The organism is Arthrobacter sp. B0316-5-4 (genome assembly GCF_059090325.1).
Map to the genome: position 1 here is coordinate 516,015 of NZ_JBNHFN010000001.1, position 56,201 is coordinate 572,215.

A 56,201-nucleotide genomic window follows, 5' to 3' on the forward strand; every position below is an offset into this window, starting at 1 on the left:
GTCGCCCTTGCGGTTGCCGATCTTGGTGATGCGGGTGTAGCCACCATCGCGGTTGGCAACGGCGCCGGCGATGTCGGTGAACAGCTCGTGGACAACGCCCTTGTCGCTGATCAGGCCGAGAACGCGGCGGCGGGAAGCGAGGTCGCCACGCTTGGCGAAGGTGACCAGACGCTCTGCGTACGGCTTCAGGCGCTTGGCCTTGGTGACCGTGGTGGTGATTCGCTTGTGCTCAAACAGAGCAGCTGCCAGGTTCGCGAGCATCAGGCGCTCGTGAGCCGGGCCGCCTCCGAGGCGCGGACCCTTAGTGGGGGTAGGCATAGTTATTTCTCCTGTTGTGTAAGCCGGTCAGGCCCATTGCTGGACCCGGCGGCCAAGATCTGCTGTTTAGAGCTCGTCGTCGCTGAACGCGGCGTCGTCCTCTTCGATGGCTGCGGCGCGGGCTGCGAGATCGAAACCGGGAGGGGAGTCCTTGAGGGACAGACCCAGTTCGACGAGCTTTGCCTTGACCTCGTCAATGGACTTCGCACCGAAGTTACGGATGTCCATCAGGTCAGCCTCGGAGCGGGCAACGAGTTCACCCACGGTGTGGATGCCCTCACGCTTGAGGCAGTTGTAGGAACGGACCGTGAGGTCCAGATCCTCGATCGGCAGAGCCATGTCAGCTGCCAGGGCAGCGTCCGTCGGCGACGGGCCAATCTCGATACCTTCAGCTGCGGTGTTCAGCTCACGAGCCAGACCGAACAGTTCCACCAGGGTGGTACCTGCGGAAGCAACAGCATCGCGGGGAGCGATTGCCTGCTTGGTCTCGACGTCGACAATGAGCTTGTCGAAGTCGGTGCGCTGCTCAACACGGGTAGCTTCCACGCGGAAAGTTACCTTCATGACCGGCGAGTAGATCGAGTCAACCGGAATACGGCCGATCTCGGAGTCGCCGGACTTGTTCTGAGCTGCCGAAACGTAGCCACGGCCGCGCTCGATGGTCAGTTCGAGTTCGAACTTGCCCTTCGAGTTCAGAGTGGCAATGTGCAGATCCGGGTTGTGGAATTCGACGCCGGCCGGCGGAGCGATGTCCGCGGCGGTGACGACTCCGGGGCCCTGCTTGCGCAGGTAAGCAACAACCGGCTCATCGTGCTCGGAGGAAACCGAAAGGTTCTTGATGTTCAGGATGATCTCGGTGACATCTTCCTTGACACCCGGAACCGTGGTGAACTCGTGCAGCACGCCATCGATCCGGATGCTGGTTACAGCGGCACCGGGGATGGAGGAGAGCAGGGTACGGCGGAGGGAGTTTCCGAGGGTGTAACCGAAGCCCGGCTCCAGCGGTTCAATGATGAAACGGGAGCGGTTCTCGGATACAACTTCTTCAGACAGGGTGGGGCGCTGTGCAATGAGCACTTAGGTTTCCTTTCGGCGAGCATCCGCTATATGACGCAACACAGGTGGTGGAAATCGGCTTCGGTTTCCAGCCTGACCAGCCGGGCCATGCTTATGAAGGGTCGAAACCATTCACAGCAGGCCCGGCCGGTCAGGCAGGGAAGACCTAATTAGACGCGGCGACGCTTCGGGGGGCGGCAACCGTTGTGGGCGCTGGGGGTGACGTCCTGGATGGAGCCAACCTCGAGGCCAGCGGCCTGAAGCGAACGGATTGCGGTTTCGCGTCCGGATCCCGGGCCCTTGACGAATACGTCAACCTTGCGCAGACCGTGCTCCTGAGCGCGCTTTGCAGCAGCTTCGGCAGCCATCTGGGCAGCGAACGGGGTGGACTTACGGGAGCCCTTGAAGCCAACCTCACCGGCGGAAGCCCATGAGATGACAGCACCGTTCGGGTCCGTGATGGACACGATGGTGTTGTTAAAGGTGCTCTTGATGTGCGCCTGGCCAAGCGCAATATTCTTCTTATCCTTGCGACGCGGCTTACGAACCGCTCCACGAGTCTTCGGGGGCATTGTTTCTCCTACAGAAAGTTATCGGGGGAAAACCGGATCAATCCCGAGGGATTAACGTCCGGCCTTCTTCTTGCCGGCGACGGTGCGCTTCGGGCCCTTGCGGGTACGGGCGTTGGTCTTCGTACGCTGTCCGCGTACGGGCAGGCCCTTGCGGTGGCGCAGGCCTTCGTAGCTGCCGATCTCTACCTTGCGGCGGATGTCAGCGGCTACCTCGCGGCGAAGGTCACCCTCAACCTTGTAGTTGCCTTCAATGTAGTCACGCAGCTGGACCAGCTCGGCGTCAGTCAGGTCCTTGACGCGAACGTCAGCGCTGATGCCGGTGGCAGCCAGGGTTTCGTGTGCACGGGTCTTGCCCACGCCGTAGATGTAAGTAAGCGCAATTTCCAACCGCTTTTCGCGGGGAATGTCTACGCCAGCGAGACGAGCCATAGTGGCAGTACTCCTTGAATAAACCGGAGGTCGTAGGCAGTACACCCACACGTTCAGTGTGGCCCCAGCCTCCGACCGGGGGTTCGCTGACCAGGCTCTGTAATGCAGTCCTGGCACAGCTTGTGCTGCCTTTATTTACTTGCGTGGGCTAGCAGCCCAGGTTTGTCCTTGCGGACACTGATTCCCGAAGGGGAATTAGCCCTGGCGCTGCTTGTGGCGCGGGTTCTCGCAGATCACCATGACCCGGCCGTTACGGCGGATCACTTTGCACTTGTCGCAGATCTGCTTGACGCTCGGCTTGACCTTCATGGCGTTCCTTTGCGTGTTTTGCAGTTGATCTGCTGGAGCGGCTTAGGCACTATTGCCTTGCCGCCCAGCAATTTACTTGTAGCGGTAGACGATACGACCACGTGTGAGGTCGTATGGGCTCAGCTCAACCACTACCCGGTCCTCTGGGAGGATTCGAATGTAGTGCTGTCGCATCTTCCCAGAGATGTGTGCGAGAACGACGTGCTTGTTGGTGAGCTCAACACGAAACATCGCGTTGGGCAGCGCCTCAGTCACAACGCCCTCGATCTCAATGACCCCGTCCTTCTTGGCCATATCCTCCGCTAACTGTTGTTTGCCGCTGTCCTCCAGTAGGCACCGAAGATCCAGCGGACGTTTTTTGTTTGCTTGGCCACCTTGGAACCACGACACTAAAAAGGGCGTGGCTGCACAGACAACCAACAAATAACTCTACGCCAATGGAGCCGGAAAGTTAAATCCGACTATGGTAGCGCACGTACTTCCAGCCGTCACTCCCCCGTGGGGCGATAAGCAGGGAAGTTGCCCGCCGCCGTCGTGACGCTTTCCGCCGCCTGGACGCCGTCCAGAATGGCCAGCCGTACGGCTTCTGCCGCCGCGCTCTGCAGGGTTATCAGCGAAACCTGCCGCGCCTGCTCACTGCTGCGGTCGAGTCCGACGGCGCCAGTCGCCAACGCGAACACGGTGTCGCCGTCGGCAAGAGTGTGGGACGGATCCACAGCCCTGGCCAATCCCGCATGCCCGGCACTGGCGGTCCGTTTGCACTCGGCCACATCCAGCACGGCATTCGTCGCGATCACGACCAGGGTCGTATTGAGTCCCTGCGGTGGGGCCGATGGGTCTGCGACCCTCTGCGCGCTCGGTCGTTCCTCCCTTAGGCGCGCGCTGCCGGGTCCCAGCCCCATCGGCGAACCCAGCGCGTTCACTACGGCGATGGCCCCCACAATCACGCCGCCGTCGAGTTCGATCGAGGACGTCCCCACACCGCCTTTGTACTGGCCGCGGGCAACCACGGCGCCGGTTCCGGCACCGACGTTTCCACGCTCGACGGCGGCATGGTCACCGGAGTCGAACGCCGCAGCAGCTGCCTGGTAACCCATGTCGGCGTCAGGTCTTGCGTGCACGTCGCCACCACGCCCGAGGTCGAAGATGGCCGCAGCCGGAACTATCGGCACCACCGTCCCCGGAACGGCAAAGCCACGCCCCTGTTCTTCACACCAGCGTTGGGCGCCCGCGGCGGACACCAGGCCGAAGGCGCTGCCACCGGTCAACACCACGGCGTCAACGGTAGAGACAAGCGTGGTGGGATCCAAGGCGTCGGTCTCGTGCGTCCCCGGCCCGCCGCCCCGCACATCAACCGACCCCACGGTCCCCACGGGCGGAAGAACCACCGTCACCCCGGACAACCACCCATCCCCGACCCTCTGCACATGCCCAACCCGTACGCCAGCAACATCGGTGATTGAATTCATGGCTCCATTGTCCACCGTGCTGCAACACTCGCCAGGCGAGTCGTCAGAGACCCGGCAGCGCGCGTCTAAGGTGGGCCCACGGCGGCAGGGTTCCCTGGCCGAGCTTGCGAGGCGAGGGGGCCGCTGGGGAGGCACGACCTAGCGCGCCGAGGGTCGCGGACGGCATGCCGTCCGTTGGTGCATCGAAAAAGTGGGAGCCGAGCCTCAAATACGAACACGCGGGGAACGCCGAGTAAACGGGCTGGGAAGTGTCAGACAACTATCGCTGAGGGACGCACTTTTGGCCCCGACAGGCCGCTCCGGTGTGGTGAGCTAGGCCTGTCTTCGCCGCCCCGGTCCGGGCGCTGGCGGACCCCACATTCGCCCGAAAACGTTAGTGACCCATGACTGCCCCTTTGATTCACAAGAGCAGCACCGCGCCTGCGGATGGCCCGGACGCTGCGGCTCCCGGCCCGCCAGTTGCAACGGCCGGGCCAAAGCGGGAGAGACGGCGCTGGTCCGGCCGCAGCCGCAAGGACTTCGTTGTCTTCCTGGCCATGGCCCTTCCCAACCTGGTGCTGATTGGCACCTTCACGTATTGGCCGCTGATTAATAACATCTACTACTCCACGTTGGATTGGACGCTGGGTTCTGCTTCGGCCACGGTTGTGGGGCTGCAGAACTATGTCACGTTCTTCACCAGCGAGGATGCGTCCAAAGTCCTCGGGACCACTGCGGTCTTCACAGTGATTACGGTGGGCGGCTCCATGATCCTCGGCTTGTTGGTTGCCCTCGCATTGAACTCGAAGGTTCGCGGCACCACCTTCGCGCGATCTGCGGTATTTGCGCCGTACGTGCTCTCCGGAGTGGGCGTCGGTTTGGTGTGGCTGTTCATTTTCGATCCCGGTTACGGAGTCCTTGCCTGGGTCCTTCGGGGCCTGGGGCAGCAGAGCCCGCAGTGGATCAACGACCCACAACTTTCGTTGGTGATGGTCATCATTGTGTATGTCTGGAAGAACCTCGGCTATTGCGCCGTCGTCTATTTGGCCGGACTTCAGTCGCTGCCGCGGGACGTGATGGAAGCTGCGGCATTGGACGGGGCGAACGGTGTACGCCGGTTCCTCAACATCTCGCTCCCGCTGCTCTCCCCCACCACGTTTTTCCTGTTGATCACCACCATGCTTAGTTCGCTGCAGGCATTCGACCTGATCCGCATCATGACGCCGCTGGGCAATGGCACCAGCACGCTGATCTATGAGGCCTATCTCCAGGCTTTCGGCGCCTACAACAGGGCGGGCTATTCGGCGGCGATCTCGGTGATCCTTTTCGCCATCCTGCTGATCATCACGGTCCTCCAATTGCGGTTCGTTGAGCGAAAGGTCCACTACTCATGAGCGCACCGTCACCAGCCGCCGTCGTCGTTTCACCGCAGGAAGCTGAGCCACCCCGGCGGGCGCGGCCGTTTTCGCCCGCGAATCTTCTCCAGACAGTGGCCGCCGGCTACGTCCCGTTGATCATCGCCACGCTTGTGGTGGCTCTGCCGTTGCTGTGGATGCTGCTCAGCTCGTTCAAGCAACCGGGCGAAATCGTCACCAGGGACCTGAAGATCCTGCCCGAGTCATTGAACCTGGAGAACTATGCCACGGCGATGACCACGGTTCCGTTCGCCCAGTTCTTCGCGAACAGCCTGATCGTTACCGCGGTTGGTTCCACCGTCAAGGTCATCCTGGCGATCCTGACCGCCTACGCCTTGGTGTTCGTCCGTTTTCCGTTCAAGAACGTCATCTTCGTGCTGATCCTGGTTGCCCTGATGGTCCCGGCGCAGGTATCCATCCTGCCCAACTACATCCTGATAGCGGGCATGGGAGGCAAGAACACCCTGTGGGGCATCATCCTTCCCGGCCTCGGGACTGCGTTCGGCACTTTCCTCCTAAGGCAACACTTCCTGACCCTGCCACCCTCCATCCTCGAAGCGGCCGAGATCGATGGTGCCGGCCACTGGCGGCGCCTGTGGCAGATCATCGTTCCCGTGTCAGTACCGTCCATCGCGACGGTGGCACTGGTGACGGTGGTCAGCGAATGGAATGACTACATCTGGCCGCTCATCATCACCGACCGTCCAGAAACGATGACCCTGCCCGTGGGCCTCACCTTGCTGCAAAACTCCGAAAGCAACGGAGCCGGCTGGGGAATCCTCATGGCCGGCGCCGTCCTGGTGATCGTTCCCATATTGCTGGTGTTCGCCGCACTCCAGCGCTACATCGTGGCCGGCCTGACGCAGGGAAGCGTCACCGGTTGATTCTCCCATCACACCACTCGCATCGAAGTACGTTACTGAAAGGAAGCACCATGCGCACCAACCTTGACCGCCGACATTTCCTGGGACTTGCGGGCCTCGGGGCCGGAGCAGCGGCCCTCGCCGCATGTGGCGGACCGTCGACGGCGGGCACGGCAGACGCCGTCGACACCGCAACGATCGACTTCAGCGGCGTAAAGCCTGCTGCCTCCATCGATTTCTGGACCAACCACCCGGGCAAGTCGCAGGACGTGGAAAAGGCCATTATCGAGAAGTTCCATGCCAAGTTCCCTGACATCAAAGTCAACCTGGTCACTGCCGGCGCCAACTACGAAGAGATTGCCCAGAAGTTCCAGACCTCGCAGGCTGCCAAAACCGGACTGCCCGGCTTGGTGGTCCTTTCCGACGTGTGGTGGTTCCGCTACTTCTCCAACGGCAGCATCATCCCCATTGACGGACTGGTGAAGCAACTGGACATCAAGATCGACGATTTCCAGAAGTCACTGGTTGACGACTACAAGTACGACAACAAACAATGGGCACTCCCGTATGGCCGATCCACCCCGTTGTTCTATTACAACAAGGACCACTTCAAGGCGGCGGGGCTTCCGGACCGCGCTCCGGCAACCTGGCAGGAATTCGCTGAGTGGGCCCCAAAGCTGAAGGCCACCTCCGGCGCGCAGTACGCCTACATCTACCCGGCTTTGGCCGGCTACGCCGGCTGGACCCTGCAGAACAACCTGTGGGGCTGGGGCGGAAGCTGGTCCAAGGAGTGGGACATCACCTGCGATTCCAAGGAATCCGTGGCTGCCCTGCAGTGGGCACAGGACTCCATCTACAAGGACAGCTGGGCCGGCGTTTCGTCGAAGGAAGCTGCTGACGACTTCGCCGCTGGCATCACCTCGTCGACGATCTCCTCCACCGGTTCCCTGTTGGGTGTGCTGAAGGCCGCCAAGTTCAACGTCGGCGTCGGGTTCCTCCCCGGCGGTCCCGAGGTTCCCAGCGGCGTTTGCCCCACTGGCGGCGCAGGGCTCGGCATTCCGAGCGGGATCAGCAAGGAGGAGCAGCTGGCTGCCGCCACGTTCCTCAAGTTCATGACTGAACCCGAGAACACTGCTGCGTTCTCCGCCGCAACCGGGTACATGCCCACGCGGCTTTCCGCAGACATGTCCACCGTCCTGGCCACCACGCCGCAGATCAAGATTGCCATGGACCAACTCGCGGTCACCAAGGTCCAGGACAACGCAAGGGTGTTCCTTCCGGGCGCGGACCAGGAAATGGCCAAGGCCGCTGCGAAGATCCTCACCCAGCAGGGCGACGTGCAGGCCACCATGACCGAATTGAAGAAGACGCTCGAAGGCATCTACACCAAGGACGTCAAGCCCAAGCTGAAGGCATAACCCCCTCGGACACGAATAGAGCCGGGCTGCTTCAGCAGCCCGGCTCTATTCTTGGTGCCGTTACGGGATCGGGACAGGCACGACGCCGAGCGGCGCCAACTTGCCTGCTCCGCCGTCCGGGGCAGACAGGACCCAAATGCCCTTCTCATGCACGGCTACCGAATGCTCCCACTGGCAGGAGCGCTTGCCGTCGGTGGTGACGACCGTCCAGTCGTCGTCGAGGGTTGCTGTTTCAATGTCGCCGCGAACCAGCATTGGCTCAATGGCCAGGCACAGGCCCGGCCGGATCTTGGGGCCGCGGTGACCGGTCCTGTAGTTCAGGACGTCCGGGGCCATGTGCATTTCAGAGCCAATACCGTGGCCCACGTAGTCTTCGAGGATGCCAAGGGGCTTGCCCTGGACAGAAGATACGTAGTCGTCGATGGCGTTGCCAATGTCCCCCACGAACTTGCCGGTCGCCAAAGCAGCGATTCCACGCCACATGGCAGCTTCGGTGACGTCGGAGAGGCGCTGGTCTTCAGGATCTGCGGTTCCAACGATGACTGTCCGTGCGGAATCTGAATGCCATCCATCCACAATGCAGCCGCCATCGATGGAAATGATGTCCCCGTCCTGCAGGACACGGCCACCGGGGATGCCATGAACCACCTCTTCATTCACTGACGTGCAGATGGTGGCCGGAAAGCCGTGGTACCCGAGGAAGTTCGACTTCGCGCCGGCCTCGTTGAGCACCGCCGCGAACACGTCATCCAGGTCCTTGGTGGTGACTCCGGCCTTCGCCGCCGCAACAGCAGCGTCCAGCGCACGGCTCAGCACGAGGCCTGCCTGCTGCATGGTGCGCATTTGCTCGTTGGACTTGTATTCAATACGGGGCTGACCGAACGCCATGTTCTCCTTCGGAAGGTTTGCTGGTGGGACCCGCCGGGCCCCCTGCTTCAACTATTTTCCCGTATCCGTGGGCTGGACCGAAATTGGCTGCTGCCCACCGAATGAACGGGAACAAAAAGGTGGGCCCCGCACCAAACGGTACGGGACCCACCCCTCACTCCAGCGCCGGTAACCCGGCTATGTGGAGAACGTACTAGACAGCCTTGGCCGACTCGATCGCCGTGAGGACACGGTCGGTAACTTCGTCGATACCGCCAATGCCGTCAACCTGCGTCAGGATGCCGCGCTCGGCATACTTGGCGACGACGGCCTCGGTCTGCTCGTGGTACAGGTCGAGACGGTGACGGATCACAGTCTCATTGTCGTCGGAGCGGCCAGTTTCCTTGGCACGGCCCAAAAGACGGGCAACCAGTTCTTCGTCGTCGGCAGTCAGCTGGAGCACGACGTCGAGCTCCTGCTGGCCCTCAGCGAGGATCTGGTCCAGGTAGTCAACCTGCGCCGTTGTGCGCGGGTAGCCGTCCAAGAGGAAGCCGTTCTCGACGTCGTCCTGGCCGAGGCGGTCGCGAACCATCTTGTTCGTGACGCTGTCCGGAACGAAATCGCCGGCATCCATGTACTTCTTGGCTTCAATGCCCAAGGGGGTTTCGCCCTTGACGTTGGCACGGAAGATGTCGCCGGTGGAGATGGCGACTACGCCGAGGCGCTCGGAAATGCGCTCGGCCTGCGTACCCTTACCCGAACCGGGAGGTCCAATGATCAGCATTCTCGTCATCGCAAAAGCCCTTCGTAGTGACGTTGTTGTAGCTGCGCATCAATCTGCTTGACGGTCTCCAGGCCAACACCCACCATGATCAGGATTGATGTGCCACCGAACGGGAAGTTCTGGTTGGCGTTGATCAGGACGAGTGCAACCAGTGGAATCAACGCCACGAAGCCAAGGTAGAAGGCTCCGGGAAGAGTGATCCTGGAAAGCACGTACTGCAGGTAGTCCGCGGTCGGTTTACCCGCCCGGATGCCCGGAATGAACCCGCCGTACTTCTTCATGTTGTCCGACACTTCTTCAGGGTTGAAGGTGATGGCTACATAGAAGTAGGTGAAGAACACGATCATGGCGAAGTAGAGCGCCATGTAGATGGGGTGGTCGCCACGGGTGAGGTTGTTGTTGATCCACTCGACCCATGGAGCAATCTGCTCCCCCGGCTTGGGCTGGTTGAACTGCGAGATCAGGCCCGGCAGGTACAGCATGGAGGAAGCGAAGATGACGGGCACGACGCCGGCCATATTCACCTTGATGGGGATGTAGGTACTGGTTCCGCCCACGGTGCGTCGACCGATCATACGCTTGGCGTACTGGACCGGGACACGGCGCTGGGACTGCTCCACGAAGACCACCAGCGCCACGGTGAGCAGACCGATGGCAAGAACGATGAAGAACGTTCCGGCGCCCTTGGTCTCCCAGATGGAACCCAGTGAGCGGGGGAAGCCTGCAGCGATGGACGTGAAGATGAGGAGGGACATACCGTTGCCGACTCCGCGCTCGGTGACGAGCTCGCCCATCCACATGATGAGGCCCGTGCCTGCGGTCAGCGTGATGATCAACAGGAGGGTTGTAATGATGCTCTCATCGGGAATGATGGGCAGGTTACAGCCAGGGAGCAACTGTCCGGACCTGGCCAGCGACACCAGGGTGGTGGCGTTCAGCAAGCCGAGGGCGATGGTCAGGTACCGGGTGTACTGCGTCAGTTTTGACTGCCCGGAGGAACCTTCTTCGTAGAGCTGCTGGAACCGGGGAATGACAACCCGGAGCAACTGCACGATGATGCTCGCCGTGATGTAGGGCATGATGCCCAAGGCAAAGATCGAAACCTGCAGCAACGCGCCGCCGCTGAACAAGTTCACCAGCTGGTAGATGCCCTGCGAGGTGTCACCGTTGTTCAAGCATTGCTGGACATTCTGGTAGTTCACACCAGGCGAGGGGATGAAAGCTCCCAAGCGGAAGATTGTGATGATTCCCAGCGTGAACAACAACTTGCGTCGCAAATCAGGCGTCCGAAACGCCCGGCCGAATGCGCTTAGCAAGCGTCCTCCTGAGTAGAAAGTACAAGGATGTGATGGGGCTCAATGAAACCCAACAACCGAGTCTAACTGCTTGTGACGCCGTCGTAATAATCGAGAGTCCACAATCACGCAAAAAATCCCGGTATACAGGGCCGAAGCCCCGCATACCGGGATCCTTTTAGAACGGGCTTTTGCCCCACTGGCTCTTAGAGAGCAGTGGTGCTTCCGCCTGCTGCAGCAATCTTCTCCGTAGCGCTGGCGGAGAATGCGTGGGCGGTGACGTCAACCTTGACGGTGATGTCGCCGGTGCCAAGCACCTTTACGGGCTGGTTCTTGCGAACGGCACCCTTCTCAACCAGGGACTCAACGGTGACAGCGCCACCTTCCGGGAACAGCTCGTTGAGCTTTTCCAGGTTTACAACCTGGAACTCAACCCGGAACGGGTTCTTGAAGCCGCGCAGCTTCGGCAGGCGCATGTGCAGCGGCAGCTGGCCGCCGGCAAAGCCAGCCTTTACCTGGTAGCGGGCCTTCGTACCCTTGGTACCGCGACCAGCGGTCTTACCCTTGGAGCCTTCACCACGACCAACACGGGTCTTGGCGGTCTTGGCACCCGGGGCGGGACGCAGGTGGTGGACCTTCAGAGCGTTCTGCTTCTCAGCAGCCTCTGCGGCGGTCTTGTTCTCTGCCATTACTTCGCCTCCTCTACATTCACGAGGTGCGGAACCGTGTTGAGCATGCCAACGGTCACGGCATCAGCGGTACGGACAACGGTGTGTCCGATGCGCTTCAGGCCGAGGGACCGAAGGGTCGCAATCTGGTTCTGCTTGGCGCCGATGACGCCCTTGATCTGGGTGATCTCCAACTTGGCGTCGGAGGGAGTCAGGTTCTTAGCCATGACTAAACACCTGCCTTCTGGTTCTGGAGCGCGCGCACCAGAGCAGCAGGAGCAACCTCGTCCAGCGGCAAGCCACGGCGGGCAGCCACGGAAGCGGGCTCTTCGAGCTGCTTCAGAGCGGCAACGGTCGCGTGAACGATGTTGATCGCGTTGGAAGAACCGAGCGACTTGGAGAGGATGTCGTGGATGCCCACGCACTCCAATACCGCGCGGACCGGACCACCAGCGATAACACCGGTACCGGCGGAAGCCGGACGCAGCAGGACGACGCCTGCAGCAGCTTCACCCTGCACGCGGTGCGGGATGGTGCTGCCAACGCGGGGAACGCGGAAGAAGGACTTCTTGGCCTCTTCAACGCCCTTTGCGATTGCTGCGGGAACTTCCTTGGCCTTGCCGTAGCCGACGCCGACCATACCGTTGCCGTCACCGACGACGACGAGAGCGGTGAAGCTGAAGCGACGACCACCCTTGACGACCTTGGCAACACGGTTGATGGTGACAACGCGCTCTACGAACTGGCTCTTCTCGGCTTCACGACCGCCGTCGCGGCCACCACGGCCACCACGGTCGCCGCGGCCCTGGCCACGGTCGCCACGCTCGCCGCGACGAGCGCCACGGCGGTCATCGGTAGCGGGTGCGGTCTCAGTTGCTTCAGCAGCTACAGCTTCAGTCACCTGAATGTCCTTTTCGTTATTTTCAACGGTCACAGTGCCAGCCCACCTTCGCGAGCACCGTCAGCGACGGCGGCGATGCGGCCGTGGTACTTGTTACCGCCACGGTCGAAGACAACAGCCTCGACGCCTGCAGCCTTGGCACGCTCGGCAACGAGCTCGCCGACGCGCTTGGCCTTGGCAGTCTTGTCCCCGTCGAATGCGCGAAGGTCAGCTTCCAGGGTGGAAGCGTAAGCCACGGTTACACCCTTGCTGTCATCGACAACCTGGACGAATACGTGACGTGCCGAACGGTTGACGACCAAACGAGGACGTACAGCCGTACCGGTGATGCGCTTGCGGATACGAAGCTGGCGACGGCTGCGTGCAGCAGACTTGCTCTTGTTCGAACGCTTCTTGTTAATTGCGATGGCCATGGTTTACTTACCAGCCTTTCCGACCTTGCGGCGGATGACTTCGCCGGCGTAACGGACACCCTTGCCCTTGTAGGGGTCGGGCTTGCGCAGCTTGCGAATGTTGGCAGCAACCTCGCCGACCTGCTGCTTGTTGATACCCGCAACAGAGAGCTTGGTCGGACCCTCTACTACGAAGGTGATGCCTTCGGGTGCAGAGACGTTGACAGGGTGGCTGTAGCCCAGAGCGAACTCCAGGTCAGAACCCTTGGCCTGAACGCGGTAACCAGTACCAACGATTTCAAGCTTCTTCTCGTAGCCCTCGGTAACGCCCTGGATCATGTTGGCGATCAGGGTGCGGGTCAGGCCGTGCAGCGAACGCGAGTTGCGCTCGTCGTTCGGGCGGGTGACCGTGAGAGTGTTCTCTTCCAGGGAGACCTCGATCGGGCTGGCCACAGTGTGGCTCAGCTCGCCTTTGGATCCCTTGACGCTGATGACGGAGCCATCGAGCTTGACCTCAACTCCGGCAGGAACGGTGATGGGGAGACGTCCAATACGTGACATTATTCTCTTCCTTTCCCGTTACCAGACGTACGCGAGGACTTCGCCGCCCACGCCCTTCTTGCCGGCCTGCTTGTCAGTCAGGAGGCCGGAAGAGGTGGACAGGATTGCGATACCCAGGCCACCCAGCACGTGCGGCAGGTTGGTGGACTTCGCGTAAACGCGGAGGCCCGGCTTGGAGATGCGGCGGACACCAGCGATTGAACGCTCGCGGTTGGGACCGAACTTGAGGTCGATGGTCAGCTTCTTGCCAACCTCTGCTTCCTCTTCCTTCCAGCCGGCGATGTAGCCCTCGGCCTTAAGGATGTCGGCAACGCGTGCCTTCAGTTTGCTGTACGGCATGGACACGGTGTCGTGGTATGCCGAGTTTGCATTGCGCAGACGCGTGAGCATGTCTGCGACAGGATCTGTCATAGTCATTTGGGCTATAGCCCTTCCTCGTACCGGTTTCCGCTGCGCTTGTTCTCAGGAACAAACGCGGACGGACCTGTCACGTAGTTAGTTTTCGGTTTTGAACGGGAAACCAAGCGCCTTGAGCAGCGCGCGGCCTTCGTCGTCGGTCTTGGCGGTAGTAACGACCGTGATGTCCATACCGCGAACGCGGTCGATGGAGTCCTGGTCGATTTCGTGGAACATAACCTGCTCGGTCAGACCGAAGGTGTAGTTGCCGTTGCCGTCGAACTGCTTGCCGTTGAGGCCGCGGAAGTCACGGATACGCGGCAGTGCCAGCGAAACCAGACGATCCACGAATTCCCACATGCGGTCTCCACGCAGAGTTGCGTGTGCACCGATCGGCATGCCTTCGCGCAGCTTGAACTGTGCGATCGACTTGCGGGCCTTGGTTACCTGCGGCTTCTGGCCGGTGATCAGGGTGAGGTCGCGGACAGCGCCGTCGATCAGCTTGGAGTCCTTGGCGGCATCTCCAACACCCATGTTCACTACAACCTTCACCAGGCGGGGAACCTGGTTGACGTTCGCGTAGCTGAATTCGTCCTGCAGGGACTTCTTGATGGTCTCTGCGTACTTGGTCTTCAGACGCGGAACGATCTTCACTGGAGTCTCGAGAGTCTCAGTCATTAGATGTCCTTCCCGGTGGCCTTGGACACGCGGATACGGACGGTCTTGGTAGCGCCATCCCTCTCAACGGTGTCGAGACGGAAACCAACACGGGTCGGCTTCTTGGTCGACGGGTCAACCAAAGCAACGTTGGAAACGTGGATCGGGGCCTCTACGACCTCGATGCCACCGGTCTTGGTGCCGCGCTGCGACTGACCGACCTTGGTGTGCTTGGTGACGCGGTTGATGCCCTCTACCAACACGCGGTTGGTGTCCGGGAATACGCGCAGGACCTTGCCCTGCTTGCCGCGGTCGCCGCCGCGTTCCTGCTTGGCGCCGGTGATGACCTGAACGAGGTCACCCTTCTTGATCTTAGCCATGGACTAAAGCACCTCCGGGGCCAGCGAAACGATCTTCATGAACTTCTTGTCGCGAAGTTCACGACCAACCGGGCCGAAGATACGGGTACCGCGGGGGTCACCGTCGTTCTTCAGGATCACAGCTGCGTTTTCGTCAAACTTGATGTAGGAACCATCCGCACGGCGGCGTTCCTTCTTGGTACGAACGATGACAGCCTTGACGACGTCACCCTTCTTTACGTTGCCGCCAGGGATAGCGTCCTTGACGGTTGCGACGATAACGTCGCCAATGCCTGCGTAGCGACGGCCAGATCCACCGAGAACGCGAATGGTAAGGATTTCCTTAGCACCCGTGTTGTCGGCGACCTTCAGTCGCGACTCCTGCTGAATCAATTTCTACTCCTTGCGTCGCGCCGGTTCTCAGACCGAAATCATGCATACGGAATGAGCCTTGCGGAACGGTTGATCGGGGTGTCTCTTGACCTGCCTGGATTTTGCCAGAACAAGCCTAAACGCCCGTGCCACAAGCATCAGCTTCCCTTGCAGAAAACTCTGCGCGGGGCAGTATGCAGCGGCACGATTGTTTACGAGGTAGTGAACGACGCACAAGTGGCGCCATACAAACTCAATATCCTAGCACGATTAGAGCTTGAATCCGAACCGAGGGGGAACGCGGGAAGGCCCGCATTCCCAAGGGAATACGGGCCTTCCGCTGAATCCTGCCAGGCGATGCCCGGCGTCGGATTTACTTTGCCTTTTCGAGGATCTCCACCAGGCGCCACCGCTTGGTAGCGGAGAGCGGGCGGGTCTCAGAGATGAGAACGAGGTCGCCGATGCCGGCGGTGTTCTCTTCGTCGTGAGCCTTGACCTTCGAGGTGCGGCGAATAACCTTGCCGTACAGAGCGTGCTTCACGCGGTCTTCAACCTGAACAACGATGGTCTTTTCCATCTTGTCAGAGACAACGTAGCCGCGACGCGTCTTACGGTAACCGCGCTGTTCAGCGCTGGCTGCTGCTTCCGTCACAGTTTCCTTCTCGCTCACTTGGCGTCCTCTCCAGCTTCAACCTCGGCCTTTTCAGCCTTGGCAGCCTTCTTGGACTTCTTTTCTTCCTTGGCTTCCACAACCGGTGCGGCAACCTCGGCACGAATGCCCAGCTCGCGCTCACGGAGAACGGTGTAGATGCGTGCGATGTCCTTCTTTACCGCGCGCAGGCGACCGTGGTTCTCCAACTGTCCGGTGGCGGACTGGAAACGCAGGTTGAACAGCTCTTCCTTGGACTTGCGGAGTTCTTCAACGAGACGCTCGTTGTCGAAACCGTCCAGCTGTGCGGGTGCGAGATCCTTCGACCCTACTGCCATTTCTATTCACCACCTTCGCGACGCACAATGCGTGCCTTCAACGGCAGCTTGTGGATTGCCAGGCGCAGGGCCTCGCGAGCTACCTCTTCATTGACACCGGAGAGTTCGAAGAGAACCCGGCCCGGCTTGACGTTTGCGACCCACCATTCCGGAGAACCCTTACCGGAACCCATGCGGGTTTCAGCAGGCTTCTTCGTCAGCGGACGGTCCGGGTAGATGTTGATCCAGACCTTACCGCCACGCTTGATGTGGCGGGTCATCGCGATACGGGCGGACTCGATCTGACGGTTGGTTACGTATGCCGGGCTGAGAGCCTGGATACCGTACTCACCGAAGCTGACCTTGGTGCCACCCGTAGCAGCGCCGGAACGACCCGGGTGGTGCTGCTTACGGTGCTTGACTCGACGTGGGATAAGCATTTAAGCCTGTCCTCCTTCTGCTGCCGGAGCAGCAGCTTCAGCGGCCGGTGCTTCAACGGCAGCGGGTGCTGCCTCAGCTGCCGGACGGTCGTTACGACGACGGCGGTCGCCACCCGGGCGGCCCGGACGGTCTCCTGCACGGCCACGGGACGGAGCAGCAGCTGCCTGCTGAGCCAGTTCCTTGGCAGTGACGTCACCCTTGTAGATCCAAACCTTCACGCCGATACGGCCGAAGGTGGTCTTGGCTTCGTAGAAGCCGTAGTCGATGTTCGCGCGGAGGGTGTGCAGGGGCACACGGCCTTCGCGGTAGAACTCCGAGCGGGACATTTCTGCGCCACCCAGACGGCCCGAGCAAGCAACACGGATGCCCTTGGCACCTGCGCGCTGCGCGGACTGCATTGCCTTCTTCATCGCACGGCGGAAAGCCACGCGGGAAGTCAGCTGCTCAGCGATGCCCTGGGCAACAAGCTGTGCTTCCATCTCGGGGTTCTTGACCTCGAGGATGTTCAGCTGAACCTGCTTGCCGGTGAGCTTTTCGAGCTCGCCGCGGATGCGGTCTGCTTCGGCGCCGCGGCGGCCGATAACGATACCCGGGCGTGCCGTGTGGATATCCACGCGGACACGGTCGCGGGTGCGCTCGATTTCGACCTTGGCGATGCCGGCGCGCTCCATGCCGGTGGACATGAGCTGACGGATCTTGATGTCCTCGCGGACGAAGTCCTTGTAGCGCTGTCCGGGCTTGGTGCTGTCAGCGAACCAGTGCGAAACGTGGTCGGTGGTGATACCGAGTCGGAACCCGTGCGGGTTTACTTTCTGTCCCACTTAGCGAGCCTCCTCTTTCTCCGGGGTTGCCACGACCAAAGTGATGTGGCTGGTCCGCTTCCTGATGCGGTAGGCGCGGCCTTGGGCACGCGGCTGGAACCGCTTCATGGTCGGGCCTTCATCAACGAATGCTTCGCTGATGAACAGGTCGCTGTCGTCGAATGCAACGCCGTCACGGTCCGCGAGGACTCGTGCGTTGGCCATTGCCGACTGAAGTACCTTGAATACCGGCTCCGAAGCTGCCTGGGGGGCAAACTTCAGAATTGCCAGAGCCTCATTCGCTTGCTTACCACGAACAAGGTTGACGACGCGCCGGGCCTTCATAGGCGTTACGCGGATGTGACGCGCAATAGCCTTGGCTTCCATTGCTTTCCTTCTCTCGTCTAAGACGTAAAGTCAGGCGCCTTAGCGGCGCTTGCCCTTACGGTCGTCCTTAACATGGCCGCGGAATGTCCGCGTGGGAGCGAATTCGCCGAGCTTGTGCCCGACCATCGACTCAGTGACAAACACCGGGATGTGCTTGCGTCCGTCGTGTACGGCGATCGTGTGCCCGAGCATGTCGGGGATGATCATCGAACGGCGGGACCAGGTCTTGATGACGTTCTTGGTGCCCTTATCGTTTTCCCGTGCGACCTTCACAAAGAGGTGCTGGTCAACGAAAGGACCTTTTTTCAGGCTGCGTGGCATGTGTCCAGGCTCCTATCGCTTGTTCTTGCCAGTACGGCGGCGACGCACAATAAGCTTGTCGCTCTCTTTGTTCGGACGGCGGGTACGGCCCTCGGGCTTGCCGTTCGGGTTGACCGGGTGACGTCCACCGGAAGTCTTACCTTCACCACCACCGTGCGGGTGGTCAACCGGGTTCATGGCTACACCACGGACGGTCGGGCGAACGCCCTTCCAGCGCATACGGCCGGCCTTACCCCAGTTGATGTTCGACTGCTCGGCGTTGCCGACCTCGCCGACGGTTGCGCGGCAGCGCACGTCAACGTTGCGGATTTCGCCGGAGGGCAGACGCAGCTGGGCGAAACGGCCTTCCTTTGCAACGAGCTGTACCGAAGCACCTGCGGAACGTGCCATCTTGGCGCCGCCACCCGGACGCAGTTCAACTGCGTGGATTACGGTACCAACCGGGATGTTGCGCAGCGGCAGGTTGTTGCCCGGCTTGATGTCAGCGTCAGGACCAGCCTCGACGAAGTCACCCTGGGACAGCTTGTTCGGAGCGATGATGTAACGCTTGGTGCCATCAACGTAGTGCAGGAGTGCGATGCGAGCCGTACGGTTCGGGTCGTACTCGATTTCGGCAACGCGGGCGTTGATGCCGTCCTTGTCGTGACGACGGAAGTCGATCAGACGGTACTGGCGCTTGTGCCCACCACCCTTGTGGCGGGTGGTGATCTTACCGGAGTTGTTACGGCCGCCAGTCTTGTGCAGCGGACGCAGCAACGACTTTTCCGGAGTCGATCGCGTGATTTCAGCGAAGTCGGCTACGCTCGAGCCACGACGGCCCGGGGTAGTCGGCTTGTATTTACGGATTCCCATAATTTATTTCCTCGTTAAAGTGGTCTCCGCTACGCGAGCGGACCGCCGAAGATGTCGATTGTGCCTTCTTTGAGGGTGACAATTGCACGCTTGGTGCTCTTGCGCTGTCCCCAGCCGAATTTGGTGCGCTTGCGCTTACCGGCACGGTTGATGGTGTTGATCGAGTCAACCTTGACCGAGAAGATCTTCTCGACGGCCAGCTTGATCTCGGTCTTGTTCGAGCGAGGGTCCACCAGGAAGGTGTACTTGCCTTCGTCGATCAGACCGTAGCTCTTTTCCGATACGACGGGTGCAAGCACGACGTCGCGCGGGTCCTTGATGGTGGTTACGCTCACTTGGAGGCCTCCTCGTTCTTTGCCTTGTCAGCGATGAACGCCTCGAAAGCAGCCTTGGTGAAGACCACGTCGTCGGAGACAAGCACGTCGTAGGTGTTCAGCTGGTCTGCGTACAGAACGTGAACATCCTGGAGGTTGCGCACGGACAGTGCAGCAACATCGTTGGCGCGCTCGATTACGACGAGCAGGTTCTTGCGCTCAGTGACGGAGCGCAGCGAAGCCAGTGCGTCCTTGGCGGACGGCTTGGTGCCGGCTACCAGTTCAGCGATGACGTGGATGCGGCCGTTGCGGGCGCGGTCAGACAGGGCGCCGCGGAGTGCAGCAGCCTTCATCTTCTTGGGGGTGCGCTGGCTGTAGTCACGAGGGGTCGGACCGTGGACAACGCCACCGCCGGTCATGTGAGGAGCACGGATGGAACCCTGACGGGCGCGGCCGGTACCCTTCTGCTTGAACGGCTTGCGACCTGCACCGGAAACCTCGGCGCGGGTCTTCGTCTTGTGGGTACCCTGGCGTGCGGCAGCGAGCTGTGCGACGACGACCTGGTGCAGCAGCGGCACGTTGGTCTGAACGTCGAAGATCTCTGCAGGCAGGTCTACCTTGACAGTGCTAGTCATTTAACTAGGCTCCCTTCACGGCGGTGCGTACGAGTACGACCTGGCCGCGGGCACCGGGGACGGCACCCTTGATAAGGAGCAGCGACTTCTCAGCGTCAACAGCGTGAACCGTGAGGTTCAGCGTGGTGTGACGCTCGGCGCCCATGCGGCCGGCCATTTTCAGGCCCTTGAAGACGCGGCTCGGGGTGGATGCGCCACCGATGGAGCCAGGCTTACGGTGGTTCTTGTGGGCACCGTGGGAAGCGCCAACGCCGTGGAAGCCGTGACGCTTCATAACACCGGCGAAGCCCTTACCCTTGGAGGTGCCGACGACGTCGATCTTCTGGCCGGCTTCGAAGATCTCAACAGAGAGCTCCTGGCCCAGCTCGTAGGATGCGGCGTCAGCGGTACGCAGTTCGACGACGTGGCGACGAGGGGTGACGCCAGCCTTTTCGAAGTGGCCAGCCAGCGGCTTGGTGACCTTGCGGGGATCGATCTGGCCGTAGCCGATCTGGACGGCGACGTAGCCATCTACCTCTGCGTTGCGCAGCTGGGTGATGACGTTGGAGTCAGCCTGGACGACAGTTACCGGGATGAGCTTGTTGTTCTCGTCCCAGACCTGGGTCATGCCGAGCTTCGTGCCCAACAGGCCCTTTACGTTACGGGTTGCGGTCATAGTCTCTCAGCACCTCCCTAGAGCTTGATTTCGATGTTCACGTCGGCAGGCAGGTCGAGACGCATAAGCGAGTCAACGGCCTTCGGCGTGGGGTCGATGATGTCGATCAGACGCTTGTGAGTACGCATTTCGAAGTGCTCACGGCTGTCCTTGTACTTGTGAGGAGAGCGAATTACGCAGTAAACGTTCTTCTCCGTGGGCAGCGGCACCGGGCCGACTACCGTTGCGCCTGCGCGCGTGACCGTCTCAACGATCTTCCGCGCTGAAACATCAATGACCTCGTGGTCATATGACTTCAGCCGGATGCGGATTTTTTGTCCCGCCATGTCGCCTGACTCTCTTTCAGCTAGTGCTGCTCTAGTTAGGGCTGCTCTGTTTACTTACCTGTTGATGTGGCCGCCGAGGCGTTTGAGGATCTACCACCACACGCCGCACAAGCTGAATCCGGATATTCCGGGTTCCTCAACCTGCCGGCGCACCGACCCCCGCGGTCGGGCGTGTCGCGATTTCCACGCAGACTCGACCGCATTCCATGGGGTTCAGGGTTATGTTTGGGCTTCGACCTGGACCCTGACACCCGGCATTATCCGGATCGGGACACGAAGAAGCGCTTGAACAACTCATCCAGTATGGCTGAAAGTTGGGGCAAAGGCCAATCGGCCCCGTGAAGGCCATTGCCCGCCCGGCCCAGGCTGAGGAAGATTGGGACATGACCGTCCAGGATCAAGGTTCGGTGGAGGATCTCGCAGCCCGCCTCCGCCCGGGTTTCGTGCTTGGCGTCGCAGCCGCCGCCTTCCAGATCGAGGGCTCACTGACCGCGGACGGCCGGGGACCGTCTGGTTGGGATGCCTTCGCGGAGAAGCCAGGAGCAATTGTCGACGGCGACTCCCCCACCATAGCCTGCGACCATTACAACCGCGCGGATGAGGACATCGCCCTGATGCAGGAATTGGGCGTGGATTCGTATCGGTTCTCACTGTCGTGGCCGCGCATCCAGCCCGGCGGCAAAGGCGCCGTGAACCCGCGGGGACTGGACTTTTACGATCGCCTGATCGACAAGCTGCTGGCCGCCGGGATCTCCCCCATGGCCACGTTGTTCCACTGGGACACCCCGCTTGAACTTGAGCACGCGGGTGGCTGGATGAACCGGGAAACGGCCGAACGCTTCGCCGTCTATTGCGCCGCCGTTGCGGAACGCTTTGGCGACCGGGTGGAGTACTGGGTCACCATGAACGAGCCTGTTTCCGTGACACTGCAGGGATACGCGCTGGGGGTCCATTCCCCGGGCCGTCAGTTGTTGTTCGACTCCCTGCCCGCGGCCCACCACCAATTGCTGGCGCATGGACTGGCCGTAAGGGAACTACGGGCCGCCGGAGTAAGGGGGCAGGTGGGAATATCCAACATGCATTCCCCTGTCCAGCCTGCGGGCAACAGCCTTGGAGACCGCATGATGGCCCAGGCTTTCGACATGATCCTCAACCGCGTGTATGCCGACGCCATTTTCCTGGGCCAATATCCCAAGCCACCTCTTCCCATGAGGCCCTGGTTCCGCTCCCTTGGCACCGTGCAGGATGGCGACATGGAACTCATCAGCCAGCCCTTGGATTTCTATGGGCTCAACTATTACTACCCCATCAAGGTAGCCGCGGGCCCGGGTCCGGCGGAAATCCCCACGGGAACGTCCCCCGAGATGGCCAAGGTACCTTTTCACCTGGCCGCGTACCAGGAGTATGAAACCACGGGTTTCGGGTGGCCCGTAGCCCCGGAGTATCTCGCCTTGCTGCTGCGTGAAATGAAGGACCGCTATGGTGACGCGCTGCCTCCCCTGTTCATCACGGAGGGCGGGGCGAGCTTTCCCGAACCTCCCCACGTGGACGGCCCCATCGAGGACGCCAACCGAATCTCATACCTCGCCGACCATCTGGGTCATGCCCTGACGGCAACCGGGCCGGGCGGCATAGCTGAGGACGTAGACCTTCGCGGCTACTACGTGTGGACATTGCTGGACAACTTTGAGTGGGCGGCCGGCTACTCCCAACGCTTCGGACTGGTGCACGTGGATTTCGACACCTTGGAAAGGACCCCCAAGGATTCGTTCTATTGGTACCGTGCGCTGGGCCGTGCCCGGGCCCGCGAGTTATAGCCCAGGTAGGTTAAATAGCTCCGTTCGGGCGCTACTGGTTGTTCTTGTTGGCGCGCCTGATGCGCTTGGCCCGATCGATTTCGGTGCGGAAGTTCTTGCGTCCCCACACGACCCCGCCACCAATTGCTGCAATGACTGCGAGAACTATCAGGAATTCCATGCACGGCTCCTCTCCGTAGACTGCAACATTATCGGATGCCGTCCTTGGCCTGCGACGGGACGTCATCCGGATTGCTGTCCGGGCGCTCCGCTGCAGTACCCGCATGGGGTCGCTTGTTCAACCGCCAAACCGCCAGCACAATTAGCCCCAGCGCAACGAGAGCCAACATGGCGAAGGCGTAAGAACGCAGCGCCCACATGATGCTGAGCGCAACTCCGGCGGCTCCCCACCACACAATGATCCTTTCGGCCAGCAGCAGGCCTGCCGCAAGAAGAACCACATGTGCCACGAGCACATAGAGTTGCTGCGCCGGAGTGCCGCCGAAGATCGTTCCCAGGGACGTCAGCGACAGGGCACCTGCGGCCAGGCAGAGCCGGAGCAGTCCATCGCTCCGTTGCCCCTTGAGGTAGCGCAGTCCTGCTAGAACCGCCAAGGCAATGACGTACCACTGGATCGCCCAGAACCAGTCGGGCCGGGAATTGTCCACAAACAGCAGCGCGCGCTGGAAAGCAGCCAACGAGAGCACCCCCGCGACCTCAGCGGCCACCCACTTGCTGTAGGGAATCTCAACAACCGCCAGCACGCCCGCTGCGATGACCAAGGCTGCTCCAACCAGGGCCGTCCCGTCCCGTAGAAGGCCCACCGCCGCGGAGGAAACCAAACCGACGACGGCGGTACCCACCAACGCGTTACGCCGCCAAAGTACGCCACCGATATCCCGGCCCCCGAGCACCTTCGCGGAGTACAGGAGCACAGACGCGCCCACCCCGCCCAGAAGCCACGGCATGAATGCGGCCCAGGCACCCAAGGGCAGTCCATCCAGCAAACCATCGACGGCGGCTATGGAGCCCATGAGCACAGCCGGCGCCGCTACAACGTAGAGGGCGGGGACCTTCTCGATGTGGGAGGCTGCGAAGAGCGCCAGTGCCAGGACCAGCATCGACAGCCCGGTGAGGGTCAGCGAGACGCCGGTCGAGAACAGGCCGCCGGCGACGACGAAGCCCAATGCGGAGGACAGCCAGAACCATCGATCGCTGCCCTGCGCACGGGTGTCGGCACCGGAGCCTCGGGACCTGACGATGCACCGCGCCACAGTGCTCGCAGTGGACAGCGCAAGAAGCACCATGGGTACCTGGTACTTGTCCAGGAGCGGCTGGTGCAACCAGGTCTCGGTGGGAAAATGGACTGCAGGGCCAGCGAGGACCACGCCCAGGCCAGCGGCAGCGATGACGAAGTACTCTGAGCCATGCACCTTGAGGTAGCGCCGGGCAATCGGGGCGCAAGCCAGGACCAGCGCCAACTCGACGAGCACCACCCACCGGCCGCCGCCGTCGAAAGTTCCCATCAGCAAGTAGCCCAACGGAAGAACGAGCTGAACGCCCAAGGTGGCCCATACCGTTCCTTGCTGGAAGGCGATATCAGTCCCCCGGCTGCGCACGGCCAATCCCGCGACGTGCTGCAACACCATGGCCAGCGCGATCACCAGGGACACGGTCGCGGCAGAGTCCGAGATATCAGCCGCGAGCACGCCCACGAACGCGGTCGCAAGGACACGGACACCCAACAGGTATCCCCCACGGGCACGACGCTCACGGACAACGGACACCATGTATCCGCTGTAGGCCGCAAAGATTCCCAACAGGATTTCGACATCACGGATGCTCTCCATCCGAAGTGCCAGGAGCAGCACCAGGGAAACCGGGGCGAAGATCCACGCGGCGGAGTTGCGGCGAAGCACCACTCCGCAGGCAACAGCGGCTAAGGCCGTGGCCGTCGTGGTAAACCCTGGCTGCCACCCATGCTTTGGAAGGAGCCCCACGCTGCCTGCGAGTGTCAGGATCGAGGTGGCGGCAGCCATGACCGCCAGGACGACTCCTGCATCAGCCATGGAAGCTTGTGGGTACCGTCGGCGCATGCCCGGCAAGAGCGGAAGAGCGAGCTGAAGTGCGCACATGGCGACGACGACAACCGCAACCGACGGCATCTCCCCTGCTACCCGCAAGCCTCCGTTGTCGCGAGTGGCGTCGTAGGTTGCCGATGCCGCCAGCAAGGTGGCCGATGCCCGGCCCAGCCACCAGTAGCACTGACGATGCAAGGACGGGACGAGCCTCAAAGCAGTCAGGCAGAAGTAGCCGATCCCGACCAGGAGGACCACGTTACCCAGGGCGAGGGACACCGACGCCGCGCCCACCACCCCAGCGACGAGGACCGCACCCGGGGCAAGGAACTCCCACAGAGCGGGTCGCCACGAACCGTCACCTTCAGCGTCCCGGCGGAAGAGCAACGAGCCAGAGGCGACGCCTGCCAGCAGGACCAAATAGACAGCCGTGACCACGGCAGGCCTGCCTGCCACGTGATCGACTACCGGCAGTATCAGTAGCCCAGCCATCCCGGAACCGCCGAAGGCTGCGGTCGAGGCCCACGGCGCCAGGAGCCCGACTCCCCCTCCCACCAGGAGGGCGTTGGCTACTTGCTGGAGGACGGCGGCACCGATGAAAGCCAGCACAGAGGCAGAGACCTGGTTGGCGCTCTCTTCAAAGATTCCGGCCGCCACTGCCGGCGCACCCAGCGTCAGAGCGATACGTCCGGCAAGGATTAGATGTTGACGAAGCGCGCCTGGCTGGATGGCCCCGCGGAGGAACCAGTACAACCCGGCAGATATCAGGAGCCCTGAAAGAGGCCACGCGCCCAGCACTCCCATGAAGGGAAGAGCTACAGCAAGGACGACGCCGGGCGCGAACCCAACGCCGCCACCCATCTTCCACCCCACCACCATGGCGGTCAGCATCGCGGCAGACAGTGGCAGGTAAGGGGCAAGATCGAACTCACCGATTCCCAGGACCATTGTCAGGGCTGCTGCCGTCACCAACTGCAAGCCCAGGCACGACACGGCGTCGTTCCACCAGAACCGCGGGGCAAGCCTCTCCCCCGCGAACGCGATCCCCAGCGACTGGACGCCGAGGCAAACAATGGCGGCGAACATCACCAGGCTTACGTCCTCGGACAGATCCCACACAACTCCCAGCAGCGCCAAAGTGAAGGCAAGCCGGGCAGCATAGGCGTTCTGGAGCCGGAAAAGTCCTCCCGGAACAAAAGCCATCACCGTGAAGTAAGCCCCGCATACGGCCATGACCATTGCGTACTCGCCTCGGGACAGAAGCGCCGGTGTCACTGTCACAGCTATGGCGACCGCAGGCACCACGAACGGATGCAGCATCATCAGCGGACGGATATAGAGGGGCGGTATCCAACGCGGACGCAGCAGCGCACCCAAAGTCAGCAGGACGGCCACCCCGATCATCGCAATGAAGTACCACACCAGGGCACCCCCGAGAACGGATACCCCTGACCAGGCCGTAGAGACCACAAAGGTCAGTGAAAGAAACGCGAGGACCTTGTTATCCAGCCGAACGGCTGTGTAGCTGTACGCCGCCATACCCAACAACGACGTCACCAGCCAGGCGGCTGGACCATTGTGAAGAGCGAAGTTGTACATCGCCAGGCCCGTCACCGGAATGACTGCCAGCCCCGTTCCGACGAAAGCTACAGCGGCCGGACGAAGCCGGGGAACCTTGGCATGGATGATCAGCCCGGCGATGTAGAACAAAGCCGTAATGAACCAAATACCCATGAAGCGGAAAACTCCAGGCAGGCTGGTACCCACAAACAAGGCGCCCGCAGCTACCAGCAAAAGGCTTGCGACGTAGAGCGTGATGTTGATGTTTTGTTGGTCCCGCTTCGCCTTGCGGGCTGCGGCAACTTCCGGCGTCTCCCGAGGGGCAGGCGCCTGTTCGACCCCGGCAACGACGGGCTGGCGGGGCGCCTGCGGCTGGGGTGCTGGCTGGTAGGGCGCCTGCGGCTGGCTCGCTGCCTGCCGGGGAGCAGGCTGGTAGGGCGGTTGCAGAGGAATCGTCGCCGCTGGGCTGGCACTCGGAAACGGAGCTCCAATGTGGGGGTCTGGTACCTGCTTGGTCGTCGCCGCTGCAGGATCCCGCCGGGCCACGGCGTCGCGCCAGCCCGCCACGTGCCCGGCAAGGTAGCCCGCCCGGTAGGCGTTCGATCCGCCTACCGGGTCGAGTCCGGCGGAGGTATTGCTGGTTGGATGAGGCAGCCGGCTCTTGCTTCCATTCCTAAGTCCCAGGGCATAGGCAATCGCCCCGGTCATTGCCAGGAGCACCAAAACGAGCAGTCCATTCATGGAAGGTCCTTAGATCTGTCGGCCTCAATCCCGCCGCGTTTCTCCAATCGATAGATAAACTATAGCGAAGAAGAAGAGCCCCACCGCCGAAGCGGTGGGGCTCTTCCTGTGCGTAACTACCGGCTGGGCCGGAAGGTCACAGATCTACAAGTAGGAACTACTTGATGATGCTGGTGACACGTCCCGAACCAACGGTGCGGCCGCCTTCGCGGATAGCGAAGCCGAGGCCCTCTTCCATAGCGATCGGCTGGATGAGCGCAACGGTCATCTCAGTGTTGTCGCCAGGCATAACCATTTCCGTGCCTTCCGGCAGGGTGATAACGCCGGTTACGTCCGTGGTGCGGAAGTAGAACTGCGGGCGGTAGTTGGAGTAGAACGGGTTGTGACGTCCGCCTTCGTCCTTGGACAGGATGTAGACGTTAGCCTCGAAGTCGGTGTGCGGGGTGATGGAACCCGGCTTGACGACAACCTGGCCACGCTCGACATCGTCGCGCTTGAGACCGCGGAGCAGGAGGCCACAGTTCTCGCCGGCCCATGCTTCGTCGAGCTGCTTGTGGAACATCTCGATACCGGTAACCGTGGTCTTCTGGACCGGGCGGATGCCGACGATCTCGACCTCGGAGTTGATGGCGAGGGTTCCACGCTCGGCGCGGCCCGTTACAACGGTGCCACGACCGGTGATCGTGAAGACGTCTTCGATCGGCATCAGGAACGGCTTGTCGCGGTCACGTACGGGGTCCGGAACGGACTCGTCGACAGCTGCCATCAGGTCCTGAACGGACTTGACCCAAACCGGGTCGCCTTCCAGAGCCTTGAGACCGGAAACGCGAACAACCGGAGCCTCATCGCCATCGAAGCCCTGCGAGCTCAGGAGCTCACGAACTTCCATTTCGACGAGGTCGAGGAGTTCTTCGTCATCAACCATGTCGGACTTGTTCAGTGCGACCAGCAGGTAGGGAACACCAACCTGGCGGGCGAGCAGAACGTGCTCACGGGTCTGAGCCATCGGACCATCGGTTGCGGCAACCACGAGGATTGCGCCGTCCATCTGGGCAGCACCGGTGATCATGTTCTTGATGTAGTCAGCGTGACCGGGGGCGTCTACGTGTGCGTAGTGGCGCTTCTCGGTCTGGTACTCCACGTGGGAGATGTTGATGGTAATACCGCGCTGGCGCTCTTCCGGAGCGGAGTCGATCGACGCGAAGTCGCGCTGCTCGTTGAGATCCGGGTACTGGTCGTACAGCACCTTGGAAATGGCGGCAGTCAGCGTCGTCTTACCGTGGTCAACGTGACCAATGGTGCCGATGTTGACGTGCGGCTTAGTCCGCTCGAACTTTGCCTTTGCCACAGGTTCCTCCTAGAACGATTTCAAGTGAAGTGCTCCTCGGCCGCGCTTTTCGCGGCAGAAACTTTAGCAAGTCTACTTGGGGGCTTGGTTTTGGTGAAATTGCAGATTCAGGAACCAATCTTAGTTCCTAGAGCCTGTTTGCGCAGGGGCCGGGCTGCAGCTTCCGCCGCAGCCCCGCCTCAGACGCTTAGATGCCTTCCCGGGACCGGAATTGCATCCGTTACCGGGAGATTACTCGCCGCGGGTTTTCTGGATGATCTCGTCGGCTACTGCCTTCGGGACCTCCGCGTAGCTGTTGAACGTCATGGAGTACACAGCACGACCCTGGGTCTTGGACCGCAGGTCGCCGATGTAGCCGAACATGCCGGACAGCGGAACGTGTGCACGGATAACCTTCACACCTGCTGCGTCCTCCATGGACTGCATCTGGCCACGGCGGGCGTTCAGGTCACCAATAACATCACCCATGTATTCCTCAGGTGTGCGGACCTCAACATCCATCAGCGGTTCGAGCAGAACAGGGTTCGCCTTGCGTGCAGCTTCCTTGAAAGCCATACGTCCGGCGATCTTGAACGCCATTTCCGAGGAGTCAACATCGTGGGACGCGCCATCAATCAGCGTGGCCTTGATGCCGACAACCGGGTAACCGGCCAGGACGCCGTCGTTCAGTGCATCCTGGATACCGGCGTCAACCGACGGGATGTACTCGCGCGGAACGCGGCCACCAGTGACCTTGTTCTCGAACGCGTACAGCTCGCCTGAAGCGGTGTCCATGGGCTCGATCGCGATCTGGATCTTAGCGAACTGACCCGAACCACCGGTCTGCTTCTTGTGCGTGTAGTCAAGGCGCTCGACGGCGCGCTTGATGGTTTCGCGGTAAGCAACCTGCGGCTTGCCAACGTTTGCCTCGACCTTGAATTCGCGGCGCATGCGGTCCACCAGGATGTCCAGGTGGAGCTCGCCCATGCCGGCGATGATGGTCTGGCCCGTGTCTTCGTTGAGGGAGACCTGGAAGGTCGGGTCCTCAGCGGAGAGCTTCTGGATGGCCGTGGAGAGCTTCTCCTGGTCACCCTTGGTGTTGGGCTCGATGGCAACCGAGATCACGGGCTCCGGGAAGCTCATGGACTCGAGGACGATCTGGTTGTTGGCATCGCACAGGGTATCGCCCGTGGTGGTGTCCTTCAGACCGATAGCTGCGTAGATGTGGCCGGCGGTAGCGCCCTCGACGGGCATTTCCTTGTTGGCGTGCATCTGGAACAGCTTGCCGATACGTTCCTTCTTGCCCTTGGTGGAGTTAACCACCTGGGCACCGGCTTCGACGTGACCGGAGTACACGCGAACGAAGGTCAGCTGGCCGAAGAACGGGTGCGCAGCAATCTTGAAGGCGAGGGCCGAGAACGGCTCGTCTGCAGAAGGCTTGCGGGTCAGTTCCTTCTCTTCGTCGCGGGGATCGTGACCGATCATCGGCGGGACGTCGAGCGGGTTCGGCAGGAAGTCGACAACAGCATCCAGCATCGGCTGAACGCCGCGGTTCTTGAAGGCAGAACCACAGAAGACCGGGTAGAGCTCAGAGTTGATGGTCATCTTGCGGATGCCGGCTTTGATCTCTTCGAGGGTGAGTTCTTCACCTTCGAGGTACTTCTCCATGAGTTCTTCGGAAGACTCGGCCACAGTCTCAACGAGCTGTGCACGGTACTCCTCGGCCTTGGCCTGGAGGTCCGCCGGGATTTCCTGTACTTCGTAGGAAGCACCCATGGTGACGTCACCCTTAGCGTCGCCAGGCCAAACCAGGGCACGCATTTCGAGGAGGTCGACGACACCGATGAAGTCGTTCTCGGCACCGATAGGCAGCTGCATTACCAGCGGCTTGGCACCAAGGCGGGAGATGATGGTGTCTACGGTGAAGTAGAAGTCAGCACCCAACTTGTCCATCTTGTTGACGAAGCAGATACGCGGAACGTTGTACTTGTCAGCCTGGCGCCAAACAGTCTCGGACTGCGGCTCCACGCCTTCCTTGCCGTCGAACACTGCAACTGCACCGTCGAGGACGCGCAAGGAGCGCTCAACCTCAACCGTGAAGTCAACGTGGCCCGGGGTGTCGATGATGTTGATCTGGTTCTTGTCCCAGAAGCAAGTCACGGCGGCAGACGTGATGGTGATGCCGCGTTCCTTTTCCTGTTCCATCCAGTCAGTCGTCGAAGCGCCGTCGTGCGTCTCGCCGATCTTGTGGTTCACACCCGTGTAGAACAGGATGCGCTCGGTAGTGGTGGTCTTGCCGGCATCGATGTGGGCCATGATGCCGATGTTGCGGACCTTATTAAGGTCGGTAAGCACGTCCTGTGCCACGGGGTCTCCCTTTCGGATGGACTACACGTTCGCCGCCGGCTCAGTGAGCCGGCGGCGTCCGGAAAGTTTTTACCAGCGGTAGTGTGCGAAGGCCTTGTTGGACTCGGCCATCTTGTGGGTGTCTTCGCGACGCTTCACAGCGGCACCAAGACCATTGGAGGCATCCAGGATTTCGTTCTGGAGACGCTCGGTCATGGTCTTCTCCCGGCGGGCCTTGGAGTAGCCCACGAGCCAACGCAGAGCGAGGGCGGTGGAGCGACCCGGCTTGACCTCAACCGGAACCTGGTAGGTGGCGCCACCAACACGGCGTGAACGCACCTCGAGGGAAGGCTTGACGTTGTCCATGGCCTTCTTGAGGGCGGCAACGGGGTCGCCGCCGGACTTGGCACGTGCACCTTCGAGTGCGCCGTAAACGATGCGCTCTGCGGTGGACTTCTTGCCGTCAACCAGAACCTTGTTGATCAGCTGCGTGACCAACGGGGAGCCGTAAACGGGATCGGAAACTAGCGGCCGCTTCGGGGCCGGACCCTTGCGAGGCATATTACTTCTTCTCCATCTTTGCGCCGTAACGGCTGCGGGCCTGCTTGCGGTTCTTGACACCCTGGGTGTCGAGTGCGCCGCGGACGATCTTGTAGCGGACACCCGGAAGGTCCTTCACACGACCACCACGGACGAGCACGATGGAGTGCTCCTGGAGGTTGTGGCCAACACCGGGGATGTAGGCGGTAACTTCAACGCCACCGTTGAGGCGCACACGTGCCACCTTACGAAGAGCCGAGTTCGGCTTCTTGGGGGTGGTGGTGTAAACGCGGGTGCAAACACCGCGGCGCATCGGGCTGCCCTTCAGCGCGGGAGCCTTGGTCTTGGAGACCTTCGGCGTGCGGCCCTTGCGGACCAGCTGGTTAATCGTAGGCACTTTCGTGTTCTCCGTTGTTTGATCTCTGCCCCCACACAACGGCGCCAGCCGGTGTAAACGTGGGAACTTTGGCGTTGCTCGTGCAGCCGGCCGAAACTCCGGTAGGCGTGCAAAAGTGCGGCATTCGTTGCGCATGTTGCCCGCAACCCGGAAACAGGCTCCACACCCAGCACCATGAGAACAAAACCAAAATGATGCTGCGGCGGCCTTCATCCACTGCCACACAGAACAATTACCAAAAGTCTAGCACGGCTTGATCTCGCACCTTAATCGGGTGTATGGAGGACGACGGCGGAAGCCGGCCGCCGCCGTCGTCCTCCACTCCCCCGGGTTACCCCAGCGGAAGACGCCGTTAACGGGTCAGGCCCCGCACTCGAAAGTGCGGGGCCTGACCGTTCAGTCACTGACTACTGCCGGGAAATTTCAGCGGAAGTCGTTGCCGAGATCGTAATCATCCAGCGGGATGGCGTGGAACTCGGGAGCACCGTCGCCGCCCAGGGCGTCATAGGAGAAGTCGGTGAAAGCGCTGGGGCCCGTGAACAGGCTTGCCTTTGCTTCTTCCGTCGGCTCCACAGTGACCTCTGTGTAGCGGGGCAGACCCGTACCAGCCGGGATGAGCTTACCGATGATGACGTTTTCCTTGAGGCCGAGCAGGGGATCGCTCTTGCCTTCCATGGCCGCCTGCGTCAGGACGCGGGTGGTTTCCTGGAAGGAAGCAGCCGACAGCCAGGACTCGGTAGCCAAGGAAGCCTTGGTGATACCCATGAGTTCCGGACGGCCGGAAGCCGGTGCCTTGCCCTCGGACACGACGCGGCGGTTCTCGTCCTCGAAGCGGGAGCGCTCTGCCAGCTCACCGGGGAGCAGGTCGGAGTCGCCGGATTCGATGACGGTCACGCGGCGCAGCATCTGGCGGACGATAACCTCGACGTGCTTGTCGTGGATACCAATACCCTGGCTGCGGTAAACGCCCTGTACTTCGTCCACAAGGAACTTCTGTGCAGCACGCGGACCCATGATGCGCAGAACCTGCTTCGGGTCCACAGGACCGTTGATCAGCTTCTGGCCGACGCTGACGTGCTCGCCATCCTCGATGAGGAGACGTGAACGGCGCAGCACCGGGTAGGCAATCTCTTCGGAACCATCGTCCGGAGTGATGACCAGGCGCATCTGGCGCTCGGACTCTTCGATGGTGATGCGGCCGGCTGCTTCAGCAATCGGTGCGACACCCTTCGGAGTACGGGCTTCGAAGAGCTCCTGGATACGGGGCAGACCCTGGGTGATGTCGTCGCCACCACCGGCGGAAACAGCACCACCGGTGTGGAACGTACGCATGGTCAGCTGGGTACCCGGCTCACCGATGGACTGTGCGGCGATGATGCCCACGGCCTCACCGATGTCCACGGTCTTGCCCGTAGCCAACGAACGGCCGTAGCAAAGTGCACAGGTACCGACCTTGGACTCACAGGTGAGTACGGAGCGGACCTTGACCTCGGTGATGCCTGCAGCAAGCAGCTGGTCGATGACAACGTCACCACAGTCGGTGCCGCCGGCAGCCAGGACATTGCCCTGGGCATCGACGACGTCGACAGCCAGCGTACGTGCGTAGGCGCTGTTCTCGACGTTCTCGTCCATGACGAGCTCACCGTTGGCGTCCGGCACTGCGATCGGAGTGACCAGGCCGCGCTCGGTACCGCAGTCCTCTTCGCGGACAATGACGTCCTGCGAAACATCCACCAGACGACGGGTCAGGTAACCCGAGTTGGCGGTACGGAGAGCGGTATCGGCCAGACCCTTACGGGCACCGTGCGTGGCGATGAAGTATTCCAGCACCGACAGGCCCTCGCGGTAGGAGGACTTGATCGGACGCGGGATGATCTCACCCTTAGGGTTGGCCACAAGACCACGGATACCCGCGATCTGGCGGACCTGCATCCAGTTACCACGTGCACCGGAGGACACCATGCGGTTGATGGTGTTCATCGGGGACAGGCTGTCGCGCATCGCCTGGGCGATCTCGTTGGTTGCCTTGTTCCAGATCTCGATCAGTTCCTGGCGACGCTCGTCGTCGTCGATCAGGCCCTTGTCGTACTGGCCCTGGATCTTGGCAGCCATGGCCTCGTAACCGGCCAGGATGGCAGGCTTCGACGTCGGTACCTCGATGTCGGAGATGGCAACCGTGACACCCGAACGGGTGGCCCAGTAGAAACCGGCGTCCTTCAGGTTATCCAGCGTTGCCGCCGTAACAACCTTCGGGTAGCGCTCAGCGAGGTCGTTGACGATCCGGGACAGTTCGCCCTTATCAGCAACAGCCTCAACCCACGGGTAATCCTCGGGCAGGGTCTGGTTGAAGATGACCTGGCCCAGGGAGGTTTCGACGAGAGCCGGCTGACCGGGCTCCCAACCTTCCGGAGCTTCCCAACCGGCGTACGGCACGAAGTCGTCAAGGCGGATCTTGACCTGGGAGTTCAGGTGCAGGTCACGGGCGTCGTACGCCATGATCGCTTCCGAAACCGAGGAGAAGATGCGGCCCTCGCCGGCAGAACCGACGCGCTTGGTGGTCAGGTGGTACAGGCCGATGATCATATCCTGCGAAGGCAGGGTTACCGGACGACCGTCGGACGGCTTCAGGATGTTGTTCGAGGACAGCATCAGGATGCGTGCTTCGGCCTGGGCTTCGGGGCTCAGCGGCAGGTGGACTGCCATCTGGTCACCGTCGAAGTCAGCGTTGAAGGCACCACAAACCAGCGGGTGAAGCTGGATGGCCTTGCCTTCAACAAGCTGCGGTTCGAACGCCTGGATACCGAGGCGGTGCAGGGTAGGTGCACGGTTGAGCAGCACCGGGTGTTCGGTGATGATCTCTTCGAGCACGTCCCAGACCTGCGGACGGTAACGCTCCACCATGCGCTTCGCCGACTTGATGTTCTGGGCGTGGTTGAGGTCAACCAGGCGCTTCATCACGAACGGCTTGAAGAGCTCCAGGGCCATCTGCTTGGGCAGACCACACTGGTGCAGCTTCAGCTGCGGGCCGACGACGATGACCGAACGGCCGGAGTAGTCAACGCGCTTGCCGAGGAGGTTCTGGCGGAAACGACCCTGCTTGCCCTTGAGCATGTCGCTCAGGGACTTCAGCGGGCGGTTGCCCGGACCCGTTACCGGACGGCCACGACGACCGTTGTCGAAGAGGCTGTCAACAGCTTCCTGAAGCATGCGCTTCTCGTTGTTGACGATGATCTCCGGAGCACCGAGGTCAAGCAGGCGCTTGAGTCGGTTGTTGCGGTTGATCACACGACGGTAGAGGTCGTTGAGGTCGGAGGTCGCGAAGCGGCCACCGTCCAGCTGGACCATCGGGCGCAGTTCCGGCGGGATCACCGGGACGGCGTCGAGAACCATGCCGAGCGGGCTGTTGTTGGTGGTCAGGAACGCGTTGACAACCTTCAGGCGCTTCAGGGCACGCGTCTTGCGCTGGCCCTTGCCGTTCTGGATGGTGTCGCGCAGTGACTCAGCCTCAGCCTGCATGTCGAAGGTCTCAAGGCGCTTCTTGATTGCCTCCGCACCCATGGAGCCTTCGAAGTACAGGCCGTAACGGTCGCGCAGTTCGCGGTAAAGGCCTTCATCACCTTCAAGGTCGGCGACCTTAAGGTTCTTGAAGCGGTCCCAGACCTGCTCGAGGCGCTCGATGTCGGCGTCGGCGCGCTTGCGGACGTTCGCCATCTGGCGGTCAGCGGAGTCGCGGGCCTTCTTCTTGTCGGCAGCCTTGGCGCCTTCGCCTTCAAGACGGGCAAGCTCGTCCTCAAGGTCGCGGGCGATCGTGGCGATGTCGCTGTCGCGGTTGTCCACCATCTGCTTCTTCTCGAGGTCATGCTCAACCTGGAGGTTCGGCAGTTCGGCGTGACGGCTTTCCGTGTCAACGCTTGTGATCATGTAGGCAGCGAAGTAGATGACCTTCTCAAGGTCCTTCGGTGCCAGGTCCAAAAGGTAGCCCAAGCGCGAGGGAACGCCCTTGAAGTACCAGATGTGGGTTACAGGCGCAGCCAGTTCGATGTGGCCCATGCGCTCACGGCGCACCTTGGCGCGGGTGACTTCAACGCCACAACGCTCGCAGATGATGCCCTTGAAGCGGACGCGCTTGTACTTACCGCAGTAGCATTCCCAGTCGCGGGACGGTCCGAAGATCTTCTCGCAGAAGAGTCCGTCCTTCTCAGGCTTGAGGGTGCGGTAGTTGATGGTTTCCGGCTTCTTGACCTCACCGTAAGACCATCCGCGGATGTCTTCCGCGGTGGCGAGGCCGATCTGCATGAGGCCGAAGGAGGATTCGCTGGACATATGGTCCCTGTTCTCTCTTGTTCTCTAAATTCTGAAGTCTTGGTTACGGGAAGAGGGAGCTGTTCCGGCGGGCAGTCCTGATGAACTGTCCGCCGGAACAGCTGCTAAACCTCTTCTACGGAACTGGGCTCTGCACGAGACAGATCGATGCCCAGTTCTTCCGCAGCCGTGAAGACTGCGTCATCAGAGTCACGCATTTCGATCGTGGTTCCGTCGGTGGAAAGAACTTCCACGTTCAGGCACAACGACTGCATTTCCTTGATCAAGACCTTGAAGGACTCGGGAACGCCAGGCTCAGGGATGTTCTCGCCCTTGACGATGGCTTCGTAGACCTTCACACGACCGTGAATGTCATCCGACTTGATCGTGAGGAGTTCCTGAAGCGTGTAAGCGGCACCGTAAGCTTCGAGCGCCCACACTTCCATTTCACCGAAGCGCTGGCCACCGAACTGAGCCTTACCACCCAGCGGCTGCTGCGTGATCATGGAGTACGGGCCGGTGGAGCGCGCGTGGATCTTGTCGTCCACCAAGTGGTGGAGCTTCAGGATGTACATGTAACCGACGGAGATCGGGTCCGGGAACGGCTCGCCGGAGCGGCCGTCGAACAGACGGGTCTTGCCGGAGGAGTCGATCAGGCGGTCGCCGTCGCGGGTCACATTGGTGGAGTCGAGCAGGCCAGTGATTTCTTCTTCACGGGCGCCATCGAACACCGGGGTGGCAACGGTGGTCTGGCCGGTTTCACGGGGCAGGTTCGGCAGGTTCTTGACCCATTCCGGCTCGCCTTCGATCTTCCAACCGGTCTTGGCAACCCAACCGAGGTGGGTTTCCAGGACCTGGCCAACGTTCATTCGACCCGGAACACCAAGCGGGTTCAGGACGATGTCCACCGGGGTACCGTCTGCAAGGAAGGGCATGTCCTCGATCGGGAGGATCTTGGAGATAACACCCTTGTTGCCGTGACGGCCGGCGAGCTTGTCGCCGTCGGTGATCTTACGCTTGGCTGCAACGTAGACGCGTACCAGCTGGTTCACGCCCGGGGGCAGTTCGTCGTCGTTGTCGCGGTCGAAGACGCGCACGCCGATGACCGTACCGGACTCGCCGTGGGGAACCTTCAGGGAGGTGTCACGGACTTCGCGGGACTTCTCACCGAAGATGGCGCGGAGGAGGCGCTCTTCCGGGGTCAGTTCGGTTTCACCCTTGGGGGTGACCTTACCTACCAGGATGTCGCCTGCTTCAACCTCGGCACCGATGTGGATGATGCCACGCTCGTCCAGGCCTGCCAGGACTTCCTCGGACACGTTGGGGATGTCACGGGTGATTTCCTCGGCACCAAGCTTGGTGTCGCGGGCATCAATTTCGTGCTCCTCGATGTGGATGGAGGAAAGAACATCCTCAGCAACAATGCGCTGCGACAGGATGATGGCGTCCTCGAAGTTGTGGCCTTCCCATGACATGAATGCCACGAGCAGGTTCTTACCGAGGGCAAGCTCACCCTGGTCCGTTGCGGGACCGTCAGCGATGATGCCGCCAACTTCCAGGCGCTGGCCTTCGTTGACCAGGACGCGGTGGTTGTAGCAGTTGCCCTGGTTGGAACGGGCGAACTTGTTGATGCGGTAGTTGGTCTCGGTACCGTCGTCGTTGATCATGACAACGAGCTCGGCGGAAACCTCGGTGACCACACCTGCCTTCTTCGCGATGACAACGTCACCGGCGTCGACGGCTGCTGCGCGCTCCATGCCGGTGCCCACGAAGGGAGCCTCGGAACGGACCAGCGGCACGGCCTGGCGCTGCATGTTGGCACCCATGAGTGCGCGGTTTGCATCGTCATGCTCGAGGAACGGGATCAGGGCGGTTGCCACGGACACCATCTGGCGCGGGGAAACGTCCATGAACTGAACGTCTGCAGCGGGAACCAGAACGGGCTCGCCTCCACCACCACGGGCACGGACAAGGACGGTCTCTTCGGAGAACTTCTTGTCAGCGTCAAGCGGAGCGTTGGCCTGTGCGATCAGGACCTCTGCTTCGTCGTCGGCGGTCAGGTACTGGACCTCGTCCGAAACGACACCTTCGGACACCAAACGGTACGGCGTCTCGATGAAGCCGAACGGGTTGATGCGGCCGTAGGAAGCCAACGAACCGATCAGACCAATGTTCGGGCCTTCAGGGGTTTCGATGGGGCACATACGTCCGTAGTGGGACGGGTGAACGTCTCGGACTTCCATGCCTGCACGGTCACGGGACAGACCACCCGGGCCAAGAGCCGACAGGCGGCGCTTGTGGGTCAAACCCGAAAGCGGGTTGTTCTGGTCCATGAACTGTGACAGCTGGGACGTTCCGAAGAACTCCTTGATGGCTGCGACAACGGGACGGATGTTGATCAGCGTCTGCGGCGTAATGGCTTCGACGTCCTGCGTGGTCATGCGTTCGCGAACGACGCGTTCCATGCGGGAGAGGCCAGTGCGGACCTGGTTCTCGATCAGTTCGCCGACGGCGCGGATGCGACGGTTGCCGAAGTGGTCGATGTCGTCGATGTCGACGCGAAGCTCGTGGTCTTCACCATCGCGCTTGCCCATGAGGGTCTTCTCGCCGGCGTGGAGCGCAACGAGGAACTTGATCATGGCAACGATGTCTTCAACGTGCAGGACCGAAGCTTCCTTGTCGCCAAGGGAGCGGTCGATGCCGAGCTTGCGGTTGATCTTGTAGCGGCCAACCTTGGCCAGATCGTAGCGCTTGGCGTTGAAGTACAGGTTGTCCAGCAGGGACTGGGCAGCCTCGACTGTGGGCGGCTCGCCCGGGCGCAGCTTGCGGTAGATGTCCAGAAGGGCGTCTTCGCGGGTTTCGGTGGCGTCCTTCTCCAGCGTTGCACGCATGGAGTCGTACTGGCCGAACTCTTCCAGGATCTGGCCTTCGGTCCAGCCGAGTGCCTTCAGGAGAACAGTTACCGACTGCTTGCGCTTACGGTCAAGACGAACGCCGACCTGGTCGCGCTTGTCGATTTCGAGTTCGAACCATGCACCACGGGACGGGATGATCTTCGCAGTGAAGATGTCCTTGTCACTGGTCTTGTCTGCGGTGCGCTCAAAGTAGGCGCCCGGCGAACGGACCAGCTGGGAGACGACGACACGCTCGGTGCCGTTGACGACGAACGTGCCCTTCTCAGTCATGAGGGGGAAGTCGCCCATGAACACGGTCTGCTGCTTGATTTCGCCCGTGTTGTTGTTCATGAACTCGGCCTTGACGTACAGCGGGGCCGAGTAGGTGGCGTCACGGTCTTTACATTCGGCCATGGTGTACTTCGGGTCAGCGAACTCCGGCTCGGAGAAGCTCAGGGACATGGTGCCCTGGAAGTCCTCGATGGGGGAGATCTCTTCGAAGATGTCGGCAAGTCCGGAGGTGGTGGCGACGCTGAGGTCGCCCTCCTCGACAGCCTTCGCTACCCGCGCCTGCCAGCGTTCGTTTCCGACGAGCCAGTCAAAGCTGTCCGTCTGCAGGGCGAGAAGATTCGGAACATCAAGGGGTTCGTGAATCTTTGCGAATGAGAGGCGGCGGGTGGCACCATCGGTGCTTGCCGTGTTAGCGGTTTCGTTATTAGAGGTGCTCGAGGCGACCAAGAGGGATCCTTCCACAGACCTTCAGGCGTTTTCAGATCTCCCCCGTTTGCATCCCGCAGAGTGCTCCGCAGGATACTTGTTCCGGTTCCGCTATATGACCCGGACCCAGCCTACGCAAGGCAGTGCACGTTAAGGAACGGCACGTCAATGGCGCAGCTGAGAGGTAAAGCCCACCGCTATATGAAGGCTGAAGGTTAACAGGGAAGACGCAAATATCTACAATACGGCAAAGCAGCCTTCCTGTCTACCCCAGATCGTCCGTGATTGCAAGCACCGTTGCTGCAGGCACCTACCTGCCCTTGGAATGCCGCGAAGGCCACCATCGTTGAAGGGGGTAGGTTCACGCTTGCCCGCGATAGCCTTGCTACACCACTCCCGGATCGGAAGAGAGACCATGACCAACTCCGCTGACGACAATGATGTTGTCATCCTTGCCGCTTCCCGCACCCCACAGGGTCGGCTCAACGGGCAACTGGCGGGCTTCACCGCCGTCGACCTTGGCGCACACGCCATAACGGCCGCCCTCGCGGCCAGCGGCGCCAAAGCCGAACAGGTGGACGCCGTTATCATGGGCCAGGTCCTGCAGGCCGGCGCCGGGCAGAACCCCGCCCGCCAGAGCGCCATCGCTGCGGGCATTGGGTGGAATATCCCGGCCGTGACCATCAACAAGGTGTGCCTCTCCGGCTTGACTGCGGTGATCGATGCCGCGCGCATGATCCGCAGCGGGGACGCCACCGTGGTGGTTGCCGGCGGCCAGGAATCCATGACCCGCGCACCCCACCTCCTGCCGGGATCCCGGCAAGGGTGGACCTACGGGGCAATCCAAGCCCTGGACGTCGCCGCTCACGACGGCCTCACAGACGCCTTCGATGGCCAGTCCATGGGTCTTTCCACCGAAACCAAGAACGTCACCCTGGGCATTGACCGCACCTCCCAGGACGAGGTTGCCGCAGCTTCACACCAGCGGGCCGCCGCCGCGATCGCCGACGGAACGTTCGACGTCGAAATTGCGCCGGTCAGAGTGAAGCAGCGCAAGGGCGAGCCGGTGGTGCTCACCACGGACGAAGGCGTGCGGCCCAACACCACTGTTGAAACACTGGCTCCACTCAAGGCCGCTTTCGCCACCGACGGCACCATCACCGCAGGGAATTCCTCTCCCCTGTCCGACGGCGCCTCCGCACTGGTGCTGGCAAGTCGCCGCTTCGCCGAGGACAACGGCTTGGAGTACCTGGCTGTGGTGGGCAAGCCCGGCCAGGTAGCCGGACCCGACAACTCGCTGCACTCCCAGCCGTCGAATGCCATCGCCCAAGCCCTGAAGCGGGCAGGTTGGACAGCAGAGGACCTCGACTTCATCGAGATCAATGAAGCGTTCGGTTCGGTGGCCGTCCAGTCCCTGAAGGACCTCCGCTATCCGCTGGAAAAGTGCAACATCCACGGCGGTGCCATCGCACTGGGGCACCCCATCGGCGCGTCCGGCGCGAGGCTGGCCCTCCACGCAGCCCACGAGCTCAAGCGCAGGGGAACGGGCAAGGCGGCCGTTTCGCTGTGCGGTGGCGGCGGGCAGGGCGAAGCCCTCCTCCTGTACCGCGACTGAGAGGACACAGCATGACTGGGAAAGTGATGGACGGAGCCGAGCGCTTCCTGAACGATGCCGCCGCCCGCGGACTGGACGTCGACGTCGTCGAACGTCCCGCCGCCAACAGCCTTGAAGAGGCGGCCGGCATCCTGGGCATCAGCCCCGCCGACATCGTGAAGTCATTGGTGGTAAAACACCGCGACGGCAGCTTCCTGTTCGCGCTCATCCCGGGAGATCGCCAGATATCCTGGCCAAAGCTGCGGGCGTTGGTGGGAGTCAACAAGCTCTCGCTCCCCCACGCCGACGTGGCCCTGGCTGCAACCGGCTACGAACGCGGAACCATCACGCCCCTGGGCAGTACCACGGCGTGGCCCGTGTATGCGGACGCCACCATTACGGGGCGCCGGATCTCCATGGGCGCAGGTGCGCATGGACGCAGCGCTTTCGTGGACGCCGACGCTCTCACGGCAGCACTCGGGGCCACCGTAGCGGACATCAGCGAACCCTCCTAGGTGTTTAAAGCAGGAAGCCCCGCCCGGCTCCTTTGACGGAACGGGCGGGGCTTCCACAAGCAAGAACGAGTTACTTGAGGGTAACCGTTGCGCCAGCTTCTTCGAGCTGAGCCTTTGCCTTCTCTGCGGCTTCCTTGGTGGCGCCTTCGAGAACAGCCTTCGGTGCGCTGTCAACCAGGTCCTTGGCTTCCTTGAGGCCGAGGGAGGTGATGGCGCGAACTTCCTTGATCACTGCGATCTTCTTGTCGCCAGCAGCTTCGAGAACGACGTCGAATTCGGTCTTCTCTTCAGCAGCTTCAGCAGCACCGCCGGCAGCGGGGCCAGCAACTGCAACAGCAGCAGCCGTAACTTCGAAGGTCTCTTCGAAGAGCTTGACGAACTCGGAGAGCTCGATGATGGTCAGTTCCTTGAAAGCTTCAATGAGCTCTTCGTTGCTGAGCTTCGCCATGGTGGCGTCCTTCCATTAGTTGGTGCAGGTCCGGGCTAAACCGGTCCATGCACCAGAGTTTGATTGAGGGGAGAACTTAGTTCTCTTCGGTTGCAGCTTCAGCGGCTTCGGCCGGAGCCGCAACCTCTTCAGCAGCAGCCTCTTCGGCGGCCGGGGCTTCTTCAGCGGCCGGTGCAGATGCGCCGCCCTCTTCTTCAAGCTTGAGGCGCAGAGCGTCGATGATGCGTGCAGCAGCGGATGCAGGAGCCTTGAGGACACCAGCAACACGGGCAAGCTGCAGTTCGCGGGACTCGAGGGCTGCCAGTGCGGCAACTCCTGCTGCGTCCAATGCCTTGCCTTCGAAGACGCCGGTCTTGATAACCAGCTGCTTGTTGGCCTTGGCAAAGTCCGTCAGGCTCTTGGCAGCAGCAACAGCGTCACCCTTGATGAAGGCGATTGCAGTGGGGCCAGCAAGCTGATCGTTGAATGCTTCAACTCCAGCTTCCTTGGCTGCAATAGCGCTCAGGGTGTTCTTGACGACCGAGAACTTGGTGTCCTGGCCGAGCGCAACACGCAGTTCCTTGAGCTGTGCAACAGTGAGCCCGCGGTATTCGGTCAGGACAGCCGCGTTCGATTCCTTGAAATCGTTGGTGATCTCTGCAACTGCGGAGACCTTGCTAGGCGTTGTCATAACCCTCCTTCCGGGGATAAAAGCCGGTCTTCCGGGTCCCCGCTCACGAGAGCTAAAACTAAAAACGCCCCGCGCAGATGCACGGGGCTTGGCTCAACACAGTTTGATCCGTGGAGACTTGCTTCGTTCACCTGCGCCGGCCGCCCTATGTTCAGGGTCCTTCGTCAAGGAATTCACTTGTGCCTCAGGGGCGCAGCTGCAGAATTGAGCTGGGCTCGAAAGAGTGGATTCCCATCAACCGACGGTCTTTGGTACTTCAAGGTTACGGGAGAGTGTTCGGCAAACCAAATCGGCGGCCGCCTAGTCCGACGTCGTTGCTCCCGATCCCCGCCCCGGAAGTTCCTTTTGCCATAATCCGGTGACGCCCGCCGTCGCGAATCCAAGCTGTTTGTTCACGGTGAGGAGGTAACGGTTCTCGGGCGCATTCCATGTGTAGATCACGCGGGCATCAGGGAACTGCTCGCTGAGCCTTTCCATGTTGGCCACCTTGATCAGCAGGCCCAGCTTGTTGCCCCGGTGTTCCTGGAGGACCAGCGTGTCGTCCTGGAAAACCACATCCTGGCGGTGCGCCAGGACGCTGATGGTGGTCAGGCCCACGATGCGTCCGCTCTCCAGGTGCTCGACGGCGGTGACCACCGTTCGCCGTCCCTGCGCCAATGCGGCGTCCTCGGTTTCGCGCAGGACAACGGGATCGAAAACCATGCCGCTGGCCTCCACTTCGGGAGCTTCCTCTTCACCGTCCTCACGGACTACCTCACCGGCTGCGTTCTCCAACGCGGCCACGGCCTCCAACCAGGGTTCCGGGCAGCGGTCGGTCCAGTGGTGCAGTGCGTAGCGGCCGCCGTTGGCGTCGTCGGCTTCCAGTTGCAGGGCCGCAGCCAGTTTGGAGTCGAGCGGCAGCGCGCAGGAACTGAATTGTTCGATGTGCTGGAGTGTGTAGCCGGCCTGCTTGGCGAAGTCCACCTCCCGGCTGCTGACAGGAACAAAGCCTGCTCCGCTTCCGGGAATCAGTTGGTCTTCGGGTATCTCGGTGAGGGACGTGGCCGGATGGTTCGTGTCCACCAGGACCATGGTGCGGCCCTCTGCCCGGGCCAATTGCTCGGCGGCTTCCAGCAACTGGCGTCCTACACCGCGGCGCTGGAATTCAGGAAGGATGTCCAAGGTGAACTCGGCCAAGTCCATGTTGTCCGCCAAGGGAAGGGCGATATCCACCGTGCCTACGATGTCGCCGTCCAATTTGGCCACCAGGATGATCTGGCGCTCGTACGGATCGGAAAACTCCAACAGCTTCTCCAAGGGCGTGTAGGCGAGGTCGTCACTCCCCCACGTCTCCATGCGGACCCTGCGCCCTACTTCCACGGCGGCCAGGAAATCAGTTGCATCAGGGCTGTCCACGGTGTCAGGCACCCAGAGCTGCTCGATGTGAACGGTCTTCGCCTCGTCTACAGTCATCCCAGCCGTTTCTGCCATTCGCCTTCAAAGCCGGAGGGCTTGAATCCCAGGGCGATATTTATGGCCAGCATATGCCGGTTTTCATTGGCGTTCCATGTCAACACCGACGTGGCGCCCGGCCAGGACTCCCTGGCACGACGCAGGTTGGCGATCTTCACCAACATTCCCAAGCCATGCCCGCGGTGTCCCGGAGCCACCAGGGTGTCCTCCTGATAGATCACTGCGGGCCTGGCGTCCCGGTGCGTGAGTACCGTGTAGGCAGCCAGTTCGCCGGTGGCGTCGTGCCGTGCTGCCGCCGTTAGCGAAGCACCACCACTGGCCTGCCATGTCGCTTCGTCCTGGCGCACCCGTGCTGCATCCCAGTCCTCGCCCTCCCAGCCCAGGCCAGCGAGAGGGACCTCGGTGCTCATCAACCCCTTGAGCCGGGCAAAGGCGTCCACCAGGTCCTCCGGGCAGCTGTCCGGCCACGTTATAAGGCTGTACCCCGCGGCTTTGGACGCCACTCCTGCTTCGCACTCCCGGAGCAGTGCCTCAGGCGGCGGAAACGGCAGCAGGCTGCTTGTTTCCACCTGTTCCAACGAATAGCCATGGTGCAGGGCGAACCGGGTTGGCGCTGAGTCCAAGGGAACGGCGCCTGCCCCCGACTTTGACTCCAGGACCTCCGTGCCGGGCGCCACAAGCTGGATGGGTGCCCCGCAATAGGCATCGAACGACACCCTTCCTCGTCCCCTTGCCAGATCCTCCAAAACCTTCAGGATCACCGACCCAAAGCCTCTCCGACGATAAGGTGCGCCGATCAGGACGTCCACGCCCGCCGTCGTCGTGTTCTCGCTCAATGGCAGCGTCAAAGTTCCGCTGCCCACTACGGTGCCGTCAAGGCGGGCGAGGAAGACCTGCCGTTCTTCGTAGCTGTTGCCCTGCCAAAAGAGCACCGCCTCGGCGAAAGTGGCACAGCGGTCCAGGTTGCCCCAGAGTTCCAGTGCGTGGGCCTCTTCCAACTCATGGAAAGCGCGGAAGTCCGCCGATCCGCTGGCGTCAGGACTTTTGGGGACGGCGACCCGTTCTACGGACAGCCCCCCACGTGCAGAAAAGTTCGACGTCGACACGCACCACAGCCTACGGCCCACCTCGCGCTGGGAACAGGCTAAGACAAGAAAAGGACCGCCCGGCTAAGCCGGACGGTCCTTTTAGTCAGAGCAAGAGCTCCCGAAGCTTACGCGTCGGTGAGGACCTTGGTGACGTTCGGGTCAACGGTGATGCCCGGACCGAACGTGGTGGCAACGGTGGCCTTCTGGATGTAGCGGCCCTTGGAAGCGGACGGCTTCAAACGAAGCACCTCTTCCAGTGCAGCTGCGTAGTTCTCGGCCAGCTTGTTGGCGTCGAAGGAGACCTTGCCGATGATGAAGTGCAGGTTCGAGTGCTTGTCGACGCGGAAGTCGATCTTGCCGCCCTTGATGTCGTTGACAGCCTTGGTGACATCCGGGGTAACCGTACCGGTCTTCGGGTTCGGCATGAGGTTACGCGGGCCGAGGACCTTACCGAGGCGGCCAACCTTGCCCATGAGGTCAGGGGTTGCCACTGCGGCGTCGAAGTCGGTCCAGCCGGCTGCGATCTTTTCGATCAGGTCATCGGAACCAACGAAGTCGGCGCCGGCCGCGATTGCTGCTTCAGCCTTGTCACCGGTTGCGAAAACGAGGACGCGGGCAGTCTTACCGGTGCCGTGCGGCAGGTTGACGGTGCCACGAACCATCTGGTCGGCCTTACGCGGGTCAACGCCCAAACGGAAAGCGACCTCAACGGTTGCGTCGAACTTGGAAGGGTTGGTGTCCTTCGCGAGGTTAATGGCCTCGACCGGGGCGTAAACCTTGTCCGCCTCGATCTTGGCTACGGCTGCCTCATATGCTTTGCTGCGCTTTGCCATGCTGCTGTTTCTCCTTGTGCAGTTGTGGTCTGCGGACCGCGCTGGGCCCTGCCACAGTCGCGGGATCCGGCAAGGATCCTCACGACATTTCAATGTTCAAATGCCGGTTGCCCGGCGGGTGAAAGCTGGGATCAGCCCTCTACCGTGATGCCCATGGAACGGGCGGTGCCTGCGATGATCAGGGCGGCTGCCTTGATGTCGTTGGCGTTGAGGTCTTCCATCTTGGTGGAAGCGATCTCTTCAACCTGTGCCTGGGTCAGCTTGGCAACCTTGACGGTGTGCGGGGTAGCGGAACCCTTGGCAACGCCTGCAGCCTTCTTGATGAGCTCTGCAGCCGGCGGGGTCTTGGTGATGAAGGTGAAGGAACGGTCTTCGTAAACCGTGATTTCAACCGGGATAACGTTTCCGCGCTGGGATTCCGTTGCAGCGTTGTACGCCTTGCAGAATTCCATGATGTTGACACCGTGCTGGCCAAGCGCAGGACCGATCGGCGGAGCCGGGTTAGCGGCACCTGCCTGGATCTGCAGCTTGATGAGGCCGGTGACCTTCTTCTTGGGAGCCAATGTAGGGTCCTTCTCTCAATAGCTTCCTGGGACACAGGAGCGCGTCCCAGGTTGGTGGCCGCCATGGCGAGGCGGCCGGCCGCTCCCGAACTGCTAAGCAGGCAGGACTGGAGCGAAATTTTTGGATCAGCTAGATCTTGGTGACCTGGTTGAATGCGAGCGTCACCGGGGTTTCGCGCTCGAAGATCGAGACCAGCACCACCAGGGTCTGGGACTCGGGCTTGATTTCGGAGATCGTGGCCGGGAGGGTCTCGAAAGGGCCTTCCTTGACGATGACCGATTCGCCGACCTCGAAGTCGACGGCCACGGGAGCCTGGTTCTGCTTGTTGACCGGCTTGCCCTGCTCTGCCTGCTCTTCTTCGAAGACCGGGGCGAGCATGGAGAAGACCTCATCCAAGCGCAGCGGAACCGGGTTGTGGGCGTTGCCCACGAAGCCTGTTACACCGGGAGTGTGGCGGACGGCGCCCCAGGAAGCGTCGGTCAGGTCCATGCGGACAAGAACGTAACCGGGGATGCGCACGCGGTTGATGACCTTGCGCTGCGCGTTCTTGATCTCGACGACCTCTTCCATGGGCACCTGGATTTCGAAGATGTAATCTTCCATGTCCAGGGTCTGGATGCGGGTCTCAAGGTTGGCCTTGACGCGGTTCTCGTAGCCTGCGTAGGAGTGGATGACGTACCAGTCACCTTCCTGGCGGCGCAGCTTGCCCTTGAATTCCTCAGCGGGATCCACGGGTGCTGCAGCAGCGGCGGCAGCCAGGGCGTCGCCGTCGGACTCTTCCGAAGCATCCTCGTCGTCTGCGACGGCGGACGCGTCATCCGACTCGTCATCCACGTCAGCTTCGAAAGCGTCTTCGGAATCGTCGGCGTCGGCAGATTCGGGCGCAGCGGAATCCACCTCGGACTCTTCCGCAGCCTCGGCTGCAGAGTCGTCCGTGCTTTCAGCGGGCTCTTCCAGCTCAGTCTCGTTTACCTCGAGCTCCTGCTCAGACACTTGGTCTCCTGCTTCCTCATTGCCTAACATGCCTATTTAAATGGCTCAATTCCGCAAACCCCGCGAATTCCCTGAACTACCAAGGAATTTCGCACAGTTTACGGACAGATCCGCTTAGCGGTCCCCAGCCCCGGTTCCACCGAAGACCCAGCTGGCTCCCGTCCCGAAGGCGAGATCCAGCAGGCTGACGATGACCATCATGATGACCACGAACACCAGCACCACGAGCGTGTAGTTGATCAGTTCCTTGCGGGTGGGTGCAACGACCTTCTTCAGTTCCCCAATGACCTGGCGGACGAAGAGTGCAATACGGGCGAAGAAGCCGCGATCGGCTTTCTTTGCGGGACGGCCCTTCGAGCTGCTGGCAGCTGTTTCGGTCACCTGGTCCTCACTCACCTTGCAAAGTCGTTGACCCGACTCTGATCAGAGCCATGGTTGCTGCGCGTGTTCCGGCGTTTCCGCCGGAACAGCTTGCGCAGGGCAGACAGGACTCGAACCTGCAACCTGCGGTTTTGGAGACCGCTGCGCTACCAATTGCGCCACTACCCTATGGAATGAATCCATGTTTCAGGCCGCACTTCAGCCTGTGGTGCTTTTCAACACCGGTGAACCAGTCTACGCAAGAATTTCGCGATAGTCGAACCGGCCCGTTTCCCGACCTCCGGGCCCCGAATAAAGCCTGTGACCAGCAACATCAGTCACAAAGTTCGGCAGGCACCCGGGAGCTCCGCAGAACAGCATAAGGTAGTTTACGTCGAATCCCATCATCCAGCCCATGAGCTGCCTGCGAAGAACGGTACCTAGATGTCAGCCGGAACAACTGCCGCCCGCATTTCACAGCGAATCTCCGCCATTGCCGAGTCCGCCACCCTTGCCGTTGATGCCAAGGCCAAGGCATTGAAGGCCGCGGGGCGCCCCGTGATTGGGTTCGGCGCCGGTGAACCCGATTTCCCCACCCCGGACTACATCGTCCAGGCAGCCATTGAAGCGGCCAGCCAGCCGAAATACCACCGCTACTCCCCCGCCGGCGGCCTTCCTGAGCTGAAGAAGGCCATTGCCGAAAAGACCCTGCGGGACTCCGGCTACAAGGTTGATCCTTCCCAGGTCCTGGTGACCAACGGTGGCAAGCAGGCTGTGTACAACACCTTCGCAACCCTGGTGGACCCGGGCGACGAAGTCATCATCCCCACCCCGTTCTGGACTACCTACCCGGAAGCCATCCGCCTCGCAGGCGGCGTGCCTGTGGAAGTTTTTGCCGGCCCCGAACAGGGCTACCTGGTGACGGTTGAGCAGCTGGAAGCGGCCCTCACGGACAAGACCAAGATCCTGCTGTTCGTTTCTCCGTCCAACCCCACCGGTGCTGTCTACAGCCCGGAACAGGTTGCAGAGATCGGCAAGTGGGCTGCGGCCAAGGGCCTGTGGGTCGTCACGGACGAAATATACGAGCACCTCACCTACGACGGCGTCGAGTTCACTTCCATCGCCACTGCCGCGCCGGAACTGGGCGACAAAGTTGTCATCCTCAACGGCGTCGCAAAGACCTACGCCATGACCGGATGGCGCGTCGGCTGGATGATCGGCCCGGCAGATGTCATCAAGGCCGCCACCAACCTTCAGTCGCACGCCACCTCGAACGTCTCGAACATCATGCAGGTGGCAGCGGCCGCCGCCCTCACGGGCCCGCTGACCGCCGTCGACGAAATGAAGGTTGCCTTCGACCGCCGCCGCAAGGCGATCGTTGCCGGCCTGAACGCCATCGAAGGCGTTGAATGCCCGACGCCGACAGGTGCCTTCTACGTCTACGCTGACGTCCGCGGCCTGCTGGGTAAGGAATTCGAGACGTCCAACGGCCCTGTCCGCCCGGAAACCTCCGCTGAACTCGCCACGCTCATCCTCGACGAAGTTGAAGTTGCCGTAGTTCCCGGCGAGGCCTTCGGCCCCTCCGGCTACGTGCGCCTGTCCTACGCCCTCGGAGACGAAGACCTTGCCGAAGGCGTCCGCCGCATCCAGGAGTTCCTGGGTAAGGCCAAATAACGGTCCATCCTGAAGCGAACGCTCTTCCAGCCCCGGCGGGTGGAAGAGCGTTCGTGTTTAAGCGGGCGGGACGTGATTGAGCGTCCTGCCCAAGCGGGTGGGACGTGAGTGAGCGTCCCGACCAAGCGGGCGGGACGTGAGAGAGCGTCAGAGGAGGCGGCGCTCGGCCGCCCATTTCGTGAGCTCGTGCCGGCTGGAGAGCTGCAGCTTCCTCAGGACCGCGGAGACGTGTGTTTCCACGGTTTTGATGGAGATGAAGAGTTCCTTGGCCACTTCCTTGTAGCTGTAGCCGCGGGCGATCAACCTCATGACTTCGAGTTCGCGGGCCGAAAGCTTGTCCAGTTCGTCATCCGCGATGTCCGCCGGAGCGGTCCCGAAGGCATCGAGCACAAAGCCTGCAAGCCGCGGCGAGAACACGGCATCGCCGTCGGCCACCCGGATCACGGCATCGGAAATCTCCTTGCCGGAAATGGTCTTGGTAACGTAGCCACGGGCGCCGGCGCGGATCACGGAGACCACGTCCTCGGCTGCGTCGGAGACGCTGAGGGCGAGGAAACTGGTGGTACCCAGGAGGGCGTTCGAACCGGCAATGACTTCACGTCCGCCGCCACCCAGCCCGCCCGGGAGGTGGACGTCAAGGAGCACCACCTCCGGGCGATTCTCCGCGATCACGGCGATGGCCTGTTCCACGGTGCCGGCTTCCCCCACCACGTCCATGCGTTCATCGAGGTCGGCTTTGAGCCCGGAGCGGAAGATGGTGTGGTCATCCACGATCACCACCCGCACCCTGCGTCCCGCACCACTGTCAGGGTTGGTATTCATTGCTTCGATTCTCCGTTCCGAACATCATTGGTCCGTTGTTCCCCGGCATCCACGGTTGCTGAAGGGAGCGCCAAGCGGACTTCCGTTCCCTCCTTGCTGCTGGTGATCACCGCAGTACCGCCATGCCGCTTCATGCGTCCGATGATCGATTCCTTGACGCCCAGCCTGTCTTCCGGGACAGCATCGGGGTCGAAGCCTGGGCCGCGATCCTTAATGAAGATCTCCGTACTGCCCGCCGTACTTTCCATGTACACCGATACCGTTCCGCCACCATGCCTTGCAGCGTTGAGCATGGCTTCCCTGGCAGCCTGCACCAGGGCCTCGTGCCGGTCCGTCATCTCGGTATCGCCCACGGTTACCACTTCGACCGCTTGGCCGTGGGAATCTTCCACCTCGGCCGCCACGGATTTAATACGGTCAGCGAGGAGGCCGGATTCCTTGGCGGCATCGCTGAAGAGCCAGGCGCGGAGTTCGCGTTCCTGCGCCCTTGCCAGGCGAACCACATCCTGTTCGGAACCGGCCCGGCGTTGGATCAGGGCCAGGGTCTGGAGGACAGAGTCGTGCAGATGCGCAGCAATCTCGGCCCGCTCCGTCTCGCGTACCCGTCCGGCCCGTTCAGTCTCCAGGTCCTTCCAAAACTTCAGACCCCACGGCAGGAGCACCAAGGCCACCCCGCCCAAAACAGCCACGGATGCCAGCAGTGCCAACCAGGTTTGCTCCCACGAACCCGAACCGGACACCATCACCAGGACACCAGCCACCACCAGCGCCAGGCCTGCTGCCAAGCGGACCCAACCGCCGGCTTGGTCGGCTTTCGTCTTGTCCAACAGGCCTGCCCTGCGGGTCTCGTCCAACTGCATCCAGGCGATCGCCGCACCACCCAGGATGGCCGCAACCGGGATGAGCGTCCCCAACGGGACGTCGACGCCGAACTGGCGCGCGATCAGGATGGCCGCTACCAGCAGCAGGGCCGCACCCAACAGGATCTCCTTGCCGTACTGGATCCGACGGAAGGAGAACCACGATGCCAAGGCGGTGCCGCCCCACCTGTCGTCAGCTGGGGTGGCGCCGAAGCCGGAGGGGGTTCCCGCCGGGCTGGCCGAACCTCCGGCCGCTGGTCCGGCAGCGGCTGCGGTTCCACCCGCAGAAGGCTTGCCGGGCACGGCTGGCGGCAGTCCGGCGTCGTACGCTGCAGTGGGGCCGACGGCGGGCCCGGGCAGGCTTACCGCCGGAGCAATAGGCGACGCCGGTCGGCGGGCGTTGCGCTTGGCGCTCTCATCCGCGGTGGGAACCATGGTCCACAGCCACGCGTAGAAAGCCACGCCCGCCCCACCCGCGAAGCAAGCCAAAATCATGCCGAGCCGCACGTATTTGACGGGCCAGCCCAGGTGATCGGCCAATCCACTGCAGACGCCCGCGATCATGCGGTCGCTGCTGCGGACCAGCGCGGGGCGTTGTACAGCGGTTGTCATGTACCAATCCAAACACGGATCAGGGTGCCCCGGACCGGGAACCAGCGTTGTTCGGGGGTCTCTCAGGGATCATTCAGGGTATCCCCCAGTAGAGGGCACGGCACGCGGGACGGCAGGATCGAAGTATGAACGCGAACAGCATGAACCCAGAGGAACCCGGAACGCCTGGCACTGCCGGCCCATCCGGCTCCAGTGCCTACACCGGTGCTCCTGCGGGCACTGGTCCTGAGGGCGGCAAGGACGCTCCGACCAGTGGGGACCCTGCCCCTGCCCAGCAGAACTTCTTCGACTGGATCCGCAGCCAGGGTGTCCGCCGTGGACCGGACCGGTGGATCGGCGGCGTCGCGAGTGGCGTAGCCCACCGGTTCGGTATCGACCCCCTGATCGTTCGGGGCATCTTCATCGTCCTGGCACTCTTTGCCGGCGTGGGCGTGCTCCTCTACGGTGTCGCCTGGGCACTCCTGCCCGAGCCTGACGGCCGGATCCACGTACAGGAAGCTGCTGCGGGCCGCTGGTCCGGAGGCATGACCGGCGCACTGATCACTACCATCATTGGCCTGCCGGGACTGGGCCGCGGTTTCTGGGGCTGGGGATGGGATGGATTGCCCGGCCTGTTCTGGACCCTGTTCTGGATGGGTGGCGTCTTCTACCTCATCTACTTCCTGGTCCAACGCAACAAGGCTTCGAAGGGAACCCCGCCCGTGGGGCAGCAAAACTACGCCACGGCTCCGGGCAGTTCGCCTGCCTATGGACCGCCAACCGCCTACGGCGCCACGACGGCGACGGGCACCAACACCGGCCTTCCTGTTTATGGCGCAGCGCCAGCTGGGACCAAGCACCACGGCCGCCCCAATCCGTCCGGAAGCTACAGTTCAGCCCCGGTTCCTCCTTCGGGACCGTTCGGACCTTCCGATCCGCGTCCGCCGTACGGACCCACTCCTCCACAGGGCTGGCAGCCAAAACCGGCTGCCCCGAAGCGCAAAGGACCCGGGCCCGCGATTGTCGCAGTCTCTGCCGGTGCCGCGCTGCTGGCCGGCGGAACGTTGAAGGCGCTCGACGCCGGCAACGTCATTGAGCTGGGCAACTCCGCTAACGCCGTGGTGTGGGCCACCGGGGCTGCGGTCCTTGGCCTCGGCATCGTGGTGGCAGGTCTCCGTGGACGAACGTCGGGATTCCTCGGATTCCTCGCGGTCGTGGCGCTTATCATCGGCGGAATCTTCAATTTGGCGCCCAGGAACGGGGACCGTTTCAGCTTCCACGACGTGAACTGGGCACCCACCAGCCTGGAGCAGGCGCGCCTGGGCATCAATGTCACGGGAGCCCAAGGCCGGTTGGATTTGAGTGACATGACGCTGCAGGCGCCCTTGATCTCCCAAGTCGTGGTCCCAGTGGACGCCACCGCCAGCAACGTCACCGTCATCATCCCGGACAACGTGCCCGTGGAAGTCAAGGCGGACATGACCTTCGGCAACCTCAACGAACGTGGCTCGGACCGCGGTGGCCGCCTCCAGGACGACACCACCCTCTACAACACGGAAAAGCCCGGCGCCAACCTCGTGGTGGAAATCGACGGCACGTTCAGCAACGTGACCATCCAGGAAGGAAACTGACATGAGCACCAACGAGCCAGGCGAGGCACGCGACGCCCAACCGACGGAGGCCCTGCCCAAGGAAACCCGTCCCACGGAGGCCCTGCCCAAGCCGCAACTCCAGCAGATTCCCTTGACGCCGCCGTTGGAGCCCACTTTCCGGGTGGAGCCAAGGGACGACGACGAACCCCGCCAAGCCAGGGTCGGAACCATAGTGTGGGGTCTGATCGTCATTGCCTTAGCCGCCCTGATCGTTATTTCCACGCTCGGCTGGGTGGCACTGGACGGCACATACGTGCTGATCGGCCTCATGATCGGGGCTGGCGCGGCACTGGTGGTCGGCGGCCTCCTTTCGGCCCGCAAGGGTTCGGGGAAACCAAAGAGTTCGGCACGGTGACGTGGCCGTACACGTGACAAAGCAACCACAACAGGGAAGTGTGTAGCCATGGACAAGTTCTTCAGCATCGTCAGGGGCTTCGGCCTGAAGCGTGGGCCACAACGTTGGCTGGGCGGCGTCTGCGGAGGGATCGCAGCCAAGCTCAACGTGGACGTAGCGTACGTCCGGGTCGCATTCCTGCTCTTCTGCCTGCTCCCCGGGCCGGCCTTCGTGGTCTACATTCTGGCCTGGCTCATCCTGCCGGACCAGCACAGCAAGATCGCCCTCGAATCCTTCATCAGCCAACGTTCCCGGTAGTCGCCGGTTACGTCGCGAAGCGCCCTGCCGGTTGGCGGGGCGCTTTTGCTTGTTTTCAGCCACGTTTCCAATACCGCACGGCCAGGTTAAAAAGTAACCGTTTGTGTCCCACCCCACATGCCCGTCTACAATCATGGGGAGCTCAGCGTGGCGCTCTGACGTATTCCTCCAAGCCATGAGTGAGCAAACATGAAAATTGGCATTCTTACCAGCGGTGGCGACTGCCCCGGCCTCAACGCAGTGATCCGTGGAGCAGTCCTCAAAGGCATCGCCATCCACGGCCAGGAGTTTGTGGGCTTCCGTGACGGCTGGCGCGGAGTCGTTGAAGGTGATGTCATCGACATCCCCCGCACCATGGTCCGCGGTATCGCCAAGCAGGGCGGAACCATCCTGGGCACCTCCCGGACCAATCCTTTCGAAAACGGCGGCGGCCCGGACGTCATCAAGGCGCACATGGAGCGCCTTGGCATTGACGCCATTATCGCGATCGGCGGCGAGGGAACCCTGGCTGCTGCCAAGCGGCTCACGGATGCCGGACTGAAAATTGTTGGCGTCCCCAAGACTGTGGACAACGACCTCGATGCCACCGACTACACCTTCGGTTTCGACACCGCCGTCCAGATCGCCACCGAGGCCATCGACCGGCTGCGCACCACCGGTGAATCCCATCACCGCTGCATGATCGCCGAGGTCATGGGCCGCCACGTCGGCTGGATCGCTTTGCATGCGGGCATGGCGGCCGGCGCGCACGCCATCTTGATCCCGGAGCAGAAGGCAAGCATCGAAGAGATCACCGAATGGGTCCAGGAGGCCCACGACCGCGGCCGTGCGCCGCTGGTGGTTGTGGCCGAAGGCTTCGTGCCGGACCACATGGAATCCCCGCACTCCGAGCGCGGCCTGGATACGTTCGGGCGCCCACGGCTTGGGGGCATCGCCGATCAGCTGGCACCCGAGATTGAGGCCCGCACCGGCATCGAGACCCGCGCCACCATCCTGGGCCACATCCAGCGCGGCGGCGTCCCCACCGCCTACGACCGCGTCCTGGCGACACGCTTGGGCATGGCCGCCATCGACTCCGTGGTGGAAGGCCGTTGGGGCACCATGGTGGCCCTTAAGGGTACAGACATCTCCCACGTAGGTTTCGAGGAAGCCCTCGGCAAGCTTAAGACAGTGCCGCAGCACCGCTACGACGAAGCGTCAGTGCTGTTCGGCTAGGCTGAATCCATGACATTAGAGCCCACGTCCGCTGCCATTATCCAGCTGGCGTGGGCTCGCCATTTGGGGCTCGACGACGACGCTTTCGCCACCGCCGCTGCCCGGCTTGCCTCAGCCGGGGCTGACCCTGGCGATCCTGCCGACAGAATCACCCGCGTGGACGAGTCTGCGCGGGCCGTGGTCTTCCTGCGGCTCTTCGGAGTGTCGGCCCTGGTGGGACCGCAATGGGCGCTGGATGCGGCCGCGGGGGTCCCGGACACGGACCTTGCCCAGCATGTGACGCTCTTGACCCTGACCCGTTCACACGGCGGACACGGCTTGGGATCCTCTGCTTTGTTCTTCGCCGACGACCTGCCGCTCCAACAGCCCTCGGACGACCTCATGGTCTCCCCCGGCAACCCCGAAGCCATCCTCCTCGAAGGGCTGTGTCCTCCGGATGACGTCAACGAGGTTGGGCTCCAGGGGCTTGAACACCGCTTCACCATCATGCATCCGGAGGAGGAGCAATCCTCGCCTGTGGCCTGTGGAGCCTACTCCGAGTGGGAGGGGATACTGGCCGACATGGGTGTGCTGGTTGCGCCTCCGTGGCGCCGACGCGGCCTGGGAACACTGGCTGCTTCCATCGCCGCCCACGAAGCCCTCGCTGCTGGCCTCACGCTCCAATGGAAGGCCGATGTCAGCAACACCGGAGCACTTGCGATGGCCCGCCACCTCGGCTTCGCCACGGGCGGGCTCCACGCAAG

60 protein-coding genes and 1 tRNA gene (2 of these 61 cut by a window edge) are annotated in these 56,201 nt (G+C 61.9%); 12 read left to right on the top strand and 49 right to left on the bottom strand.

The window, feature by feature from the left end; genetic code table 11:
* The 7 genes from rplQ to AC5RU9_RS02385 all read right to left on the bottom strand — a co-directional run.
* Positions 1-318, bottom strand: partial view of a 50S ribosomal protein L17 gene (rplQ, locus tag AC5RU9_RS02355; protein ID WP_211712137.1) — the 5' portion only. Its footprint begins 243 nt before the window's first position; 318 of the gene's 561 nt are visible here — the first part of the coding sequence; its start codon is at positions 316-318; the stop codon falls past the left edge of the window.
* 66 nt (positions 319-384) lie between these two features.
* Positions 385-1,395, bottom strand: a complete 1,011-nt coding sequence (locus AC5RU9_RS02360; protein WP_011775567.1) for a DNA-directed RNA polymerase subunit alpha — start codon at positions 1,393-1,395, stop codon at positions 385-387.
* A gap of 149 nt (positions 1,396-1,544) precedes the next feature.
* Positions 1,545-1,946 (bottom strand): 30S ribosomal protein S11, encoded by a 402-nt coding sequence (gene rpsK / locus AC5RU9_RS02365; RefSeq protein WP_014922380.1) that lies wholly within the window; start codon positions 1,944-1,946, stop codon positions 1,545-1,547.
* A 51-nt stretch (positions 1,947-1,997) separates the two neighbouring features.
* A complete protein-coding gene (gene rpsM, locus AC5RU9_RS02370) occupies positions 1,998-2,375 on the bottom strand; it encodes a 30S ribosomal protein S13 (RefSeq protein ID WP_011775569.1) in 378 nt (125 codons plus the stop codon).
* 195 nt (positions 2,376-2,570) lie between these two features.
* Complete coding sequence (gene rpmJ, locus AC5RU9_RS02375) at positions 2,571-2,684, bottom strand: 50S ribosomal protein L36 (protein ID WP_011775570.1); 114 nt, start codon at positions 2,682-2,684, stop codon at positions 2,571-2,573.
* 72 nt (positions 2,685-2,756) lie between these two features.
* Entirely contained in the window at positions 2,757-2,978 is a 222-nt protein-coding gene (gene infA, locus AC5RU9_RS02380; RefSeq protein ID WP_011775571.1) for a translation initiation factor IF-1, read from the bottom strand.
* A 194-nt stretch (positions 2,979-3,172) separates the two neighbouring features.
* Complete coding sequence (locus AC5RU9_RS02385) at positions 3,173-4,153, bottom strand: P1 family peptidase (RefSeq protein ID WP_494015190.1); 981 nt, start codon at positions 4,151-4,153, stop codon at positions 3,173-3,175.
* A gap of 383 nt (positions 4,154-4,536) precedes the next feature.
* On the opposite strand from AC5RU9_RS02385, the gene AC5RU9_RS02390 reads away from it, so the two are divergent.
* The 3 genes from AC5RU9_RS02390 to AC5RU9_RS02400 are packed head-to-tail and all read left to right on the top strand — an operon-like array spanning position 4,537 to position 7,828.
* Positions 4,537-5,526: a carbohydrate ABC transporter permease gene (locus tag AC5RU9_RS02390; protein ID WP_494015191.1), complete on the top strand. Its 990-nt coding sequence runs from the start codon at positions 4,537-4,539 to the stop codon at positions 5,524-5,526.
* The gene (locus AC5RU9_RS02395; RefSeq protein ID WP_494015192.1) at positions 5,523-6,431 is read left to right on the top strand and encodes a carbohydrate ABC transporter permease; all 909 of its coding nucleotides are present in this window, start codon (positions 5,523-5,525) and stop codon (positions 6,429-6,431) included. The genes AC5RU9_RS02390 and AC5RU9_RS02395 overlap by 4 nt, the downstream gene beginning before the upstream one ends.
* Positions 6,432-6,481: 50 nt before the next feature.
* Positions 6,482-7,828: an ABC transporter substrate-binding protein gene (locus tag AC5RU9_RS02400; protein ID WP_494015193.1), complete on the top strand. Its 1,347-nt coding sequence runs from the start codon at positions 6,482-6,484 to the stop codon at positions 7,826-7,828.
* A 60-nt stretch (positions 7,829-7,888) separates the two neighbouring features.
* On the opposite strand, the gene map is transcribed toward AC5RU9_RS02400, so the two are convergent.
* The 23 genes from map to rpsJ all read right to left on the bottom strand — a co-directional run bounded on the left by map (position 7,889) and on the right by rpsJ (position 20,777).
* A complete protein-coding gene (gene map, locus AC5RU9_RS02405; RefSeq protein ID WP_494015194.1) occupies positions 7,889-8,716 on the bottom strand; it encodes a type I methionyl aminopeptidase in 828 nt (275 codons plus the stop codon).
* Positions 8,717-8,909: 193 nt separating this feature from the next.
* Positions 8,910-9,479 (bottom strand): adenylate kinase, encoded by a 570-nt coding sequence (locus AC5RU9_RS02410; RefSeq protein ID WP_211712150.1) that lies wholly within the window; start codon positions 9,477-9,479, stop codon positions 8,910-8,912.
* Between the two features lie 5 nt (positions 9,480-9,484).
* Positions 9,485-10,795, bottom strand: coding sequence for a preprotein translocase subunit SecY (gene secY, locus AC5RU9_RS02415; RefSeq protein ID WP_211712131.1), 1,311 nt, complete (start codon positions 10,793-10,795; stop codon positions 9,485-9,487).
* A 185-nt stretch (positions 10,796-10,980) separates the two neighbouring features.
* Positions 10,981-11,463, bottom strand: a complete 483-nt coding sequence (gene rplO / locus AC5RU9_RS02420) for a 50S ribosomal protein L15 (RefSeq protein WP_211712130.1) — start codon at positions 11,461-11,463, stop codon at positions 10,981-10,983.
* The gene (gene rpmD / locus AC5RU9_RS02425) at positions 11,463-11,669 is read right to left on the bottom strand and encodes a 50S ribosomal protein L30 (RefSeq protein ID WP_018776677.1); all 207 of its coding nucleotides are present in this window, start codon (positions 11,667-11,669) and stop codon (positions 11,463-11,465) included. Before rpmD ends, rplO begins: the two co-directional genes overlap by 1 nt.
* 2 nt (positions 11,670-11,671) lie before the next feature.
* Positions 11,672-12,343 (bottom strand): 30S ribosomal protein S5, encoded by a 672-nt coding sequence (gene rpsE, locus AC5RU9_RS02430; protein ID WP_211712129.1) that lies wholly within the window; start codon positions 12,341-12,343, stop codon positions 11,672-11,674.
* Positions 12,344-12,372: 29 nt separating this feature from the next.
* Positions 12,373-12,756, bottom strand: coding sequence for a 50S ribosomal protein L18 (rplR, locus tag AC5RU9_RS02435; protein WP_011775582.1), 384 nt, complete (start codon positions 12,754-12,756; stop codon positions 12,373-12,375).
* 3 nt (positions 12,757-12,759) lie between these two features.
* Positions 12,760-13,296, bottom strand: a complete 537-nt coding sequence (rplF, locus tag AC5RU9_RS02440; protein WP_018776680.1) for a 50S ribosomal protein L6 — start codon at positions 13,294-13,296, stop codon at positions 12,760-12,762.
* An 18-nt stretch (positions 13,297-13,314) separates the two neighbouring features.
* A complete protein-coding gene (gene rpsH, locus AC5RU9_RS02445) occupies positions 13,315-13,713 on the bottom strand; it encodes a 30S ribosomal protein S8 (RefSeq protein WP_142938374.1) in 399 nt (132 codons plus the stop codon).
* Positions 13,714-13,791: 78 nt separating this feature from the next.
* Positions 13,792-14,370 carry a 50S ribosomal protein L5 gene (gene rplE, locus AC5RU9_RS02450; RefSeq protein ID WP_011775585.1) on the bottom strand — a complete coding sequence of 193 codons (579 nt, stop codon included), beginning with the start codon at positions 14,368-14,370 and terminating at the stop codon, positions 13,792-13,794.
* Positions 14,370-14,729 (bottom strand): 50S ribosomal protein L24, encoded by a 360-nt coding sequence (rplX, locus tag AC5RU9_RS02455; protein WP_026539810.1) that lies wholly within the window; start codon positions 14,727-14,729, stop codon positions 14,370-14,372. The genes rplE and rplX overlap by 1 nt, the downstream gene beginning before the upstream one ends.
* 3 nt (positions 14,730-14,732) lie before the next feature.
* Positions 14,733-15,101, bottom strand: a complete 369-nt coding sequence (gene rplN / locus AC5RU9_RS02460) for a 50S ribosomal protein L14 (RefSeq protein ID WP_003803789.1) — start codon at positions 15,099-15,101, stop codon at positions 14,733-14,735.
* A gap of 352 nt (positions 15,102-15,453) precedes the next feature.
* Positions 15,454-15,750 (bottom strand): 30S ribosomal protein S17, encoded by a 297-nt coding sequence (rpsQ, locus tag AC5RU9_RS02465; RefSeq protein ID WP_142938371.1) that lies wholly within the window; start codon positions 15,748-15,750, stop codon positions 15,454-15,456.
* On the bottom strand, positions 15,747-16,067 hold the full coding sequence (gene rpmC / locus AC5RU9_RS02470; protein ID WP_014922387.1) for a 50S ribosomal protein L29: 321 nt from the start codon (positions 16,065-16,067) through the stop codon (positions 15,747-15,749). The genes rpsQ and rpmC overlap by 4 nt, the downstream gene beginning before the upstream one ends.
* 2 nt (positions 16,068-16,069) lie before the next feature.
* Complete coding sequence (gene rplP / locus AC5RU9_RS02475; RefSeq protein ID WP_003803795.1) at positions 16,070-16,486, bottom strand: 50S ribosomal protein L16; 417 nt, start codon at positions 16,484-16,486, stop codon at positions 16,070-16,072.
* Entirely contained in the window at positions 16,487-17,308 is an 822-nt protein-coding gene (rpsC, locus tag AC5RU9_RS02480; RefSeq protein WP_011775589.1) for a 30S ribosomal protein S3, read from the bottom strand.
* Positions 17,309-17,674, bottom strand: coding sequence for a 50S ribosomal protein L22 (gene rplV / locus AC5RU9_RS02485; protein WP_018776683.1), 366 nt, complete (start codon positions 17,672-17,674; stop codon positions 17,309-17,311).
* 39 nt (positions 17,675-17,713) lie between these two features.
* A complete protein-coding gene (gene rpsS / locus AC5RU9_RS02490; RefSeq protein ID WP_011775591.1) occupies positions 17,714-17,995 on the bottom strand; it encodes a 30S ribosomal protein S19 in 282 nt (93 codons plus the stop codon).
* Between the two features lie 12 nt (positions 17,996-18,007).
* On the bottom strand, positions 18,008-18,847 hold the full coding sequence (gene rplB / locus AC5RU9_RS02495) for a 50S ribosomal protein L2 (protein ID WP_011775592.1): 840 nt from the start codon (positions 18,845-18,847) through the stop codon (positions 18,008-18,010).
* A 29-nt stretch (positions 18,848-18,876) separates the two neighbouring features.
* Complete coding sequence (gene rplW / locus AC5RU9_RS02500) at positions 18,877-19,182, bottom strand: 50S ribosomal protein L23 (RefSeq protein WP_011775593.1); 306 nt, start codon at positions 19,180-19,182, stop codon at positions 18,877-18,879.
* Complete coding sequence (gene rplD, locus AC5RU9_RS02505; RefSeq protein WP_211712128.1) at positions 19,179-19,796, bottom strand: 50S ribosomal protein L4; 618 nt, start codon at positions 19,794-19,796, stop codon at positions 19,179-19,181. The genes rplW and rplD overlap by 4 nt, the downstream gene beginning before the upstream one ends.
* Positions 19,797-19,800: 4 nt before the next feature.
* On the bottom strand, positions 19,801-20,451 hold the full coding sequence (gene rplC / locus AC5RU9_RS02510) for a 50S ribosomal protein L3 (RefSeq protein WP_211712127.1): 651 nt from the start codon (positions 20,449-20,451) through the stop codon (positions 19,801-19,803).
* Between the two features lie 17 nt (positions 20,452-20,468).
* Positions 20,469-20,777, bottom strand: coding sequence for a 30S ribosomal protein S10 (rpsJ, locus tag AC5RU9_RS02515; RefSeq protein ID WP_003803825.1), 309 nt, complete (start codon positions 20,775-20,777; stop codon positions 20,469-20,471).
* Positions 20,778-21,160: 383 nt separating this feature from the next.
* Here rpsJ and AC5RU9_RS02520 point away from each other — a divergent pair, with 383 nt between their 5' ends.
* Complete coding sequence (locus tag AC5RU9_RS02520; RefSeq protein WP_494015467.1) at positions 21,161-22,594, top strand: GH1 family beta-glucosidase; 1,434 nt, start codon at positions 21,161-21,163, stop codon at positions 22,592-22,594.
* 31 nt (positions 22,595-22,625) lie between these two features.
* On the opposite strand, the gene AC5RU9_RS02525 is transcribed toward AC5RU9_RS02520, so the two are convergent.
* The 8 genes from AC5RU9_RS02525 to rpoB form a co-directional block, all read right to left on the bottom strand.
* Positions 22,626-22,754 (bottom strand): hypothetical protein, encoded by a 129-nt coding sequence (locus tag AC5RU9_RS02525; protein ID WP_283091469.1) that lies wholly within the window; start codon positions 22,752-22,754, stop codon positions 22,626-22,628.
* 28 nt (positions 22,755-22,782) lie between these two features.
* Positions 22,783-26,952 (bottom strand): hypothetical protein, encoded by a 4,170-nt coding sequence (locus tag AC5RU9_RS02530; protein WP_494015195.1) that lies wholly within the window; start codon positions 26,950-26,952, stop codon positions 22,783-22,785.
* Between the two features lie 157 nt (positions 26,953-27,109).
* On the bottom strand, positions 27,110-28,300 hold the full coding sequence (gene tuf / locus AC5RU9_RS02535) for an elongation factor Tu (RefSeq protein ID WP_167263535.1): 1,191 nt from the start codon (positions 28,298-28,300) through the stop codon (positions 27,110-27,112).
* 231 nt (positions 28,301-28,531) lie between these two features.
* On the bottom strand, positions 28,532-30,646 hold the full coding sequence (gene fusA / locus AC5RU9_RS02540; RefSeq protein WP_211712124.1) for an elongation factor G: 2,115 nt from the start codon (positions 30,644-30,646) through the stop codon (positions 28,532-28,534).
* Positions 30,647-30,715: 69 nt separating this feature from the next.
* Positions 30,716-31,186, bottom strand: coding sequence for a 30S ribosomal protein S7 (gene rpsG / locus AC5RU9_RS02545; protein ID WP_003803829.1), 471 nt, complete (start codon positions 31,184-31,186; stop codon positions 30,716-30,718).
* 1 nt (position 31,187) lies between these two features.
* On the bottom strand, positions 31,188-31,562 hold the full coding sequence (gene rpsL / locus AC5RU9_RS02550; protein WP_009358312.1) for a 30S ribosomal protein S12: 375 nt from the start codon (positions 31,560-31,562) through the stop codon (positions 31,188-31,190).
* A 423-nt stretch (positions 31,563-31,985) separates the two neighbouring features.
* A complete protein-coding gene (locus AC5RU9_RS02555) occupies positions 31,986-35,885 on the bottom strand; it encodes a DNA-directed RNA polymerase subunit beta' (RefSeq protein ID WP_211712123.1) in 3,900 nt (1,299 codons plus the stop codon).
* Between the two features lie 104 nt (positions 35,886-35,989).
* Positions 35,990-39,496, bottom strand: coding sequence for a DNA-directed RNA polymerase subunit beta (rpoB, locus tag AC5RU9_RS02560; protein WP_144648597.1), 3,507 nt, complete (start codon positions 39,494-39,496; stop codon positions 35,990-35,992).
* Between the two features lie 394 nt (positions 39,497-39,890).
* On the opposite strand from rpoB, the gene AC5RU9_RS02565 reads away from it, so the two are divergent.
* Positions 39,891-41,090 (top strand): acetyl-CoA C-acetyltransferase, encoded by a 1,200-nt coding sequence (locus AC5RU9_RS02565; protein WP_494015196.1) that lies wholly within the window; start codon positions 39,891-39,893, stop codon positions 41,088-41,090.
* A gap of 11 nt (positions 41,091-41,101) precedes the next feature.
* Positions 41,102-41,584, top strand: coding sequence for an aminoacyl-tRNA deacylase (locus AC5RU9_RS02570; protein WP_494015197.1), 483 nt, complete (start codon positions 41,102-41,104; stop codon positions 41,582-41,584).
* Positions 41,585-41,654: 70 nt separating this feature from the next.
* Here the strand turns inward: AC5RU9_RS02570 and rplL are convergent, their stop codons facing one another.
* The 9 genes from rplL to AC5RU9_RS02615 all read right to left on the bottom strand — a co-directional run bounded on the left by rplL (position 41,655) and on the right by AC5RU9_RS02615 (position 48,181).
* On the bottom strand, positions 41,655-42,032 hold the full coding sequence (gene rplL / locus AC5RU9_RS02575; protein WP_011775604.1) for a 50S ribosomal protein L7/L12: 378 nt from the start codon (positions 42,030-42,032) through the stop codon (positions 41,655-41,657).
* Between the two features lie 76 nt (positions 42,033-42,108).
* A complete protein-coding gene (rplJ, locus tag AC5RU9_RS02580) occupies positions 42,109-42,702 on the bottom strand; it encodes a 50S ribosomal protein L10 (RefSeq protein ID WP_062073190.1) in 594 nt (197 codons plus the stop codon).
* A gap of 300 nt (positions 42,703-43,002) precedes the next feature.
* Positions 43,003-44,172: a GNAT family N-acetyltransferase gene (locus tag AC5RU9_RS02585; protein WP_494015198.1), complete on the bottom strand. Its 1,170-nt coding sequence runs from the start codon at positions 44,170-44,172 to the stop codon at positions 43,003-43,005.
* Positions 44,151-45,260: a GNAT family N-acetyltransferase gene (locus tag AC5RU9_RS02590; protein WP_494015199.1), complete on the bottom strand. Its 1,110-nt coding sequence runs from the start codon at positions 45,258-45,260 to the stop codon at positions 44,151-44,153. Before AC5RU9_RS02590 ends, AC5RU9_RS02585 begins: the two co-directional genes overlap by 22 nt.
* A gap of 107 nt (positions 45,261-45,367) precedes the next feature.
* A complete protein-coding gene (gene rplA, locus AC5RU9_RS02595) occupies positions 45,368-46,075 on the bottom strand; it encodes a 50S ribosomal protein L1 (RefSeq protein ID WP_211712117.1) in 708 nt (235 codons plus the stop codon).
* Between the two features lie 131 nt (positions 46,076-46,206).
* On the bottom strand, positions 46,207-46,638 hold the full coding sequence (gene rplK / locus AC5RU9_RS02600) for a 50S ribosomal protein L11 (RefSeq protein WP_011775609.1): 432 nt from the start codon (positions 46,636-46,638) through the stop codon (positions 46,207-46,209).
* 130 nt (positions 46,639-46,768) lie between these two features.
* A complete protein-coding gene (gene nusG, locus AC5RU9_RS02605) occupies positions 46,769-47,632 on the bottom strand; it encodes a transcription termination/antitermination protein NusG (RefSeq protein WP_211712116.1) in 864 nt (287 codons plus the stop codon).
* Between the two features lie 114 nt (positions 47,633-47,746).
* Positions 47,747-48,028: a preprotein translocase subunit SecE gene (gene secE / locus AC5RU9_RS02610; protein WP_211712115.1), complete on the bottom strand. Its 282-nt coding sequence runs from the start codon at positions 48,026-48,028 to the stop codon at positions 47,747-47,749.
* An 80-nt stretch (positions 48,029-48,108) separates the two neighbouring features.
* Positions 48,109-48,181, bottom strand: a tRNA-Trp gene (locus AC5RU9_RS02615).
* A gap of 255 nt (positions 48,182-48,436) precedes the next feature.
* Between AC5RU9_RS02615 and AC5RU9_RS02620 the strand changes: the two genes are divergently transcribed.
* The gene (locus tag AC5RU9_RS02620) at positions 48,437-49,666 is read left to right on the top strand and encodes a pyridoxal phosphate-dependent aminotransferase (protein ID WP_211712114.1); all 1,230 of its coding nucleotides are present in this window, start codon (positions 48,437-48,439) and stop codon (positions 49,664-49,666) included.
* A gap of 147 nt (positions 49,667-49,813) precedes the next feature.
* Here the strand turns inward: AC5RU9_RS02620 and AC5RU9_RS02625 are convergent, their stop codons facing one another.
* Both AC5RU9_RS02625 and AC5RU9_RS02630 read right to left on the bottom strand, forming a co-directional pair.
* Positions 49,814-50,488, bottom strand: coding sequence for a LuxR C-terminal-related transcriptional regulator (locus AC5RU9_RS02625; RefSeq protein WP_211712113.1), 675 nt, complete (start codon positions 50,486-50,488; stop codon positions 49,814-49,816).
* Positions 50,485-51,960 carry an ATP-binding protein gene (locus AC5RU9_RS02630; protein ID WP_494015200.1) on the bottom strand — a complete coding sequence of 492 codons (1,476 nt, stop codon included), beginning with the start codon at positions 51,958-51,960 and terminating at the stop codon, positions 50,485-50,487. The genes AC5RU9_RS02625 and AC5RU9_RS02630 overlap by 4 nt, the downstream gene beginning before the upstream one ends.
* Positions 51,961-52,085: 125 nt before the next feature.
* Here AC5RU9_RS02630 and AC5RU9_RS02635 point away from each other — a divergent pair, with 125 nt between their 5' ends.
* From AC5RU9_RS02635 to AC5RU9_RS02655, 5 genes are all read left to right on the top strand, one after another.
* Positions 52,086-53,570 carry a PspC domain-containing protein gene (locus AC5RU9_RS02635; protein ID WP_494015201.1) on the top strand — a complete coding sequence of 495 codons (1,485 nt, stop codon included), beginning with the start codon at positions 52,086-52,088 and terminating at the stop codon, positions 53,568-53,570.
* A 1-nt stretch (position 53,571) separates the two neighbouring features.
* Positions 53,572-53,946 (top strand): hypothetical protein, encoded by a 375-nt coding sequence (locus tag AC5RU9_RS02640; RefSeq protein ID WP_494015202.1) that lies wholly within the window; start codon positions 53,572-53,574, stop codon positions 53,944-53,946.
* A 48-nt stretch (positions 53,947-53,994) separates the two neighbouring features.
* Positions 53,995-54,243 carry a PspC domain-containing protein gene (locus tag AC5RU9_RS02645; RefSeq protein WP_211712109.1) on the top strand — a complete coding sequence of 83 codons (249 nt, stop codon included), beginning with the start codon at positions 53,995-53,997 and terminating at the stop codon, positions 54,241-54,243.
* Between the two features lie 189 nt (positions 54,244-54,432).
* Entirely contained in the window at positions 54,433-55,458 is a 1,026-nt protein-coding gene (locus tag AC5RU9_RS02650) for an ATP-dependent 6-phosphofructokinase (RefSeq protein WP_211712108.1), read from the top strand.
* A 9-nt stretch (positions 55,459-55,467) separates the two neighbouring features.
* Positions 55,468-56,201: the 5' portion of a GNAT family N-acetyltransferase gene (locus AC5RU9_RS02655; protein WP_494015203.1), read on the top strand. 16 nt of this gene lie beyond the right edge of the window; only the first 734 of its 750 coding nucleotides appear in the window; its start codon is at positions 55,468-55,470; the stop codon falls past the right edge of the window.

Bases quoted from the DNA above. Each gene is read 5' to 3' on its own strand.
- rpsK (WP_014922380.1), bottom strand. From the start codon at position 1,946: ATGCCCCCGAAGACTCGTGGAGCGGTTCGTAAGCCGCGTCGCAAGGAT.
- rpsM (WP_011775569.1), bottom strand. From the start codon at position 2,375: ATGGCTCGTCTCGCTGGCGTAGACATTCCCCGCGAAAAGCGGTTGGAA.
- rpmJ (WP_011775570.1), bottom strand. From the start codon at position 2,684: ATGAAGGTCAAGCCGAGCGTCAAGCAGATCTGCGACAAGTGCAAAGTG.
- infA (WP_011775571.1), bottom strand. From the start codon at position 2,978: ATGGCCAAGAAGGACGGGGTCATTGAGATCGAGGGCGTTGTGACTGAG.
- AC5RU9_RS02385 (WP_494015190.1), bottom strand. From the start codon at position 4,153: ATGAATTCAATCACCGATGTTGCTGGCGTACGGGTTGGGCATGTGCAG.
- AC5RU9_RS02390 (WP_494015191.1), top strand. From the start codon at position 4,537: ATGACTGCCCCTTTGATTCACAAGAGCAGCACCGCGCCTGCGGATGGC.
- AC5RU9_RS02395 (WP_494015192.1), top strand. From the start codon at position 5,523: ATGAGCGCACCGTCACCAGCCGCCGTCGTCGTTTCACCGCAGGAAGCT.
- AC5RU9_RS02400 (WP_494015193.1), top strand. From the start codon at position 6,482: ATGCGCACCAACCTTGACCGCCGACATTTCCTGGGACTTGCGGGCCTC.
- map (WP_494015194.1), bottom strand. From the start codon at position 8,716: ATGGCGTTCGGTCAGCCCCGTATTGAATACAAGTCCAACGAGCAAATG.
- AC5RU9_RS02410 (WP_211712150.1), bottom strand. From the start codon at position 9,479: ATGCTGATCATTGGACCTCCCGGTTCGGGTAAGGGTACGCAGGCCGAG.
- rplO (WP_211712130.1), bottom strand. From the start codon at position 11,463: ATGGCAGAGAACAAGACCGCCGCAGAGGCTGCTGAGAAGCAGAACGCT.
- rpmD (WP_018776677.1), bottom strand. From the start codon at position 11,669: ATGGCTAAGAACCTGACTCCCTCCGACGCCAAGTTGGAGATCACCCAG.
- rplR (WP_011775582.1), bottom strand. From the start codon at position 12,756: ATGGCCATCGCAATTAACAAGAAGCGTTCGAACAAGAGCAAGTCTGCT.
- rplF (WP_018776680.1), bottom strand. From the start codon at position 13,296: ATGTCACGTATTGGACGTCTCCCCATCACCGTTCCTGCCGGAGTTGAG.
- rpsH (WP_142938374.1), bottom strand. From the start codon at position 13,713: ATGACTATGACAGATCCTGTCGCAGACATGCTCACGCGTCTGCGCAAT.
- rplE (WP_011775585.1), bottom strand. From the start codon at position 14,370: ATGACTGAGACTCTCGAGACTCCAGTGAAGATCGTTCCGCGTCTGAAG.
- rplX (WP_026539810.1), bottom strand. From the start codon at position 14,729: ATGGCTAAGATCAAGAAGGGTGACCTCGTTCAGGTCATCACCGGCGCC.
- rpmC (WP_014922387.1), bottom strand. From the start codon at position 16,067: ATGGCAGTAGGGTCGAAGGATCTCGCACCCGCACAGCTGGACGGTTTC.
- rplP (WP_003803795.1), bottom strand. From the start codon at position 16,486: ATGCTTATCCCACGTCGAGTCAAGCACCGTAAGCAGCACCACCCGGGT.
- rplV (WP_018776683.1), bottom strand. From the start codon at position 17,674: ATGGAAGCCAAGGCTATTGCGCGTCACATCCGCGTAACGCCTATGAAG.
- rpsS (WP_011775591.1), bottom strand. From the start codon at position 17,995: ATGCCACGCAGCCTGAAAAAAGGTCCTTTCGTTGACCAGCACCTCTTT.
- rplB (WP_011775592.1), bottom strand. From the start codon at position 18,847: ATGGGAATCCGTAAATACAAGCCGACTACCCCGGGCCGTCGTGGCTCG.
- rplD (WP_211712128.1), bottom strand. From the start codon at position 19,796: ATGACTAGCACTGTCAAGGTAGACCTGCCTGCAGAGATCTTCGACGTT.
- rplC (WP_211712127.1), bottom strand. From the start codon at position 20,451: ATGACCGCAACCCGTAACGTAAAGGGCCTGTTGGGCACGAAGCTCGGC.
- rpsJ (WP_003803825.1), bottom strand. From the start codon at position 20,777: ATGGCGGGACAAAAAATCCGCATCCGGCTGAAGTCATATGACCACGAG.
- AC5RU9_RS02520 (WP_494015467.1), top strand. From the start codon at position 21,161: ATGACCGTCCAGGATCAAGGTTCGGTGGAGGATCTCGCAGCCCGCCTC.
- AC5RU9_RS02525 (WP_283091469.1), bottom strand. From the start codon at position 22,754: ATGGAATTCCTGATAGTTCTCGCAGTCATTGCAGCAATTGGTGGCGGG.
- AC5RU9_RS02530 (WP_494015195.1), bottom strand. From the start codon at position 26,952: ATGAATGGACTGCTCGTTTTGGTGCTCCTGGCAATGACCGGGGCGATT.
- rpsG (WP_003803829.1), bottom strand. From the start codon at position 31,186: ATGCCTCGCAAGGGTCCGGCCCCGAAGCGGCCGCTAGTTTCCGATCCC.
- AC5RU9_RS02555 (WP_211712123.1), bottom strand. From the start codon at position 35,885: ATGTCCAGCGAATCCTCCTTCGGCCTCATGCAGATCGGCCTCGCCACC.
- AC5RU9_RS02565 (WP_494015196.1), top strand. From the start codon at position 39,891: ATGACCAACTCCGCTGACGACAATGATGTTGTCATCCTTGCCGCTTCC.
- AC5RU9_RS02570 (WP_494015197.1), top strand. From the start codon at position 41,102: ATGACTGGGAAAGTGATGGACGGAGCCGAGCGCTTCCTGAACGATGCC.
- rplL (WP_011775604.1), bottom strand. From the start codon at position 42,032: ATGGCGAAGCTCAGCAACGAAGAGCTCATTGAAGCTTTCAAGGAACTG.
- rplJ (WP_062073190.1), bottom strand. From the start codon at position 42,702: ATGACAACGCCTAGCAAGGTCTCCGCAGTTGCAGAGATCACCAACGAT.
- AC5RU9_RS02585 (WP_494015198.1), bottom strand. From the start codon at position 44,172: ATGGCAGAAACGGCTGGGATGACTGTAGACGAGGCGAAGACCGTTCAC.
- rplA (WP_211712117.1), bottom strand. From the start codon at position 46,075: ATGGCAAAGCGCAGCAAAGCATATGAGGCAGCCGTAGCCAAGATCGAG.
- AC5RU9_RS02620 (WP_211712114.1), top strand. From the start codon at position 48,437: ATGTCAGCCGGAACAACTGCCGCCCGCATTTCACAGCGAATCTCCGCC.
- AC5RU9_RS02625 (WP_211712113.1), bottom strand. From the start codon at position 50,488: ATGAATACCAACCCTGACAGTGGTGCGGGACGCAGGGTGCGGGTGGTG.
- AC5RU9_RS02630 (WP_494015200.1), bottom strand. From the start codon at position 51,960: ATGACAACCGCTGTACAACGCCCCGCGCTGGTCCGCAGCAGCGACCGC.
- AC5RU9_RS02635 (WP_494015201.1), top strand. From the start codon at position 52,086: ATGAACGCGAACAGCATGAACCCAGAGGAACCCGGAACGCCTGGCACT.
- AC5RU9_RS02640 (WP_494015202.1), top strand. From the start codon at position 53,572: ATGAGCACCAACGAGCCAGGCGAGGCACGCGACGCCCAACCGACGGAG.
- AC5RU9_RS02645 (WP_211712109.1), top strand. From the start codon at position 53,995: ATGGACAAGTTCTTCAGCATCGTCAGGGGCTTCGGCCTGAAGCGTGGG.
- AC5RU9_RS02650 (WP_211712108.1), top strand. From the start codon at position 54,433: ATGAAAATTGGCATTCTTACCAGCGGTGGCGACTGCCCCGGCCTCAAC.